The organism is Mesorhizobium album (assembly GCF_033977205.1).
Taxonomy (GTDB): Bacteria; Pseudomonadota; Alphaproteobacteria; order Rhizobiales; family Rhizobiaceae; genus Mesorhizobium; species Mesorhizobium album.
In genome coordinates this window covers 1-56,920 of sequence record NZ_JAVIIW010000035.1, presented here as the reverse complement: position 1 = coordinate 56,920, position 56,920 = coordinate 1, and the positions used below count along the sequence as shown (strand labels likewise).

Annotated in this window: 51 protein-coding genes and 1 pseudogene (1 of these 52 cut by a window edge); 30 read left to right on the top strand and 22 right to left on the bottom strand. The window is 65.0% G+C overall.

The window, feature by feature from the left end:
* Together RFN28_RS25025 and RFN28_RS25020 are read right to left on the bottom strand one after the other, a co-directional pair.
* A protein-coding gene (locus RFN28_RS25025) for a CheR family methyltransferase (RefSeq protein ID WP_320289851.1) crosses the window boundary here: on the bottom strand, window positions 1-3,046 show its 5' portion. 572 nt of this gene lie to the left of the window's left edge; only the first 3,046 of its 3,618 coding nucleotides appear in the window; the start codon lies at window positions 3,044-3,046; its stop codon lies beyond the left edge, outside the window.
* Window positions 2,985-4,109 carry a chemotaxis protein CheB gene (locus RFN28_RS25020; protein ID WP_320289850.1) on the bottom strand — a complete coding sequence of 375 codons (1,125 nt, stop codon included), beginning with the start codon at window positions 4,107-4,109 and terminating at the stop codon, window positions 2,985-2,987. Before RFN28_RS25020 ends, RFN28_RS25025 begins: the two co-directional genes overlap by 62 nt.
* 133 nt (window positions 4,110-4,242) lie before the next feature.
* On the opposite strand from RFN28_RS25020, the gene RFN28_RS25015 reads away from it, so the two are divergent.
* A complete protein-coding gene (locus RFN28_RS25015; RefSeq protein ID WP_320289849.1) occupies window positions 4,243-5,073 on the top strand; it encodes an aldo/keto reductase in 831 nt (276 codons plus the stop codon).
* An 86-nt stretch (window positions 5,074-5,159) separates the two neighbouring features.
* On the opposite strand, the gene RFN28_RS25010 is transcribed toward RFN28_RS25015, so the two are convergent.
* On the bottom strand, window positions 5,160-7,253 hold the full coding sequence (locus RFN28_RS25010; RefSeq protein WP_320289848.1) for an alpha/beta fold hydrolase: 2,094 nt from the start codon (window positions 7,251-7,253) through the stop codon (window positions 5,160-5,162).
* A 579-nt stretch (window positions 7,254-7,832) separates the two neighbouring features.
* The gene (locus tag RFN28_RS25005) at window positions 7,833-8,105 is read right to left on the bottom strand and encodes a hypothetical protein (protein ID WP_320289847.1); all 273 of its coding nucleotides are present in this window, start codon (window positions 8,103-8,105) and stop codon (window positions 7,833-7,835) included.
* Window positions 8,106-8,373: 268 nt separating this feature from the next.
* Here RFN28_RS25005 and RFN28_RS25000 point away from each other — a divergent pair, with 268 nt between their 5' ends.
* From RFN28_RS25000 to RFN28_RS24990, 3 genes are read left to right on the top strand one after another with little or no spacing between them, the layout of a single operon-like run.
* Complete coding sequence (locus RFN28_RS25000) at window positions 8,374-9,441, top strand: glycosyltransferase family 2 protein (protein ID WP_320289846.1); 1,068 nt, start codon at window positions 8,374-8,376, stop codon at window positions 9,439-9,441.
* Entirely contained in the window at window positions 9,416-10,108 is a 693-nt protein-coding gene (locus tag RFN28_RS24995) for a class I SAM-dependent methyltransferase (protein WP_320289845.1), read from the top strand. Before RFN28_RS25000 ends, RFN28_RS24995 begins: the two co-directional genes overlap by 26 nt.
* Window positions 10,086-10,529 carry a GtrA family protein gene (locus RFN28_RS24990; RefSeq protein ID WP_320289844.1) on the top strand — a complete coding sequence of 148 codons (444 nt, stop codon included), beginning with the start codon at window positions 10,086-10,088 and terminating at the stop codon, window positions 10,527-10,529. The genes RFN28_RS24995 and RFN28_RS24990 overlap by 23 nt, the downstream gene beginning before the upstream one ends.
* Window positions 10,530-10,643: 114 nt before the next feature.
* Here RFN28_RS24990 and RFN28_RS24985 read toward each other — a convergent pair whose 3' ends face one another.
* Entirely contained in the window at window positions 10,644-11,270 is a 627-nt protein-coding gene (locus RFN28_RS24985) for a hypothetical protein (RefSeq protein ID WP_320289843.1), read from the bottom strand.
* Window positions 11,257-12,420 carry a putative hexosyltransferase gene (locus RFN28_RS24980; protein ID WP_320289842.1) on the bottom strand — a complete coding sequence of 388 codons (1,164 nt, stop codon included), beginning with the start codon at window positions 12,418-12,420 and terminating at the stop codon, window positions 11,257-11,259. The genes RFN28_RS24985 and RFN28_RS24980 overlap by 14 nt, the downstream gene beginning before the upstream one ends.
* 225 nt (window positions 12,421-12,645) lie before the next feature.
* Between RFN28_RS24980 and RFN28_RS24975 the strand changes: the two genes are divergently transcribed.
* The 5 genes from RFN28_RS24975 (at window position 12,646) to RFN28_RS24955 (ending at window position 17,364) form a co-directional block, all read left to right on the top strand.
* A complete protein-coding gene (locus tag RFN28_RS24975) occupies window positions 12,646-13,650 on the top strand; it encodes a LacI family DNA-binding transcriptional regulator (protein ID WP_320289862.1) in 1,005 nt (334 codons plus the stop codon).
* Window positions 13,651-13,931: 281 nt separating this feature from the next.
* Complete coding sequence (locus RFN28_RS24970; protein WP_320289841.1) at window positions 13,932-14,723, top strand: 3-methyl-2-oxobutanoate hydroxymethyltransferase; 792 nt, start codon at window positions 13,932-13,934, stop codon at window positions 14,721-14,723.
* A gap of 8 nt (window positions 14,724-14,731) precedes the next feature.
* The gene (locus tag RFN28_RS24965; RefSeq protein ID WP_320289840.1) at window positions 14,732-15,742 is read left to right on the top strand and encodes a sterol desaturase family protein; all 1,011 of its coding nucleotides are present in this window, start codon (window positions 14,732-14,734) and stop codon (window positions 15,740-15,742) included.
* Between the two features lie 137 nt (window positions 15,743-15,879).
* The gene (locus RFN28_RS24960) at window positions 15,880-16,827 is read left to right on the top strand and encodes a substrate-binding domain-containing protein (RefSeq protein ID WP_320289839.1); all 948 of its coding nucleotides are present in this window, start codon (window positions 15,880-15,882) and stop codon (window positions 16,825-16,827) included.
* A gap of 222 nt (window positions 16,828-17,049) precedes the next feature.
* Window positions 17,050-17,364: a MocE family 2Fe-2S type ferredoxin gene (locus RFN28_RS24955; RefSeq protein ID WP_320289838.1), complete on the top strand. Its 315-nt coding sequence runs from the start codon at window positions 17,050-17,052 to the stop codon at window positions 17,362-17,364.
* A gap of 192 nt (window positions 17,365-17,556) precedes the next feature.
* Here RFN28_RS24955 and RFN28_RS24950 read toward each other — a convergent pair whose 3' ends face one another.
* Window positions 17,557-17,856, bottom strand: coding sequence for a hypothetical protein (locus RFN28_RS24950; protein WP_320289837.1), 300 nt, complete (start codon window positions 17,854-17,856; stop codon window positions 17,557-17,559).
* Between the two features lie 182 nt (window positions 17,857-18,038).
* Between RFN28_RS24950 and RFN28_RS24945 the strand changes: the two genes are divergently transcribed.
* The 3 genes from RFN28_RS24945 (at window position 18,039) to RFN28_RS24935 (ending at window position 21,085) form a co-directional block, all read left to right on the top strand.
* The gene (locus RFN28_RS24945; protein ID WP_320289836.1) at window positions 18,039-18,938 is read left to right on the top strand and encodes a VOC family protein; all 900 of its coding nucleotides are present in this window, start codon (window positions 18,039-18,041) and stop codon (window positions 18,936-18,938) included.
* Between the two features lie 36 nt (window positions 18,939-18,974).
* Entirely contained in the window at window positions 18,975-19,577 is a 603-nt protein-coding gene (locus RFN28_RS24940) for a sulfotransferase family protein (protein WP_320289835.1), read from the top strand.
* 131 nt (window positions 19,578-19,708) lie between these two features.
* Window positions 19,709-21,085, top strand: a complete 1,377-nt coding sequence (locus tag RFN28_RS24935; RefSeq protein WP_320289834.1) for an amidase — start codon at window positions 19,709-19,711, stop codon at window positions 21,083-21,085.
* A 20-nt stretch (window positions 21,086-21,105) separates the two neighbouring features.
* Here the strand turns inward: RFN28_RS24935 and RFN28_RS24930 are convergent, their stop codons facing one another.
* Both RFN28_RS24930 and RFN28_RS24925 read right to left on the bottom strand, forming a co-directional pair.
* A complete protein-coding gene (locus tag RFN28_RS24930; RefSeq protein ID WP_320289833.1) occupies window positions 21,106-21,837 on the bottom strand; it encodes a DUF2270 domain-containing protein in 732 nt (243 codons plus the stop codon).
* A gap of 106 nt (window positions 21,838-21,943) precedes the next feature.
* Window positions 21,944-22,150, bottom strand: coding sequence for a hypothetical protein (locus RFN28_RS24925; RefSeq protein ID WP_320289832.1), 207 nt, complete (start codon window positions 22,148-22,150; stop codon window positions 21,944-21,946).
* A 733-nt stretch (window positions 22,151-22,883) separates the two neighbouring features.
* Here RFN28_RS24925 and RFN28_RS24920 point away from each other — a divergent pair.
* The 3 genes from RFN28_RS24920 to RFN28_RS24910 all read left to right on the top strand — a co-directional run bounded on the left by RFN28_RS24920 (window position 22,884) and on the right by RFN28_RS24910 (window position 26,466).
* The gene (locus RFN28_RS24920; RefSeq protein ID WP_320289831.1) at window positions 22,884-25,157 is read left to right on the top strand and encodes a cation:proton antiporter domain-containing protein; all 2,274 of its coding nucleotides are present in this window, start codon (window positions 22,884-22,886) and stop codon (window positions 25,155-25,157) included.
* Window positions 25,158-25,426: 269 nt separating this feature from the next.
* Entirely contained in the window at window positions 25,427-26,044 is a 618-nt protein-coding gene (locus tag RFN28_RS24915) for a LysE family translocator (protein WP_320289830.1), read from the top strand.
* 131 nt (window positions 26,045-26,175) lie between these two features.
* On the top strand, window positions 26,176-26,466 hold the full coding sequence (locus RFN28_RS24910; protein WP_320289829.1) for a DUF1330 domain-containing protein: 291 nt from the start codon (window positions 26,176-26,178) through the stop codon (window positions 26,464-26,466).
* 48 nt (window positions 26,467-26,514) lie between these two features.
* Here the strand turns inward: RFN28_RS24910 and RFN28_RS24905 are convergent, their stop codons facing one another.
* Window positions 26,515-27,723, bottom strand: a complete 1,209-nt coding sequence (locus RFN28_RS24905; protein ID WP_320289828.1) for an MFS transporter — start codon at window positions 27,721-27,723, stop codon at window positions 26,515-26,517.
* Window positions 27,724-28,163: 440 nt separating this feature from the next.
* Here RFN28_RS24905 and RFN28_RS24900 point away from each other — a divergent pair, with 440 nt between their 5' ends.
* Entirely contained in the window at window positions 28,164-28,583 is a 420-nt protein-coding gene (locus RFN28_RS24900) for a VOC family protein (protein ID WP_320289827.1), read from the top strand.
* Window positions 28,584-28,683: 100 nt separating this feature from the next.
* Here RFN28_RS24900 and RFN28_RS24895 read toward each other — a convergent pair whose 3' ends face one another.
* The 7 genes from RFN28_RS24895 to RFN28_RS24865 form a co-directional block, all read right to left on the bottom strand.
* Entirely contained in the window at window positions 28,684-30,210 is a 1,527-nt protein-coding gene (locus tag RFN28_RS24895; protein ID WP_320289826.1) for a winged helix-turn-helix domain-containing tetratricopeptide repeat protein, read from the bottom strand.
* A 63-nt stretch (window positions 30,211-30,273) separates the two neighbouring features.
* Window positions 30,274-30,507, bottom strand: a complete 234-nt coding sequence (locus RFN28_RS24890; protein WP_320289825.1) for a hypothetical protein — start codon at window positions 30,505-30,507, stop codon at window positions 30,274-30,276.
* Between the two features lie 246 nt (window positions 30,508-30,753).
* Window positions 30,754-31,647 (bottom strand): carbohydrate ABC transporter permease, encoded by an 894-nt coding sequence (locus tag RFN28_RS24885; RefSeq protein ID WP_292040664.1) that lies wholly within the window; start codon window positions 31,645-31,647, stop codon window positions 30,754-30,756.
* Window position 31,648: 1 nt separating this feature from the next.
* Window positions 31,649-32,587, bottom strand: coding sequence for a carbohydrate ABC transporter permease (locus RFN28_RS24880; protein WP_320289824.1), 939 nt, complete (start codon window positions 32,585-32,587; stop codon window positions 31,649-31,651).
* Between the two features lie 103 nt (window positions 32,588-32,690).
* Window positions 32,691-34,016: an ABC transporter substrate-binding protein gene (locus RFN28_RS24875; protein WP_320289823.1), complete on the bottom strand. Its 1,326-nt coding sequence runs from the start codon at window positions 34,014-34,016 to the stop codon at window positions 32,691-32,693.
* A gap of 37 nt (window positions 34,017-34,053) precedes the next feature.
* The gene (locus RFN28_RS24870) at window positions 34,054-35,130 is read right to left on the bottom strand and encodes an ABC transporter ATP-binding protein (RefSeq protein ID WP_320289822.1); all 1,077 of its coding nucleotides are present in this window, start codon (window positions 35,128-35,130) and stop codon (window positions 34,054-34,056) included.
* Between the two features lie 458 nt (window positions 35,131-35,588).
* Complete coding sequence (locus tag RFN28_RS24865; RefSeq protein WP_320289821.1) at window positions 35,589-36,188, bottom strand: DUF922 domain-containing Zn-dependent protease; 600 nt, start codon at window positions 36,186-36,188, stop codon at window positions 35,589-35,591.
* 376 nt (window positions 36,189-36,564) lie between these two features.
* On the opposite strand from RFN28_RS24865, the gene RFN28_RS24860 reads away from it, so the two are divergent.
* From RFN28_RS24860 to RFN28_RS24850, 3 genes are all read left to right on the top strand, one after another.
* A complete protein-coding gene (locus RFN28_RS24860; protein ID WP_320289820.1) occupies window positions 36,565-36,798 on the top strand; it encodes a hypothetical protein in 234 nt (77 codons plus the stop codon).
* Window positions 36,799-36,937: 139 nt separating this feature from the next.
* Window positions 36,938-38,035, top strand: a complete 1,098-nt coding sequence (locus RFN28_RS24855) for a flavin-containing monooxygenase (protein WP_320289819.1) — start codon at window positions 36,938-36,940, stop codon at window positions 38,033-38,035.
* 300 nt (window positions 38,036-38,335) lie between these two features.
* Window positions 38,336-38,965, top strand: coding sequence for a glutathione S-transferase family protein (locus RFN28_RS24850; RefSeq protein ID WP_320289818.1), 630 nt, complete (start codon window positions 38,336-38,338; stop codon window positions 38,963-38,965).
* A 25-nt stretch (window positions 38,966-38,990) separates the two neighbouring features.
* Here RFN28_RS24850 and RFN28_RS24845 read toward each other — a convergent pair whose 3' ends face one another.
* Complete coding sequence (locus RFN28_RS24845) at window positions 38,991-39,527, bottom strand: Hsp20/alpha crystallin family protein (protein ID WP_320289817.1); 537 nt, start codon at window positions 39,525-39,527, stop codon at window positions 38,991-38,993.
* Between the two features lie 431 nt (window positions 39,528-39,958).
* Here RFN28_RS24845 and RFN28_RS24840 point away from each other — a divergent pair, with 431 nt between their 5' ends.
* On the top strand, window positions 39,959-40,186 hold the full coding sequence (locus tag RFN28_RS24840; RefSeq protein ID WP_320289816.1) for a hypothetical protein: 228 nt from the start codon (window positions 39,959-39,961) through the stop codon (window positions 40,184-40,186).
* A gap of 232 nt (window positions 40,187-40,418) precedes the next feature.
* Here the strand turns inward: RFN28_RS24840 and RFN28_RS24835 are convergent, their stop codons facing one another.
* Together RFN28_RS24835 and RFN28_RS24830 are read right to left on the bottom strand one after the other, a co-directional pair.
* Entirely contained in the window at window positions 40,419-41,426 is a 1,008-nt protein-coding gene (locus RFN28_RS24835) for an aldo/keto reductase (protein WP_320289815.1), read from the bottom strand.
* Between the two features lie 218 nt (window positions 41,427-41,644).
* On the bottom strand, window positions 41,645-42,142 hold the full coding sequence (locus RFN28_RS24830) for a GNAT family N-acetyltransferase (RefSeq protein WP_320289814.1): 498 nt from the start codon (window positions 42,140-42,142) through the stop codon (window positions 41,645-41,647).
* Between the two features lie 364 nt (window positions 42,143-42,506).
* On the opposite strand from RFN28_RS24830, the gene RFN28_RS24825 reads away from it, so the two are divergent.
* The 7 genes from RFN28_RS24825 (at window position 42,507) to RFN28_RS24795 (ending at window position 51,074) form a co-directional block, all read left to right on the top strand.
* Window positions 42,507-42,731, top strand: coding sequence for a hypothetical protein (locus RFN28_RS24825; RefSeq protein WP_320289813.1), 225 nt, complete (start codon window positions 42,507-42,509; stop codon window positions 42,729-42,731).
* Between the two features lie 289 nt (window positions 42,732-43,020).
* On the top strand, window positions 43,021-45,501 hold the full coding sequence (ligD, locus tag RFN28_RS24820) for a DNA ligase D (protein ID WP_320289812.1): 2,481 nt from the start codon (window positions 43,021-43,023) through the stop codon (window positions 45,499-45,501).
* A gap of 356 nt (window positions 45,502-45,857) precedes the next feature.
* Entirely contained in the window at window positions 45,858-46,766 is a 909-nt protein-coding gene (gene ku, locus RFN28_RS24815) for a non-homologous end joining protein Ku (RefSeq protein WP_320289811.1), read from the top strand.
* Window positions 46,763-47,896: a tetratricopeptide repeat protein gene (locus RFN28_RS24810; protein WP_320289810.1), complete on the top strand. Its 1,134-nt coding sequence runs from the start codon at window positions 46,763-46,765 to the stop codon at window positions 47,894-47,896. The genes ku and RFN28_RS24810 overlap by 4 nt, the downstream gene beginning before the upstream one ends.
* Before the next feature lie 197 nt (window positions 47,897-48,093).
* Window positions 48,094-48,747, top strand: coding sequence for an alpha/beta hydrolase family protein (locus RFN28_RS24805; protein ID WP_320289809.1), 654 nt, complete (start codon window positions 48,094-48,096; stop codon window positions 48,745-48,747).
* Between the two features lie 38 nt (window positions 48,748-48,785).
* Entirely contained in the window at window positions 48,786-49,559 is a 774-nt protein-coding gene (locus RFN28_RS24800) for an exodeoxyribonuclease III (RefSeq protein ID WP_320289808.1), read from the top strand.
* 336 nt (window positions 49,560-49,895) lie between these two features.
* On the top strand, window positions 49,896-51,074 hold the full coding sequence (locus RFN28_RS24795) for a hypothetical protein (RefSeq protein ID WP_320289807.1): 1,179 nt from the start codon (window positions 49,896-49,898) through the stop codon (window positions 51,072-51,074).
* An 86-nt stretch (window positions 51,075-51,160) separates the two neighbouring features.
* Here the strand turns inward: RFN28_RS24795 and RFN28_RS24790 are convergent, their stop codons facing one another.
* Window positions 51,161-51,253, bottom strand: a complete 93-nt coding sequence (locus RFN28_RS24790) for a putative RiPP precursor (protein WP_320289806.1) — start codon at window positions 51,251-51,253, stop codon at window positions 51,161-51,163.
* 982 nt (window positions 51,254-52,235) lie between these two features.
* On the opposite strand from RFN28_RS24790, the gene RFN28_RS24780 reads away from it, so the two are divergent.
* Window positions 52,236-53,357, top strand: a complete 1,122-nt coding sequence (locus RFN28_RS24780) for a WD40 repeat domain-containing protein (RefSeq protein ID WP_320289805.1) — start codon at window positions 52,236-52,238, stop codon at window positions 53,355-53,357.
* On the top strand, window positions 53,308-54,072 hold the full coding sequence (locus tag RFN28_RS24775) for an amidase (RefSeq protein ID WP_320289804.1): 765 nt from the start codon (window positions 53,308-53,310) through the stop codon (window positions 54,070-54,072). Before RFN28_RS24780 ends, RFN28_RS24775 begins: the two co-directional genes overlap by 50 nt.
* A 299-nt stretch (window positions 54,073-54,371) precedes the next feature.
* Here RFN28_RS24775 and RFN28_RS24770 read toward each other — a convergent pair whose 3' ends face one another.
* Entirely contained in the window at window positions 54,372-55,613 is a 1,242-nt protein-coding gene (locus RFN28_RS24770; protein WP_320289803.1) for an MFS transporter, read from the bottom strand.
* A 99-nt stretch (window positions 55,614-55,712) separates the two neighbouring features.
* On the opposite strand from RFN28_RS24770, the pseudogene RFN28_RS24765 reads away from it, so the two are divergent.
* Window positions 55,713-56,619: pseudogene (locus tag RFN28_RS24765) on the top strand (LysR family transcriptional regulator).
* The last annotated feature ends 301 nt before the right edge of the window (window positions 56,620-56,920 follow it).

Here is a 56,920-nt window from a genome sequence, read left to right as displayed (position 1 = left end):
TGGCGAGGATGTTCTTCACGCGGTGCTGCAACTCGTGCAGCAGCCGTTCCTGGCTGCGCTCCGCTTCCTTGTTGCTCGATATGTCGACCAGGGCGGCGATCGCGCCGCGAACCTTGCCGGATTCGTCGAACAGCGGATTGGCCGATATCTTCACGTCGATGCTGCTGCCGTCTTCTCGCATGATCCGCGCCTCGTAGCCGTGAATGGCCTTGCCCGTCCGCATCGCCTTCTGCAAAGGCTGATCATTAGTTGCCACAGCGGCACCGTCGACCGTCAGCGGCAGGACGGCCGGCACCGACATCAGCTTGCCATCCGTGGCCTCCCGGCCGGCGAACTCCGCCGCGCGGCGGTTGGCGCGGATTTCCTCGCTATTGCCGTTTTCGGCTATGAAGATGCCCACCGGCACCAGGTCCAGCAGCGTTTCCAGGCTTTCGACGCGGTTGCGCAGGTCGTGCGAGAGCAGTCCGATCCTTTCCTCCGCTTGCGCGGTCTGAGTGATGTCGACAAAGGTGACCACGACGCCGGCAATGACATTGTCCACCGTGCGGTAAGGCAGCACCCGCATGATGTAGCGCCTGCCGTTGTCGGCGCCATCGATCTGCCGCTCGATCGAGCCGAGCTTGTGCAGCACCAGCTCCACGTCAGCCTGCAGTCCGTCGGCGGGAAAACGCGGACGCACGTGCGCCAGCGGCCGGCCGACATCGCTTTCGACCAGCCTGAACAGATCGCGCGCCGTCGGCGTGAAGCTCTTGACGCAGAGCTCGCGGTCGAGGAACACGGTCGCGATCTGCGTGCTTTCCAAAAGGTTCGCCATGTCGTTGTTGGCGCGGCTGAGCTCGTCGACGCGGATGTTGAGCTCGGCATTGACGGTTTGCAGTTCCTCGTTGATCGACTGCAGCTCTTCCTTGGAGGTTTCCAGCTCCTCGTTGGAGGATTGCAGCTCCTCATTGATTGAGGACAGTTCCTCATTGGAGGATTTCAGCTCCTCGTTGGAGGATTCGAGCTCCTCCGTGGTGATCTGCAGCCGTTCCCTGGTTTCCTTCAGCTCCTTTTCGAGCTGGCTGACATTGGCGCTCTCGACATCGTCGGTCGTGTGGACCTGTTCGTCCTCGATCTCCGGCTTGATGCCGCCGATATCACGAAAGACCAGCATGTAGAGGGGGTCGGACGATCCGTCGGAGGGCAGGGGCTGCACAGCCAGGCTGATCGTCTGGCGTCCGCCATTGGTGCCGATGGTGATCTTGTTCTGGATCGCTGTCTGTCCGGTGCCGACAGCCTTGTGGAGCGCGGCCCTCAGGTCCATGCGCAGCCCGCGCCGCGCCATGGAAAAGACGTTGTTGTCGGGGGCGCCAGCGGCGAGTTCCAGATATTTGCCGGTGCCTCCGGAGCTGTGCATCAGTTCGCCGTCGGCATTGATGACCACGTAGGCGGGCGAATAGCGTTCGACAAGGACCCGCTCCGCGACTTCCCGCAAGGTTGCCGCCGTCGTCCCCCGGCGCGCAAGCGGAGGCGCCTGCCTGGCCGCCGCCGCCAGCGGGAATTCCGGCAGGCGCTGCGCAGCGCCGCCGCGCTTCTGGAAGATGCGGCTTGTCTTGTCGATGGTCGAGAACAGCCGCGCGTGGCGCGTGACGTTCTCCGAGGAGCCGAGGAACAGATAGCCGTTGTTGCGCAGCGCGTAGTGGAAGATCGGGACGATCTTTTCCTGCAGCTCCGGTCCCATATAGATCAGGAGGTTGCGGCAGGCGATCAGGTCGAGTTTGGAAAAGGGCGGGTCGCGCAACAGATTGTGCGCCGAAAACAGGCAGACTTCCCTGAGGTCGGAGGCCACACGATAGGTGCCGTCCTCGCGCGAGAAGAACTCCTTCAGCCGCTTCGGCGTCACGTCGGTCGCGATCGTCGCCGGATAGCGGCCGGCGCGGGCCACTTCCAGGGCCCGTTCGTCGATGTCGGTGGCGAAGATCTGCAAATTGGGCGAGGCGGCGCCGCGCGGCGCGCTCTCCTTGAGCAGCATGGCGATCGAATAGGCTTCCTCGCCGGTGGCGCAGCCCGGCACCCATACCCTGATCATCTCGTCCGGCTTGCGGCCCGCGAAAAGTTTGGGAATGACGAAGCGTTCGAGCGCATCGAAGGCCTGCGGATCGCGGAAGAAGCTGGTCACGCCGATGAGCAGGTCCTGGAACAGCAGGTCCACCTGCTGCGGCTCCTCCCGCAGCCGCTCGTAGAAGGCGGCCGGATCATCGATCTGCAATACCTGCATGCGGCGCTGGATGCGCCGCAGGATCGTGTTGTCCTTGTAGCCGCTGAAATCGTGGCCGGTGCGCACGCGAAGCAGCGCAGCGATCCGCGAAAGCTGCTCGGCGATCTCGCGCTTGCGGCGGTCGCGCTCGCTTTCCGGGCGGTTGGCGTGGCTGAAATAGCCGACCAGCTTCGCGGCCATGCCTTCCGCGGGAAGCACCATGTCGATCATGCCGCTCTGGACGGCGCTGCGCATCATGCCGTCATATTCGGCGCCCTGCTGGGCCAGCGTCAGCCCGCCGCGCTCCTTGATTGCCCGCAGCCCAATGGTGCCGTCGCTGCCCGTTCCGGAAAGAATGATCCCGGCCGCGTTCTCCGAGTGAACCTGCGCCAGCGAGGTGAAGAAATCGTCGATCGGCGTTCGTCTGGCACGCATGGTGGCCATCTTGGCCACGTGAAAACGGCGGCCCTCGACTGTCACCGAGACGCCCGGGGGGGTGACGTAGATGTGGTCCGGCTCGATCTCCTGGCCCTCGGCCGCGGTTCGCGTCTCGATCGCGGTGCAGCGCTGGATGATGCTTGCGAGCACGCTTTCATGCTCGGCATCAAGATGCTGGATCACCACATAGGCAAAGCCGCTGTCCGCCGGGACTTCGGGAAAGAATGTCTGCAGTGCTCCGATGCCGCCCGCCGACGCGCCGATACCGATGATGGGAAAGGACGCCGGCCGTTTCTCGGCCTCGCGCGCACTAGCCCTTGCCTTCCCTGTGCTTGCCTTCCCTGTGCTTGCCTTCCTCGCCGCCTGCGCCATTGCCTGTTACCTGCGCCCGCCTGCTTTCGAGGATGCGCCCGATCAGAGCGGCATCCGCTTCGTATTCCTTCGCCCGCTGGCCAAACTCGCCGGCGAGTTTGGAGCGATGCTTTGTCCTTTCCCGTTCGGCCATGCGCCGGGCAAACTCGGCCCGCTGCTGGTGCGATCGCAGCAGGCTCCACAGGATCTCGTCGGCCTCGATCGCCTGCGCTTCCATCACCGCGTCGGCGGTAAAGGCGTGCCCGGTATGGCACCGATAGCGCAGCATGTCACCGTCTTCGATCTCCCACAGCGGCCCGTGGCATTCCGGGCATGTAAACACCGAGAGTTCGCCAAGTCGATCTTCATTTTTCATGGTCGAATGCTCCTGTGCCGCGACCGCGGCTTCGAGCTTCAAACCCGGCGGCGCGGGCGAGGTTTCGCCGGCCGGCTCAGCGGCCAGCTTCGCCAGCAAGCCGCCGAGTTCGGACGCCGGCAGGCAATGGTCAATCGCGACGTAATGCAGCGCGCTTTCCACCATGGAAGGCACCAGCGTATCCTTGGGGTGCTGGACGACCGTAAGCCCGCCAACAGCCTTGATGGCCCTCAGGCCGGCGGTTCCGTCGGAGAGCGAACCCGAGAGCAGCACGCCGATGACACTTGCGCCGTAGCTGAGCGCCGCCGAGCGGAAAAGCGGGTCTATGGCCGGCCGCGCGAGGTTTTCGCGCGGACCGCGCCGCAGCATCATGTGATCGTCATGCAGGAGAAGGTGGAAGCCGGGCGGCGCCACATAGATGTTGCCGGTCTTGAAGGTCGCGCCGTTCTTGGCCACCGAGGTTTTGAGGGTCGCCACACGTTCGAGGATCCCCGGCAGGTAGCTGACCTGACCGATATGCAGCACGACAAAGACGGCCGCCGGCAGATCGCCGGGGAGGTCGCGCACGATCTGCTTCAGTGGCTCCACTCCGCCGGCCGACGCGCCGATGACGATGATGAAGCGGTTGCGAACCTGTCCTTGCGGCGAGCTTGTCTCGGTCTCGCGAGCAGGTGAAACACGGTTTCGAACGTCGGCCATGGCACCCATGGGTTGCCCCCGGCCTAATCATAAGTCGGTCAAGGGGGCTAGGTTCCATGGCGCGGCGCTGTCATCGACTCGCATTCATGACCGTGCAGCCTAGATAGGGCTGGGCTAACCCACCGCGCAGAAGGAACGACACATGCCTGAACGGCTGACATTGAACGACGGTTCGTCAATCCCCCAGATCGGTCTTGGCGTATGGCAGGTCGATCCCGACATCACCGCCAAGGTGGTGCGCTGGGGGATAGAGGCCGGCTACCGGCTCATCGACACCGCCGAGGGCTACCGCAACGAGGAAGGCGTGGGCGAGGCGATCCGCGCCGCCGGCGTGCCGCGAGGCGAGCTGTTCATCACCTCGAAGCTGCGCAACGGCGGACACCAGCGCGATGCGGCGCTCCGCTCCTTCGACGACACGATGCGAAAGCTCGGCATCGATGAGATCGACCTCTTCCTCATCCACTGGCCGGTGCCCAGCCAGAACAAATATGTCGAGGCCTGGAAGACGCTGGTCGAGCTCAAGCAAGCCGGCCGCATCAAGTCGGTCGGCGTCTCGAACTTCAACCAGGACCATCTGGAGCGCATCATCGGCGAAACGGGCGTCATCCCCGCCGTCAACCAGATCGAGCTGCATCCGCGCTTTCAGCAGCGCGACAGCAGAGAATTCCACAAGAGGCACGACATTCATATCGAAAGCTGGAGCCCGCTGGGCAGCGGCCGGCTGCTCGCCGACCCGACGCTTGAGGGGATCGCGAAAAAGCACGGCAAGTCGGTGGCGCAGGTCATCATCCGCTGGCACCTGCAGCAAGAGCTGGTCGTCATCCCGAAATCGATCCACCAGGACCGCATCGCCGCCAATTTCTACGTCTTCGACTTCGAGCTGGATGCGGGCGATATGGAGACCATCCGCGGCATGGATTCCGCCGACGGCCGCACCGGACCCGATCCGGCGACGGCGGCGTTTCTGTTCTAAGGCGTTGAAACAGCCAATCTCCCCCCTTGCGGGGGAGATGCCCGGCAGGGCAGAGGGGGGTGCTGTCCCGCCAGCGTCTCAGGTCGTTACACGTCGGCGCTTGCGGGCGTCGCCTTCACTGAAAAAAGCTGAAGCGCACCAGCCAAGCCGTTGGCCTCAACCTCGCCTTGCTCCTCGAAAGCCAGGCCGGAGCCGACGATCAGGTCGCGCACCGTCCGCGACGCGATGATCTCGCCGGGCCGGGCATGGTCCAGAGACCGCGACGTGACCTCGATGGCGACTCCGCTGAAGTCCTCGCCGCGCGACTCGCACTCGCCGATATGGATCGACGAGCGGATATCGGCAGCCAAAGGTTTGAGGCGCTCGCGAATGGCGACCGCGCATTGGATGGCCCGCGTCGGTCGATGGAAGACAGCAAGCACCTTGTTGACCGAGTTCCTGATCTCTTTGCCGTCGAATAGCAGCAACTCGTCCCGGATCGCTTCCGCGCATTGGCCGACCGCCCTTTCGTTGGCAGCCTCGATCTCGATTGCCAGAACCGAGAGGAGCAAGCGCTGACCAAGTGTCGGGGGCAAGGCGCCGGTAACGAAGCTCCGGATCTCGTCGACCAGCCGGTCGCAGTCCTCGCCCCAGATCACGTGATCCCTGCCGGCGAGCTCGACATATCTGGCGCCGTCGATATGCGTTGCCAGATAGCGTCCTTCTTCCGGCCTTACCCAGCGATCATTTGTTCTCTGCACGATCAGCGTCGGAACATGGATGGCAGGCAGAATATCGCGAACGTCGATCTCGGTGCCCCAGCGCCAGAGCGCGATCGCATCGGCGGGCGAGGCTGAATTTCTGAGATAGGCGGCGAACCACTCCCGCTCGACCATGTTTTCGATCAGGCTGGGCGCGGCGTTGCGCATGTCGGCTGGCTTGCCCCACTGGCTCTCGACGGCGTCCACATCCTGCTGCACCTGCTCGACCGTTCTCGCCCAGGGGTAATCCTTCGCCCAGCCACCCCTGGCATAGGCTCCGGTGAGCACCAGCGCGGCCGTGCGCTCGGGATAGGTGGCGGCAAAGAGCATGCACATCGGGCCGCCTTCCGAACTGCCGAACAGCACGGTCCGCTTTGAGCCGACCGCATCCAGCACGGCTCGCACATCTTCCATGCGCTCCTCCAGCGTCGGCAGGCCTACATTGCGGTCGGACAAACCGGTGCCGCGCTTGTCGATGCGGATCAGGCGCGAGAAGGTGCCAAGCCGTCTGAGTACATGCGCGAAGCGCGGCGAGTCCCAGGCGAGGTCCAGATTGGAGACCCAACCCGGCACATAGACGAGGTCGATCGGCCCATCGCCGCTCACCTGATAGGCGATGTTGATTCCTGCCGATTTGACATAATGGGTCGGCGGCCGTGCGGGGTCGGAACCGGAGGCCGATGCCGGATGCGGAAACCTGGAAGGCGATGCGCCGCGGCGCGCCCGCAAGTCCTCGTACAGTTCCCGTGTTTCCGGTTCCGGCGTCAGCCGCAGATCGCGCTGCAACGCGTCTCGGCAAAGCTCATATTGCTTCAGTGCGAGGTTGATGCGGCCCTGCGCGGCGTAGGCCCGCATCAAGGCGCGGTGGATGTCTTCTCGCAGGGGTTCCATGGCGAGCAGTCGCGCTGCCGTGCGCACGCAGTATGCAGGATCGTTCGATGCGCTATAATGCGCGACCAGCCTGTCCAGTGTCGCGACCGCGATCATCCTCAGCCGCTCGCGCTCGACCCGAAGCCAGTCCTCGAACGGCTCCTCTTTGAGGCCGAGCCCGTCGAGCAGGTCGCCGCGATAGAGGACAAGCGCCTGCTCCAGATCCTCGGGCGAGGAACTCTTCGCCAGCGCCTCGAACCGGGCGACGTCGAAATCGAAATCGTCCAGATGAAGGGCAATGCTAGTCCCTTCGGTCAAAAAGCGTCCGCCGCCGGACTTCTGCATCGCCTTCCTGACGGCCGATACGGCTTGCCGGAGGCTCATTCGGGCCTGGGTGTCGCCATTGAGGCTCCAGAGTAGCGCAGCGAGCTTCTCGCGCGACTGGGAATGCCCGGCCTGCAAGGCAAGGTAGGCCACCATCGCGCGGGCCTTGCGGCTGAACGCAGGAACCGCGGCCCCTGCGCCGGCAAAGTCGAAGCCACCCAGCAGATGAAGATGCGGCCCCGTCATCGGACTCCGCCTCAGCCACGGTTCTGCGCAATTCTTTCGCTTAGCTGTCGCTAATTCAACTGCGATCTCTCCGGCGCGGTCTTTTTCACGATTTGATCACGCCGCCTTCTTCAGCCTCATCACGGCGATGCCTGACAGTTGCCGACGTGAAATGCGGGAGAATCCCATGCTGCCCCTAAGCCCAACCGACTGGCCGTTTCGCCTTGATGAAGATGCTTGCTTGTGCCACCGGAACGAAGGACCCGTTCCGCTGCGCCACGACATCGCCCTGGCGCGCTATCTCGCGCGGCAGCGCGCTCACCGGCTGACGGCCATGCCCATCATGGACCTGCGAGGAGACGTACGTCGGCTTCTCGTACTGGCAACGCCGATTGTATCAATACTGTCTCGCCGGCGTGTCGAAAGTGCATCTGCGCCGCCGTTGAACTCGGGACGTGCCTGACTTTCTCCAACGGGGAGAAGGAGAGGGCGCTCGCCTAAGCAGACATTCTTTGGCAAGCCAACGAATGCTCTGCTTAGGCCTTTTGTTTTGTCGCAGATTCTTGTCGGAAAACCGTGGGATACTTTTCCGGAATCTGCTTAGCCCTTTGATTCCACCAAGATCACCAGCGACTCCGGTACCACGCCGTCATAGGCCATCGCGTCGGCGGCCGCCTTGCTCTGCATCACGGCCGCGAGCTTGTCCATGTCCGGAACGTCCATCATCACCGCCACGCGTTTCGGGTTCTGCGGATCGACGAAGGTGCGGATATTGGTGATCCCGAGCGGGCCGAACAGCTCCTCGCGTTTGGGCGATGTGAGCCAGTGGTTCACGTCTTTGCTGATGTCGTGATGGCCGATGATTGTTGGCATTTGAGACCCTCCCGAGTTGACGTCGGCGGGTAGAAATCGCCCGCCATGGCTGCGATCCCGACGGCGTCGAATGAGCGCCGCTTCTGGCAGGATGTCAATTAGTATTTTCTAATATATTAGATGGCAAGGGCGGAACGGCTGACCTCCCCGCAGGGGCGAGAAGGCGGATAGGCGGCCAGGCGACGCCTTCGGCACGCCGGTAGGAAAATATTTCTAAAATTAGCAATCTCTGATGGAACTTTGTGGCGGGTCTTCCATTTTCAACGGCATGCGAAACTCTGTCCACGGCATCCGGACGCGGGCAAACGTGCCATCCCCACGCTACTCATTGGTGCTGCCGATATACAATGAGGAAGAAGTATTGCCTCGGCTGGTCGAGCGGATCAGCGCGCTGGTCGCCCGGCTGGACGGAGAGACCGAAGTCATCTTCGTCGACGACGGAAGCAGCGATAAAAGCGTGAGGTATCTGCGCCGCATGCTCGCCGCTGAACCAAACTTCCGGCTGATCGAGCTTTCCCGCAACTTCGGACACCAGATCGCCATCACTGCCGGCATGGAAGCGGCTGCCGGGGAGGCGGTCATCGTCATGGATGCCGACCTGCAGGACCCGCCCGAAGTCGTTCTCGAGCTGGTGGCGAAGTGGAAGGAGGGCTTCGAAATCGTCTATGCAAGGCGTGTCAGGCGCGAGGGCGAATCCTGGTTCAAGCGCTTCACCGCCAGCGTCTTCTATCGCTTGCTGGAGAAGATGACGCCGGTCGACATCCCGCGCGATGTCGGCGATTTCCGCCTGGTCGGCCGCAAGGCGCTGGAGACGTTCAAGCGCATGCCGGAGCACGACCGCTTCGTCAGGGGCATGTTCGGCTGGATGGGCTTCAAGCAGGCGGCGGTGCCGTTCGAGCGCCCGGCGCGCACCCTGGGCGAGACCAAATATCCGTTCTGGAAGATGCTGAATCTTGCGGTTCACGGCATCATCGGCTTCTCGGAGCAGCCGTTGCGGCTGGCGCTCTGGACGGGATTGGCGGTTTCCGCTCTCGCCGTGGTGTTTGGCGCCTACGCGATCCTCGCCTGGATATTCGAAACCGGGGTGATTGCCGGCTGGACGTCCACGGTGGTGATCGTGTCGCTGCTTATCGGCATCAATCTCTTCATGACCGGTGTGGTCGGGCTTTATGTCGGCAGCATCCATGCCGAAGTGAAACGGCGTCCACTCTACGTCATCGACAGGCTGAGCGGCTTCGACCGGCCGACGCGCGTCGCCTCCCGCGAGAAGCGCCAATCATTCCGCAAGTCCGGCAACGGGGTTACGGCGGATGTCCGAACGCTTCGACAGTTATAAATCCAATTACGGCGAGTTGGTTGAGGGATCGATCCGGTTTTCCGGGCTTCAGCACGATTTCTTCCTGCTCGCCAAGGCCGAGCTTTTGCGGCGCCTGGCGCACGAGCAGCGCCTTCGCCAGGGCCGGGCAAACCTGCGCGCGCTCGATGTCGGCTGCGGCGTCGGTTCGCTTCATCCCTATCTCGAGGATGCTTTCGATCGCCTCGACGGCTGCGACGTGTCGAAGGAATCGCTCGCGCGCGCCGGCCGGGAGAATGCGCATGTCGCCTACACGGCGTGCACCTGCTCGCACCTGCCCTATGACGACGGCGTGTTCGACCTGGCCTTCGCCAGTTGCGTCGTCCACCACGTGCCGCCTGCGTCGTGGCCCGGCTTCTTCGGCGAGATGCGGCGCGTCCTGCGGCAAGGCGGGCTCGCCTGCATCATCGAGCACAACCCCTACAATCCGTTGACCCGCATGGCGGTGTTGAGGTGCCCGTTCGACAACGACGCTGTCCTGCTCGGCGCCGGCAAGGCGGCGTCGCTTTTCGAGCAAGCAGGCTTTAGCGACATACGCTGCGAGCATTTTCTGCTTCTGCCGTCGGCGGGGCATCTTGCCAGGAAGCTGGAGCGCGCACTCGCGCGCCTGCCGCTCGGAGCGCAATATGCCTGTGTCGCGCGTGCCTGAGCATCGTTTCGGCGCCAGCCTGAAGCTCCTGGCGCGCTTCGGCTCGGTCGGCATCGTCGCGACGATCCTCTACGCCGCCCTGGTCGCCGTCTTTGCCGGATCGGAACGGATCGGCCTTGCGCCCGTGCAGGCCTCGCTCGCGGCCTACGCCGCGGCCGCCGTGTTTTCCTATCTGGCTCACAAATTCTTCACCTTCATGTCGGCCGGCTCGCACCGGACGGAAGCGCCGCGTTTCCTGCTGCTGACAGCGATCGGCCTTGCGGTCGCCTACGCGGCGCCGTCGCTGCTGACGCAGACGTTTGGCCTGCCGCTCTTCGTTCCCGTCCTGCTCACCTGCTTGGTCATTCCGGCGCTCAATTTTCTGATGCTCGACCGCTGGGTGTTCGCGAGGCGCGGCGGGCGGGACGAAACCTCCGCGTGAGGCCAGGGCCTAAAGCGCGTCGCGATCTTTCAGATTCGCTCCATTCGCTTTAGGTTTTTGATTTTACGCATGTCCTTATCCCGAACCCGGTTCCCACTTTCGGGAGACATGCTTTTAAAGCGCATCCAGCCGGAACGAGAGCAGCTTGATGGAGCGGTTGTAGATCTTGCTTGCCGCGGGGCTCTGCGCGATGCCGTCGGGATAGTCGAATTCCATCTCCAGTATCCCGGTATCGGGCACGGCCGCCCGCGGAATGGCAAAGGTCACGGTCGTCGGCGCGGGACCGGACAGCATCGCCTGGTGCAGCCGGACGCCGTTCGCAGAGATGACAACGAGTTGCGAGAGCTGCGGCGGGCGGATGACGGCGGCCATCTCTAGCGTGGCCAGGAGAACATCGCCGGGCAGCGACGGCAGCGAGAGGCGAAGCCGCGACGTCTCGCCCAGCGAATGGGTGCCGTCGGCGACCGGGCCGTCCCAGCCGCAGACCATCATGGGGATTGCCTCCCTGGCGCTGTTCGATCGGAACGACACTGTGCGGCCGGGCGTATAGCGCCCGACGGTATCGCGGTTGAGGCAAGTCGTGGTCTTGTCGATGTAATAGGCGCGGTAGTCGTCGTTGACGTTTGGATTGAGGGCAAGCGCGAGGATGGCGAGTTCGGCCGCGGCGAAAGCGGCCGCCAGCCCGTAGCCGGCCAGCAAGACCGCGGGCCCGGCGGAGCGCGTTGCCTCAGACCAGAGCAAGGTAGTCTCCGAGCCAGGCGATGGTCATGAAATAGCAGGCGACGGGGAGGGCAATCACGGCTGCCGCGAAGGTCAGCCTCGACGTCGACAGCAGAGAGGCCGTCAACATCGTCAGCGGCGCAAGGCCGACGACATACCTGACCATCGAGGCGAGATTGGTGGTCAGGGGCAGGATGAGGGCCAAAGCGCAAAAGAGGGCCGCGCCATATTGCCTGCGGACCGCGAGCACGCCCGCAAGCGCCAGTCCGGCAATCGCCGCCATTGCGCTCCATTGCGGCGCCGTGGGCAGCCAGCTGGCGTTCGGGTGGTAGGATAGGCCATCCCAGACGAACAGCAGCGGATTGCCCGCGACGCGCCCGAACGCGCGCTGGACATGGGCGAAGGCAAAACCGTCCCCGACCGTGACGTGCAGGAAGAGCGTATAGGCGAACAAACCGGCAGGCGAGATCAGTATGGCGATGATGAGATCCGGGCGGCTCAGCAGCCAGCGTGGAAAGGCGATGGCAGATCCGCCCATCTGGCGATGCTCTTCGAACATGCGAATGACGATCGCGAAGACGGCAAGGACACCGACGAGCCTCGTTGCCGACAGCAACGCGCATGACAGGCCAGCGGCAAGGTAGTTCGAGCGTTTGAGCGCCAGGAAAAGGCAGGACGTCACAAGCACGAAGAGCGGTTCGGTCATGAAAGTGGCGAAGTAGAACGAGAACGGGCCGCTCAGCAGGAAAGCGCAATAGAGCACATAGGCACGCACGTTCTTCTCCAGCAGCGGCCAGGCCACGAGGCACGAGGCATAGCCGCATGCCACCGATGCCATGGTCGCGATCACGATGGTGGGGAAGGGGAGAACCGAGCGGATCGCCGCCACCAGCATTGGATAGAGCGGAAAGAATCCCCAGCGTCCGATATTGTTATGGTTCGGGATGGGAAAGCGCTCATAACCCTGCTCGGAAAGGTCCACATACCATTTGCAATCCCACCTGCAGAGCGCACGGGCATAGGCCGTAAGACTCGGGTCCGCCGACAGCGAGACAAATGCGGCGTAGCGGATGGCGAGGCCGCTCAGGGCGAAGAGCAGCGGCACCGCCACCACCGCGATGACCATGAGGCGAATGCCGCTGTTCGCCCGCGCCGCATCTTCAAGCGCCAAATCCGCCTCCACCCGTGCGGGCGGCATGGCGCCGCCCCGCCGCATCGGGTCGGCTGCCTGGCAGATCGGCCGCCCAACGTGGCGTCCGGTAAAGCGGCGGCGGGTATTTTAGTTCCGTTGCAAGTATCTAAAATCGGCATGGCGAGGCCGGCCGGCGTCCTCGCCTTCTCCGACAAGAAGAGAACCGCTAGGCTCCGAACGTTGTCAGTCGCAGGAGCCCCGCCCATTTCAAAGCCCACCTTCCTCGAAATCGCCCGCCGCGCCGGCGTCGGCACGGCGACCGTCGAGCGCGTGCTGAACGGCCGGGGCGGGGTGCGCCCCGAGACTGTCGAGAAGGTGGTGGCGGCGGCGCGCTCGCTCGACTATCCGCGCCGGCTGCCTGAGGCGCATCGCGGCGTCATCCGCATCGAGGTGATTCTGGTCAGGCCGGATTCGACTTTCTTCGCTCGGCTGTCACGGGCCTTCGAGCGCATCGCCGCAACGCTCGACCGCACCATTGCCGTCCACCGTACTTTCCTCGACGAGGCTAATCCCGCGGCGATCGCCAGGCGCATTCTCGAACCCGACCTCAGGCGCGCCGCGCTTATCCTCGCCGCGCCCGATCATCCACTGGTGAGCGCCGCGATCCGAAAGCTCGAGGGCGAAAACATTCCGACGGTGCAGATCGTCACCCAGATCTCCGGCACCAAGAGCACTTATGTCGGCATCGACAACTACGCCGCCGGCCGCATGGCGGGGCTGTTGATGGCGCGCATGCAAAGGCGGCCAGGCAAGGTGGTCGCGATCTGCCACAGCCAGATCTATCGCGTGCATCGCGACCGTGTGCGCGGCTTCTTCGACTACCTGATCGATGAGGGCAGCGATTTCGAGTCGGTCGCGGCGCTGTTCGGCTTCGACGATGGCGACCGCAACGCCGAGCAGCTTTACGAGGCGCTGAAGCGCTGGCCGGACCTTGCCGGGCTTTACAATGCCGGCGGCGCCAACACCGCGCTGAACGAGGTGCTGCACCGCCATGCCAGAGGCCGCGAGATCTTCTTCGTCGGCCATGAGTTGACCGAGCGCAGCACCAGGGCCTTGCGCGAAGGCACGATGGATGTCGTGCTCGACCAGGCGCCGGAAGCACAGGCGCGCCGCGCCATCGACCTGGTGCTGGCTGCGCTCAACCTGCACGACCTGCCGGTCGACAACCCGCCGATCCGCTTCATCACCTTCACTGCCGAGAACCTTTGATCTGATTTGATCAAGGTAGTGCGCGCTTTCGCGGCGATCGCGGTGCTAACTCGCCTGTGAACGGGAGACGATCGGACACGAGAATTCTCCGCCTCATCCGGCCGCTGCGCGGCCACCTTCTCCCCGAGGGGAGAAGAGGGCCGGCACCGACGCAGCTTGGCTCCTCTCCCCTCGGGGAGAGGTCGGATTGCCCCGAATTGCCCTTAGCAATTCGGTTGGCAATCCGGGTGAGGGGGATCTTTCGAGCGCAATCGTCCTACCCGCCAACCGGAGGATCACCAGTGGCAAGACGCTTGACGGCCTACGACCTGCAGAGCGCCAAAGGCAGCCGCAAGTGGCTGCAGCTCCATGTCGACACGCCGGCCGAGGCAGCGGCCGCGGTCGCCTGTGACATCGTCATCCTCTCCTGCGAGCCCGACCACAATCTCGAAGCCATTCGCCAGGCGGCACCTCACGCATTCCTCTCCGTCGGCATGCCGCATGGCGCGGTCGCTTCGCCCGAGGAGGCGGTGCGGCTGGGCTTCGCCATGATGAAGCGCGGCGCCGATGCGGTTTATTCGTCGCATTCGCCGCGCTTCATCGAGGCCATGGCCGCCGAAGGCATTCCCGTCACCGGCCATGTCGGCCTGGTGCCGAACCGGGCCACCTGGACGAATTTCCGCGCCGTCGGCCGCACGGCGGAAGAGGCCTTCAAGGTGCTGCGCTCGGCGAAGGACCTGGAGAATGCGGGTGCGGCCTGCATCGAGGTGGAGGTGGTGCCCGTCAGGCTCGCCGAGCATATCACCCGCTCGACGCCGCTGATCACCATGGGCATGGGCTGCGGCAGCGCCTGCGACACGCAGTATCTCTTCTCCTGCGATGTGCTCGGTACCCACACCGGCCACTATCCGCGCCACGCCAAGCGCTATGCCGACTTCGTCACGCTGGAGGCCGAGCTGCAGGAAAAGCGCATTGCCGCCTTCCGCGCCTTCGGCCGCGACGTCGCCGCAGGCAGCTATCCCGAAGCGAAGCACCAGGTGGACATGGACGATGCCGCCTACGACCGCTTCCTCACCCTCGCACAATCCTTGTGAGACCAGCCATGGACGACCTGCAATACGGCACGCGCAACAAGCGAGGCGACTGGGCGCCGAACGAACCGGCCGGCACCGCGCCGCTGTTTGCCTTTCCGCCACGCCCGCTGGCGCTGCTGAAATGGCTGCCGCATTACTTTCTGCCCTACAATCTGCTCTTCGCCGTCACGTCGGTTATCTGGTGGCGCTATGTCCTGCCCGACGTCGAAGTGATGAAGACGCTCTCCGTCGGCTGGATCCTGCGCCTCTTCATCGTCAACTGCGCGGCGCTGCTCGTCTTCTTCGGCGCCTTCGAGCTTCGACTCTACATTTTGAGAGCCCAGGGCAACCGTTTCAAATATAACGGCAAATGGCCGTCGGAGCAGAAGAGCAAGGCCTTCTTCTTCGAGAACCAGAACATCGACAACATGCTGCGCACCTTCGGCACCGGCATGCCGATCTGGACGGCGATCGAGGTGGCGATCCTTTACGCCTACGCCAATGGCTACGTGCCGTGGCTGAGCTTCGCCGGGCACCCGGTCTATCTGTTCTGCCTGGCGCTGGTGGTGCCGATCATCCACGAGACGCATTTCTTCCTGCTGCACCGGACGATCCATTGGGGTCCGCTCTACAAATGGGTGCATTCGGTGCACCACAATTCGGTCAACCCGTCGCCCTGGTCGTCGCTGTCGATGCACCCCGTCGAGCAGCTCGGCTATCTCGGCGTCGCCTTCTGGCACCTGATCATCCCGTCGAACCCGCTGCTGGCGCTCTACCAGCTCCATTATGCCGGTTTTGGCGCCATTCCCGGCCATGTCGGCTTCGACAAGATCGAGCTGACCGAGGACACATCGGTCGATAGCCACGCCTACATCCACTACCTGCACCACAAATATTTCGAGGTGAACTACGGCGACGGCCTGATCCCCTTCGACCGCTGGTTCGGCACCTTCCACGACGGCAGCAAGGAGGGCGAGGCCCGCATGCAGGCTCGCTACGAGAAGAAGAAGGCGCGCGCCAACGCCGCCGCCGCGAAATGATGTCGATGGAGAAAGCCATGGGGGCGGCCTGAGCCGCCCGGTGAGATGGCCTGCGGCCATCCACCTAAGCCATCCCGAAAGGGCCGGACAACAAGGGAGGAGTGAGCCGGCACTCCAATCCAGAGGGAGGAAACCCCGTGAAAAAACTGCTCATTTCGACCGCGCTTGCCGCCCTGATGTCGATGCCGGCAACTGCCTTCGCCGCCAAGCTCGGCGTCTCGATCGTCGACTTCGACAATAACTTCCAGACGCTTCTGATGCACGGCATGCAGGCCCGCGCCAAGGAGAAGGGCGCCGACATCCAGATCGAGGACGCCCATAACGATGTCGCCAAGCAGCTCGACCAGGTGAAGAACTTCATCGCCAGCGGCGTCGACGCCATCATCGTTACTCTGGTCGATACCAATGCGTCGAAGACCATCAGCGAGGAAGCCGCTAAGGCCGGCATTCCGCTGGTCTTCGTCAATCTCGAACCGGTCGACATGAAGACCCTGCCGGAGAAGCAGGTCTATGTCGGCTCGAACGAGACCGAGTCCGGCACGCTGGAAGCTTTTGAAGTCTGCAAGATGCTGCGCGCCAGGGGCAAGTCGGCTGGCGCCAATGCCTACATCATCATGGGCAGCCTGGTGCATCAGGCAGCACTCCAGCGCACCAAGGATGTCGAGCAGATCTTTGGCACCGACATGTGCAACTTCATCAAGGTCACCGACAAGCAGTCGTCGGAATGGTCGCGCGACAATGCGCAGAACCTGATGACCAACTGGCTGACCGCAGGGGCCGCGCCGGACGCCGTCATCGCCAACAACGACGAATCCGCCATCGGCGCCATCCTGGCGCTGAAGGCCAACGGCGTCGACATGAAGAATGTCGTGGTCGGCGGCATCGACGCCACGCAGGACGGCCTGCAGGCTATGAAGGCCGGCGAGCTCTCGGTGACGGTGTTCCAGAACGCCAAGGGCCAGGGCGGGGGCGGTGTCGACGCAGCGCTCGCGCTCGCCAAGGGCGATAAGGTCGACCGCGTCGTCTACGTGCCCTTCGAGCTGGTCACGCCGGCGAACGCGGCGGAGTATCTGAACAAGAACTGACCGTGGGACAGGGCTGCCTCCCCTCATCCGGCCGCTTCGCGGCCACCTTCTCCCCGAGGGGAGAATTGGTTCGCGCCGGCGCTGACCCGATCCTCTCCCCGCCGGGGAGAGGTCGGATTGCCCCGAATTGCCCTTCGCAATTCGGCCGGCAATCCGGGTGAGGGGTCTTCGGCGAGTGTGGCGCACGCTGTCTTTCAACTACCGCCAGGAAAGGAAAACAAAATGACCGGCTGGATCAGGGCCTGCGGCCTCGACGACATCGAACAGGAAGGCGCCCGCCGCTTCGACCATGGCGGCAAGACTTATGCGCTCTTCCGCTCGCCCGACGACGAAGTGTTCTGCACCGACGGCCTCTGCACGCATGAGGCCGTGCACATCGCCGACGGGCTGGTCATGGACTACGAGGTCGAATGCCCAAAGCACGCGGGTGCCTTCGACTACCGCACCGGCGCCGCCAAGCGCCTGCCGCCTTGTATCAATCTCAAGACCTATCCGGCGAAGGTGGAGGCGGGGGAAGTGATGGTGGCGGTGGGGTGAAATGCACCCCCTTCTCCCCTTGTGGGAGAAGGTGGCTTGTCGCGAAGCGACAAGACGGATGAGGGGTGTTCCAGCTTGGCGGCCACGACGACAGCGCAGCGACTTCCCCAGCGCCTCACTCCGTCCAGCACCCCTCATCCGTCGCCTTCGGCGACACCTTCTCCCACAAGGGGAGAAGGAGAGGGCGCCTCGCTAAATCCCTTCCCCATCCACCAGCGGTACGTCATCCCCCTCCCAGGGGCTCGGCATCGAGCCCCGGCCGGCCGTGGGCAGCGGCATCCAGCATCTGAGCTCCGGCTCGGCGTATTCGACGATGCGGCCGGGCGAGGAGTCGGAGGCCCGCCAGCCTTCCTCGCCGAACTGGTCGGCACGTGCCCAATAGGCCATGTCGACCTCGGCCGGTCCCTGCTCGGACGAGCGCACCGTCACCAGGATGCGGCTGCCGTCCCTCGGCGCGCTCGCCATATTGCGCCAGTGGTCGGGCTCGTCCATGTGAATTCCTCCTGCCTGAAGCAATTCCGGGAAGAAGCGGATTTCCGTCCGGAACTGCGTGAAACAAATTACCTTTTGGCGATAGTCGCCGCCCGCCGCGGAGGGGTCAACCCGAACTTGGCGCAAGACAGAAATATCGTTCAAGGCTAATATATCCATCGGCCGCAATCGGATGGACGACGATGGGCGAAGGATTGCTGTCTCCAGCCACCCGTCTCGGGCCGGTCCATCTCAGGGTGACCGATATCCCGGCGGCCTTGACCATCTGGCGCGATACGCTCGGACTGGCGCTCGTCGGCGAGGATGCCGTCACGGCTGAGCTCGGCGCCGGCGGCAGGACGCTGATCGTCCTCCATACCGGGGCGCAGCTGGCCCTGCCGCAGAAATCGCGCGATCTCTTCCATGTCGCCATCCATGTGAAGACGCGCCGCGATTTTGCCCATGCCGCCGCGCGCCTGAAGGCGTCGGGCTTGCGATACAGCGCCCAGGATCATCTGGTTTCGGAATCGCTCTACGTCTCCGATCCGTCCGGCAACGGCATCGAGGTCTGTTTCGACACGCCGGAGCGCTTCCTGCGCCGGGAAGTGTCGGCCGATGGCCGCGTTGCGCTGATCGCACCCGACGGCAGCGCGCATTCCGGGCTCGAGCCGCTGAATGTCCCGGGCTTGCTCCGCGACCTCGGCAATTCCGGCCATGTCGAGCAGAGGATGGCCGAGGACGCTTTCATCGGCCACATCCACATGCGCGCCCGCGCGCCCGAGCAGCTCATGGAATTCTATGTCGGCGTGCTCGGCTTCCGCCCGCATATCCAGTCCAGGACCTTCGGCATGTTCGACTGCGGCACGGAGCGCCGCCCGCATATGGTCGCCTTCAACATCTGGGCGCGCGACGAGCTGCGCGAGCCGCCGCCGGATGCGGCCGGCCTCGACCGTTTCACGGTCGAGCTCTCGTCAGCTGAGGAACTCGCGGCGGTGGCGCAGAGATTGGAGGCGGCCAACGTGCCGTCGAAGAGGGCCGGCAACGCCATCGAAACGGCAGATCCGGAGGGTAACCGCTTGCGGCTCGTGGTTCAGGGAGGCTGATCGGGCGGCCGTCCATTACCAGGGAGGAGGGGAAAAATGTCGCTCAAGGTGATTGGCACCGGCTTCGGCCGCACCGGCACGGATTCGATGCGCGAGGCGCTGACAATGCTGGGCTTCGGCCCTTGCCACCATATGTCCGAGGTCATGGCGCATGAGGAGCAGAAGCGGCTCTGGCGGGCGCTGGCCAAGGGCGCCGCGCCCGACTGGGGCAGGCTCTTTGCCGGCTATCAATCCTGCGTCGACTGGCCGTCGGTGCATTACTGGCGCGAGCTGATCGAAGCCTATCCTGAGGCGCGCGTCATCCTCACCTGGCGCTCTCCGGAAAGCTGGTGGGAGAGTTTTGCAAAGACGATCCTGCCCGCGATTTGTGACAGCCGGGACCAGGAGTCGCTCGGCATTTCGCTCGTCTCGAAACAGGTCTTCGGCGGCCGCCCGCAAGACCGCGCGCATGCGATCGCCGTCTATGAGGCCAATGTCGAGGCGGTGCTCAAGATCGTGCCCGACGAACGCCTGCTGATCCACAAGCTCGGCGACGGCTGGGGGCCGCTCTGCGCCCATCTCGGCGTCCCGGTGCCGGCCGAGCCCTATCCCAACCGCAACACCACGAAGGAGTTCCGCACAGCGCTTTCGTTGAATTGAGGGGGAAGGGAGTAGGGGAGTAAGGGAGTAAGGAAATTGCGGTGTGTTGGCATCCCTACTGCCTTACTGCCTTACTGCCTTACTCCCCCACTCCCCACTCCCCACTCCCTTCCACCGGAAGGACCTCACTCATGTTCCACTCCGAAACTACCTTCCTGACCGCCAGCCGACTGGCAGCGGCGATCCGCGAGAAGAAGGTCAGTGCCGTCGAGGCGATGGAGGCACAGCTTGCCCGCATCGCGCTGGTCAATCCGCTTCTCAACGCCATCGTCACCCTTGACGAAGAGGCCGCCCGCGCCGGCGCCAGGGCCGCCGACTTGGCGATCGCGCAGGGCGATGCCGTCGGTCCGCTGCATGGCGTGCCGCTCACGCTGAAGGACGGGCACGCCACCGCCGGCATGCGCACCACGGTCGGGCTCACCGCCTGGGCCGATCATATTCCGGCAACGGACAGCACGATTGCCGCGCGGCTGCGCAAGGCGGGCGCCATCATCATCGGTAAGACCAACGTGCCGCCCAGGCTGCGCGACCTGCAGACCGTCAACCCGATCTTCGGCCGCACCGTCAATCCCTGGGACGTGACCCGCACGCCCGGCGGCTCCAGCGGCGGCGCAGCCGCGGCGGTCGCCGCCGGGCTGGTGCCGCTGGAGATCGGCAGCGACGCCGGCGGCTCGATCCGGGTGCCGGCGCATCTGTGCGGCGTCTATGGCTTCAAGCCGACGCAGGCGACCGTGCCGATTACCGGCAGCTACGCCGATCCGCCAGACATGCCGCGCAGCTTCCGCCTGCTGTTCGACATCGGGCCCTTAGCCCGAGACGTCGACGATCTCATCCTTGCCCACCGCATCATCGCCGGCGCAGATGGCCTCGACATCGAAGTGCCGCCGGTGACAACCGACGAGGCGCCGGAGCCGCCGCTTGGAGAGCTCAGGGTCGCCTTCGCGCCCGAATTTCCAGGCGTGCCGACCGCCCGCGATATCGCCGACGCGATCGCAGGCCTTGCCGGCGCGATAGAGGCCAGCGGCGCGCGGGTGGGACAGGCCTTGCCGTCGCATGATTTCGCCGCCGAGCGGGAACTGTTCTCGGACTTCATCACCTGGTATTCGCAGGTCTTCCGGCAGCCGCGCGAAGCCGCGCCGTCGCTTGCCGCCTATCTCGAGGCGCTCAACCGGCGCGATGAATTCATCTACGCCTGGGAGCGCTTCTTCGACGACTGGGACGTGCTTGTCTGCCCGGCGATGATGTGCACCGCCTTCCGCCACCGCGAGATGGGAGCGCCTATACCCGTCGACGGCGTCGAGACGCCCTATTGGAGCGCGCTCAGCCACGCCTGCCGCTTCAACCTGACCGGACATCCGGCCGCCGTCATTCCGATCGGGCTCGACCGCGAGGGCCTGCCGATCGGCGCCCAGCTCGTCGGCCGCCGCCATTCGGACATGAAGCTGCTCGCCACCGCCAAGGCGCTGGCGCGTCTTACGGACGGCTTCGTCAGGCCGCCGGGATTGTGAGCGGATGGCGGCACTGCCGTTCACACATGCACGTCGCCGAAGGTAAGCTCGCCGTCGTCGGCGCGTATCAGGAAGGCGGCGGCGAGCATCGCGAGATAGAAAACCGCGACGCCGCACACCACAACGATGCCGGGGATGGGGCCGAGCGTCGCCACCCGGAAGGTGTCGAGCAGCGAGGCGCCGAAGCCGATCGGCGAGCCTTCGCGCGACAGGCTGGGCGTGGTGATCTTCAGCACCCAGGCGAGCATCAGGATCGTGTACATGAAGATGTAGTTGCGGCGCAGCCGCCGGATCAGCGCCGCGCGCTGCGTGATGAGGAAGCGCGGCGAACGCAGGCCTTCGCCGAGGATGGCGAGCCAGTTGGAGGCGAAGTCCGGCTGCGGCGAAAAGATCTGCGCGAAGTAGTAGCGCTCGAACTGGCGCACCCGTGACCGGTAGACGTCGAAGAAGCGATAGCGCCGCGCCTCAATCCAGAGTAGCAGCGTGATCAGAAGCATGGCGAAGAGCAGCACGCCGTGATGGGCGCTCGGCGTCGACAGCGACACCGAAAGCATCGCCGCCACCACCGTGATCGCCCAGTTGCTGGTGCGGTCGAGCCGGTCGCGCCAGCCGGCCATGCGCGCGATCTCGGCGCGATGGAAATGCGACATGGTGGTTGCGAATTCGGAGGAGGTCAGCTTCAGCGCGAACGTGTCGGACCCTCGCGGCGCCGCTGCCGCTTCGGCTGGCTTTATGGTCTGGACCTGTGACATCCCCTTGCCACGTGCCTCCCGCCGTGGCCGGCCGAGCAAGCCGGCCACACCCCATATAGCACAAATGTGCGGCCGGCTAAAATGTTCCCGCCTTCAGGCGGATAGGTCAGGATGCGACGGGTCGCGAAACCCGCTTCGAAGTGGCTGGAAACGGCACCACTTCGGCCTCGGGCCGGGCATACTGGGCGGTTGCCACCGCCTCGATTACCAGGTCGAGCGCGGCGAGTGCCGTGCGGCTGGTTTCATCGTCGCCGCGCAGATAATGGCAGGCCCTGTCGAGGTGCAGGTGGGCGGCGGCAAAGTCGCTTTTCATTAGCTTCTCCTTATAGCCCGCCATGCCGTGACCATGCGCGAGTCGCTTTACGCAAACGCAAACATCCACAGCCGCATTTGAATCGAATTGTCGCCGCTGGCGCTGATGCTCCATCGTCGTGCCGCTTCGTGAACAGCTCATTCATTGGGCCGCATGCCCGCTTTGCGCGATTGAACTTGTATTCATCGGCGCGAAGAAGCAGGTCCATCTGAACCTGTAGCGGGTTTCGAAATTCGTGTTGGGAGCGATCGTCCGATAAACCGGAAATAGAGACTCGCAGATATGGTATCGGTCATCCGGAGCGGACTGAACGCGCTCCCAGGGGATAAACCACTCTTCTCCGGGTGGGTCATTCAGGTAGCTGGGGCGATATAGCTTGACGTAATAGCCCTCTCTGGTCGACCTGACCTCGTTGGGATCAACCGGGTGGCAATCGTTTTGGCCGCAGCACTTATAGTGAAGAACGGGGTCAGTCTTGTCTGTGTACCAATCGTGGGCCTCTGCATCGCCGGTCAAGGCAAGCCAAATCAATGCAATATGCCTTCGGGACTGTTTCATGGAATAGCCCCTCGCATTCGCATATAGCATGTTAGCGACTGCTAATCCTGTAAAATCTGCTCCGCTCGTGCATCTCCCCTAAAAGAGGGAGATTGACCGTTCCCGCGCGGTGCAACCGAAGCCCACGCGAAACCGTTATCGGCAGGCAAAACGAGGGGTGCGGAAATTGTCCTTCATGCTCAACCGGCGCTTGACGCTCGCGGCGGCGGCATTCGCGCTGATGCCGGCCGTCGCCTTCGCCGCCGAGAAGAGCGCCATGTCGAGCGAAGGCATCTTCGTCCTCGAAGTCATCCTTTTGCTGCTCGTCGGCCGCGGCATCGGCGAATTGCTGGAGCGTCTCGGCCAGCCGGCGGTCATGGGGCAACTGCTCGGCGGCATCCTGCTCGGGCCCTCGCTGCTCGGCTGGTTGTGGCCGCAGGCCGAGCAGCTGGTCTTTGCCGGCGACGCCTCGCAAAAATCGATGATCAACGCCATCGCCCAGCTCGGCATCCTGATGCTTCTGCTGCTGACCGGCATGGAAACGGATCTCAGGCTGGTGCGCCGCGTCGGCCGCGCCTGCTTCTCCATCTCCGCCGCCGGCGTCGCCGTGCCTTTCGCGCTCGGCTTCGTGGCGGCGCAGTTCATGCCGGACAACCTGCTCGCTGCCGGCAGCGAGCGCGTCGTCGCCGGCCTTTTCCTCGGCACGGCGCTGTCGATCTCCTCGGTCAAGATTGTCGCCATGGTGGTGCGCGAGATGAACTTCATGCGCCGCGACCTCGGCCAGGTCATCGTCTCGTCGGCCATCATCGAGGACACGATCGGCTGGGTGATCATCGCCATCACCATCGGCATCGCCACGCATGGCCGCATCGAGGCCGGCAGCCTCGCCTTCACGCTCGCCGGCGTCGGCGCCTTCATGGCCTTTTCCTTCACGCTCGGCCGCCGCATCGTCTTCGATGCGATCCGCTGGACCAACGACACCTTCCACAGCGAATATGCGGTGGTCACCGTCATCCTCGCCATCATGGGCGCCATGGCGCTGATCACCGACCTGATCGGCGTCCATACCGTGCTCGGCGCCTTCGTCGCCGGCATACTGGTCGGCGAGTCGCCGATCCTTTCGCGCCACATAGAGGGCCAGCTGCGCGGCGTCATCACGGCACTGTTCATGCCGGTGTTTTTCGGCGTAGCCGGACTCTCGGCCGATCTCACCGTGCTTGTCGATCCCGAGCTGGCGTTGCTCACCGTGGCCCTGGTGGCGATCGCCAGCATCGGCAAGTTCGGCGGCGCCTTCATCGGCGCCGAGCTCGCCGGCATGAGCCGCAGCGAGGGGGTCGCGGTCGGCTGCGGCATGAACGCTCGCGGCTCAACCGAGGTCATCGTCGCCTCGATCGGCCTGTCGATCGGTGTGCTCTCGCACACGCTTTTCACCATGATCCTCACTATGGCCGTCATCACCACTTTAGCCATGCCGCCGACGCTGCGCTGGGCGCTCGGCCGGCTACCGGTGGGCGAGGTCGAGAAGAAGCGGTTGGAGCGCGAGGAGATCGACCAGCGCGGCTTCGTCGCCAATCTGGAGCGACTGCTGGTGGTGGTGGACGAGGGCGTCGTCGGACGCTTCACTGCCTACCTCGCCGGCGTCATCGGCGCCGGCAAGCCGACAACGGTGCTCCATACAAGCGGCGAAAGCGAAGCTGACCCGGGCGAGGCGGCGCATCTCAAGGAGATCGAGAAGGCCGCCGAGGAGGGCCGCGAGGCGGCGAGGGAAGTCGACGAGGAACCGGCGCGCGAGGCGCCGCTGACCCGCCGCCGGCACGATGATCCGCTCTCGGCCGAGGCGGTGGCCAAGGAGGCGCGCAAGGGCTACGGCATGCTCGTGATCGGCCTCGGCCGCGCGGTGACCTCGAAAGGCAGTTTCTCGCGCCGGCTGAACGAGATTGCCGGCGCCTTCGACGGTTCGCTTTGCCTGGTGCTGAAGCCCGCAGGCGCCGGTCGCCAGATGCCGCGCCTAGGGCCGGGGTCCGGCAAGATCCTGGTGCCGGTCAACGGCACGGCGATCGCGCGCCGCGGCGCCGAACTCGCGCTTTCCATCGCCTCCGTCACCAATGCGCCGGTCAAGGTGCTCTATGTTGCGCGGGTCGCCCGCGATGAACCGCGCGACACTGTCTCGCACCGCCGCCGGGAGGCTGTGCTGAAGGACATTGTGGCGCTTGCCGACCGCTATGGCGTCGAGGTCGAGACCGCCATCCGCTCGAGGGCCGCCGCCGCCGATGCCATCGCCCGCCAGGCCGGCAGGAGCGCGGCATTGATCGTCATGGGCGTGGCGCGGCGGCCGGGTAACGAGCTCATCTTCGGCGAGACGACGAGCGGCGTGCTGCAGCGCTGCCCGTGCCCGGTGGTGCTGGTCTCCGACGCGCGGCTGCGCCGTGACGACGGCGAGAGGGAGTCGCTGCGGTCAGGGACGGGGTGAGGGTAGGTGCCTGCCTTTCCTCGCCCCCCGCAAAGCGGGGGAGAGGTGGCCGCGAAGCGGCCGGAGAGGGGGCTTCGTAGGGTGATGCGTTTCGCGGTGAGGGACCAATGCGCGATGTCGGCGCTTTTCCCCCTCTCCGTCTCGGCTTCGCCGAGCCACCTCTCCCCCATTGTCATGGGGCGAGGAACCAGATCCTGCGAACCCGTTGACACCGTCGTCTCACCCTCCGATTGTCCCCGTTCCATCTCGCCCCGAAGGACACCGCACCAATGACATTGTCGGGCTTTGCCGCCTATTCCGGCGCGCTGGCGATTGCCGCGATCATCCCTGGGCCGCAGCTCGTCGCCATCGTGGCGCAGGCGCTGAGAAGCGGCTACCGGCAGGCGGCCTGGATGACGGCCGGCATGGTGCTGGGCGACGTGCTCTACCTTGCCGCGGTGCTTGCCGGCCTTGCCTTCATCGCCGAGACCTTCAGCTTCCTTTTGATCGCCATCAAATGGGCGGGCGTCGCCTATCTCTTGTTCCTCGCCGTGCAGTTCTGGAAGGCGGGCGAGAGCTTCGAGGCATCCGAGGGCGGCGCGGCGGCGCGGAGCGGCGGCAACGCTTTCCTTTCCGGTGTGCTCGTCACGCTCGGCAATCCGAAGTCGGTGCTGTTCTATATCTCCATCCTGCCGACGGTGGTCGACATCGGCGCGCTGTCGGCGCTCGATGTGCCGATCCTGCTCGCCATCACCGCCGTTATCCTGGCGGCGGTGCAGTTCCCCTTCGCCATCGCCGGCGCCGGCACGCGCCGCACCCTGCAGTCGCCGCGCGCCACGCGCCTGTTCAATCGGGGCGCGGCCGTATGCATGGGCGGCGCGGCGGCGACGATTGCGCTCAGGAACTGACGCAAAATGGATTCGCGCCGTTGCCAGCCGAGACCGGGCCCGCGATCGGCCTTTAATATGAGTTGATACTAATATAACTTGGCTCCTTTCAACCGCGCTTGGCGACGCAATTTGAGAAGGAGGGACAAGCAATGGCCGCCTATCTGATTGCCGATGTCGATATCACCGACATGGCCATGTTCGACGAGTACAGACGCGAAGTCCCGGCCACCGAAGCCCGCTATGGCGGGCACTATCTGGCGCGCGGCGGTGCGACGCGGGTGCTTGAAGGCGACTGGGAGCCGCACCGCCTGGTCATAATCGAGTTTCCCGACATGGCCGCGCTCACCTCGTGGTACGGCTCGCCGGAGTATGAGCGGCTGAAGCAAATCCGCTTCCGCTGCGCCCACACACGCATCATGGCCATCGAAGGGACGGCTTAAATTAGCGTTGCCCGCCCCCGCAGCGGAGGCGAGCAACCCAGCTTCTGCTCACGCCATCTGCAGCCGCTGCCTGCTCGGCTGCGGCGGGAAGGCGATGGCGATGCCGGCGGCGCTCAGGCCGACCAGCGACGAGCCGATGAACAGCCAGGAATAGCTGGCATAGGCGTCGTAGATCATGCCGCCGGCGAGCGGGCCGAACGACATGCCGAGGCTGGAAAGCATGGTGGCGGCGCCGAGCACGGTGCCGATGATGCGGCCGCCGAAATATTCGCGCGCCAGCACGGCATAGAGCGGCATCACGCCGCCATAGGTGGCGCCGAAGATGACGGCGAGAACGTAGAAGTGTTCGAGCCGGGCGGCGCCGAGATAGGCCGCGATCACCATGCCCTGGATGGCGAGGCCGGCGATCAGCACCGGCTTGACGCCCAGCCTGTCGGCAAGCACGCCATAAAGCACGCGCCCGCCAAGGCCGGCCAGGCCCTCGACGCTGTAGATCGAGACGGCCGCCATCGGCGCCACGCCGCAGGCCATCGCATAGCTCACCATGTGGAAGATCGGGCCGGAATGCGCCGCGCAGCAGGCGAAGAAGGTCAGCGCCAGCACGATGAACTGCGGCGAGCGCAGCGCCTGGCCGACGCTCATGCCGGGATCGTCGGCGGCGGGTGCCGGCATGCCTCCGTCGTGCGCGACTGCCGCCGGCGGCTGGCGCACCAGGAAGACGGCGGGCAGAAGCAGCACCCAAGCCATGACGCCGATGTCGAACATGGCGGTGCGCCAGTCATAGGCCGAGATCAGCCAGCGCGCGAAGGGCGAGATCGTCATCGGCGCCACCCCCATGCCGGCCGACACCAGCGACACGGCAAGGCTGCGGTTGGTGTCGAACCAGGCGGTGGTGAGCGCGATCATCGGCGCGAAGAAGGCGCTGGCCGCCAGGCCCACGATCACGCCGTAGCTCAACTGGAACACCAGCAGCGAGCCGGCGCGGCTCGCCACCACCAGCGCCAGTCCGAGCAGCACCGCACCGGCAAGCACGACGGGGCGCGCGCCGAGGCGGTCATAGATCGAGCCCCAGGCGAAGCCGCCGACGCCCATCACCAGGAAATTCAGCGTCATGGCGCTGGAAATGCCGGCGCGCGACCAGCCGGTGCCGAGCGACATCGGCTCGAGAAAGATTGCCAGCGAGAACATCGCGCCGAGCGCTACACAAGTCATCAGCGCGCCCGCCGCGACGATGACCCAACGATAGGAAAGCTTCATGGTTTTCTCCCATGCCGAAAGGCATCCTGTTTGATGCGGCACGGTTTTTCCAGGGTCTCCGTGCCGTTTGCGTCCGAAGGACGCCGGCGGCGACACCGATCCTACAATCTGGTTGCATTTTTTATCTGGTTTTTCGGGGGCAAGAGAGGGGAAATCCAAGCGCAGAAGCTGGCGTTCCGTCACACCCCCCTCTGTCCTGCCGGACATCTCCCCCGCAAGGGGGGAGATTGGCAGCTTCGGCGCAGACGCTTCTCATGTAACGTTGGTGATTGGCGAAAGGCCGCGTGACAGCCAATCTCCCCCTTGCGGGGGAGATGGCCGGCAGGCCAGAGGGGGGGTACTGTCCCGCCAGCCTTTCAGCATGTCAGCAGTCAACAGCGCCCCTCATTGACCGCACACTGGTCCCTTCTAATTTGACCCCTCAACAGGAGGCACCATGCATGCAACTCTATCGCGGCCGGCTTATCGACCACATCCAGCTTGTGGTGCGGGACCTGAAAGCCAGCCGGCGCTTCTACGGCGCGGTGTTCGAGGTCCTGGGCATCCCGGTCGGCGGTGAGGCCGAGGATTATTTCTGGGCCGACGAATTGTTCGTCTCCAGCGCCGACAGCCGTGCGGCGCTCGGCGTGCTCACCGGTCGCCACCATCTCGCCTTCCAGACGAAGGACCGCGCCATGGTCGATGCCTTCTACGCGGCAGGGCTGGCCGCCGGCGGCAAGGACAATGGCGCGCCGGGCGAGCGCCCCTACCACCCCGGCTACTACGCCTGCTTCCTGCTCGACCCCGACGGCAACAATATCGAGGCGGTGTTCCATGGCGAGGCGAAGCGGAGCGCTGACGCGGTGGAGATCAGCTTCTAGTGCATGTCGCCCAAAAGTGCGCAGCGGTTTTGGGAGAACGACATGCATCAAAACAAAGACTTAAAGCGCGTCGCCCGAATCCGTTTCAACGCGACGCGCTTTAGGGAAGGGCATCATCCCAGCCGGCGCTCTGCAGCCCCAGGCGCATCCGCTCGCGGTCCTCGGCGCGTTCCATGCGCATCTCCGCGAGAATGTCCGCCATGGTAACGCCGGGTTCCAGCGCGCGGCCTTGCCCGGCACACGCCCAGGCCTTCTCCGCATCGCCCTCGAGCGCGTGGCACGCGGCCAGCCAAGCCCATTGCAAGGCACTCTTGCGCGGCAGGCATGAAAGGGACGCCACCACGTCCCGGTAGCGGCCAAGGACGAACAGGGCTGCGGCCCGGTCGGCATAATACCAGCCCGGATGCATCGGATTGAGCTGGATGGCCTTGTCGAGCAGGGCCAGGCCGGCTTCGCCATCGCCGCGCAACGCCCGGAAATGGCCGATCTGGGCCAGCGTGTCGGCGTCATAGGGATTGAGATCGAGCGCTCGGGCGAAATGCCTTTCGGCGGCGTCGTACTCGTCACGGCCACGATAAAGCAGGATCAGCGCCAGCATGCGATGGCACCGCGCCGCATCGGGGCTGAGCGCGATGGCGTGCAGCGCGCGATCACGCGCCTGGTCGAGCACGTCGCGCGGCGCGTCGGCGTAGCCGCCGATGATGACATCGGCGAGCGCCAGATAGGCATGCGCCAGGCCAGAACGAGGATCAAGCTCGATGGCCTTGAGGAAATGCGCGCGCGCCTCCTGATTGACCCGTTCGCCATAGCTGCGCAGCAGCTCCTTCCCGCGCAGGAAATGCAGATAGGCCTCGACATTGGCCGCAGGCGCCGGCTGGCCGCGCCGCATCACCGCGCTTTCGATGTTGGCGACCAGAGCCGTCACGATCCGCTGCGCGACCATCGTCTGGAAGGCAAAAATCTCGCCTCTGGCGAAAGTGAAGGTCTGGGCCCAAACGCGCCGGCCGGACGCCGTCTCGGTAAGCACCACGCGCGCGCTGTATTCCGCTCCGACGGTCTCAACGCTGCCTTCGGCGACGTAGTCGGCTCCGAGGCGCTCGGCGGTCGCGCGGATGTCCTCGCGCGAATGCTCGGCCAGAGCGAAGGCCGAATGACGCGCCAGCACGGCGACGGTCTTGAAGTAGGAGAGCGCGTTGGTAATTTCCTCGACCGCGCCGTCGAACAGCGACTTGGCGGTGCTGTCGGCCGGATCGACATGGAAGGGCAGGACGGCCACCATCGGCTCCGCCCGAGCGGCAAGCATGGCGCCAGCGGGCGGTGGCGCGGCCTTGATCTCCGGGGGCTGGAACAGGTAGCCCCGGCGCGGCACGGTGCGGATCAGCGCCTGTGCCTCGTCGCCGATCGATTTGCGCGCGTCGTGGATCGATTGGGTGAGGGAGTCCTCGGAGACGATGATACCCGGCCAGACCGCTTGCAGCAATTCTTCCTTGCTCAGCACCCGGCCGGGATTGCGCGTCAGGAAGGCCAGCAGTTCCAGGGTTTTCGGCCGGACCGGCACGATCTCGCCGTCACGCCGGAGCGTACCCCGGTCAAGATCGAGAACCGCGCCGCCGATCTGTAGCGCCAACCCGCTGCCCCATCGCCGCGCCTCATTGCGCACCGTTCATGGGAACGGCAAATGCTCCCGAGGTCAAGCTGGAAACAAGTGCAAGCGTGAAAAGAGGCCGCGAAGGCGTAGCCGCGGCCGGGGGCGTTCGGCAACCGGGTCGGCCGATGTCTCGCCGGACGCCAGCCGTTCGAGATAGGCCAGCATTTCGTTACTCTCGCCGCAACATGGGCCGGTAAAGCCGGTCGAGAAGAAACGAAGCAATTCCTCTCGTGCCAGCTGGGCGGGCGGGAACGGCGCTTCGGCGTTGATATGCATGATCCACCTCCCAGGGCAGCCAACGGCAGCGGTGCTCGTCGCAGGTCGCTCATCGGGCTGTCTGCGCAAGCATCGCCGTGACAGGGCGCTTTGTCCTGAACGGCTGCTGATATTTTGCTGAATTCCATCGCCGCATCCGGTTCACGGTTGGCGGGCATGCGCAGGCCGTGCCGCCATAGCGGGCTATCCTGTCAACAATCCCGACGCCGCTGCGGCATCCGCGACGCGGCTAAGCCGGTGGTGCGGCTATTCCTTCACCGCGCCCGTCATCGAGGACACGTAGTGCTCGACGAAGAAGGAATAGAGCACGACGACCGGCAGCGAGCCGATCAGCGCGCCCGCCATCAGCGCTCCCCATTCATAGACGTCGGAGCGGACGAGCTCGGTGAGCACGCCGACCGGCACCGTCTTCTTCTCGGACGACTGGATGAAGGTCAGCGCATAGATGAATTCGTTCCAGGATAGCGTGAAGGCGAAGATGCCGGCCGAGATCAGGCCCGGCACCGACAGCGGCAGCACGATCTTGGTCAGGATCTGCCAGCGGGTTGCCCCATCGATGAGCGCGCATTCCTCCAGTTCGAACGGGATCGAACGGAAATAGCCCATCAACAGCCAGGTGCAGAACGGGATCAGGAAGGTCGGGTAGGTGAGGATCAGCGCAAACGGCGTGTCGTAGAGGCCGAGGTTGAACACCATCACCGACAGCGGGATGAACAGGATCGAAGGCGGCACGAGATAGGCGAGGAAGACGGCAAGCCCAACCTGCCGCGCCCCCGAGAACCTCAGCCGCTCGATCGCGTAGGCGGCGAGCACCGCGGCCGCCAGCGACAGGAAGGTGGCGGCGGTCGAAATGATGACGGTGTTGAGCAGCCAGCCTGGATAGGAGGTCTCGAAGAGCAGGTAGCGTATGTGCTCCAATGTCGGATGCACGACCCAGAACGGATTGTAGTTCACATAGTCGGTCATCTCGACATTGGGCTTAACCGCCGTGATCGTCATCCAGTAGAACGGAAACAACAGCACGATCAGAAACACCAGCAGCGGCAGATAGACCGTCACCACCCGGCGCGGCAGGCTCTGCAGGTAGCCCATGCCGCCTTCGTCGGTGTCCAGGCGCTCGACTTCCTTGATCGCGGCCATGTCAGTCTCCGCCGCCTTGCTGCCACCTGCGTCGTTGCAGGCCGAAATAGCTGAACAGGATCGCCGCCAGCAGGAACGGGATCATTGCGACCGCGATTGCCGCGCCCTCGCCAAGCTGGCCCCCGGAAATGCCGCGCTGGAAGGACAGCGTTGCCATCAGGTGGGTGGCGTTCACCGGCCCGCCGCGGGTCAGCACATAGATCAGCTGGAAATCGGTGAAGGTGAACAGCACCGAAAAGGTCATGGTGATAGCGATGATCGGCGTCAAAAGCGGCAGCGTCACATGGCGGAACAATTGCCAGCGGCTGGCGCCGTCCAGCGTGGCCGCCTCGTAAAGCGATTGGGGAATGGTCTGCAGGCCGGCAAGCAGCGTGATGGCGACGAACGGAATGCCGCGCCAGACATTGGCAGCGATGACGGAAGCGCGCGCATTGGTCGGGTCGCCGAGGAAGTTGATCGGGTGGTCGATCAGGCCCATTTGCTGCAGCGCCCAGGACAGGATCGAGAACTGCGAATCGTAGATCCACCAGAAGGCGATGGCCGACAGCACCGTGGGCACCACCCAAGGCAGCAGGACGATCGCGCGGAAGAACGATTTGAAGGGCAAGTTCTCGTTGAGAATGAGCGCCAGCCAGAGGCCGAGCACGAACTTCAGGATCGATGCGCTTATCGTGTAGAGCAGGGTGTTGAAGACGGAGAGCCAGAAGACGCCGTCGCTCCACAGATATTGATAGTTCTCGATGCCTATAAAGATGCCGGGGCGGCCGATACGGGCATCGGTGAAGCCGAGCCAGACACCGAGCCCGAGCGGATAGGTGAGAAACACCAGGAGCAGCGCCGCCGCCGGCAGCATGAAGCCGAGGCCAAGAGCGTTCCGGCTCTCGGCGAGCCGCGAAAGGATCGACGGAGGTCGCTGAACGGCAACGGATGGCACGGCCATGGCGTGGGTTCCCTATGAAGTCTGATGGAGCGGCCGGGACGGCTCTTCGTTCCGAATGCCTCCGGACGACAGGCGCGGCCACCCCGGCTCAGGTCGAACAGGATCAGACGCGATAGTAGCGGTTGGCGCGCTTTTCGGCCTCTTCCATCGCCTCCTGCGGCGTGGCCTGGCCTGTTACCGCCTTGGCGAACATGTCCACCAGCACATAGTCGGCCATCGTCGCGGCGGAGGCATAGCCGAGCGGCCCGGCATAGCCGTTGGGGCGCAGCGTCGCCGAGGCCTTCGCGTAAGCCGCATTGTTCGGGTCGGCCTTCCACACCGGATTGTTCTCGAAAGCCTTGAGCGTCTGGCAGCAATACGCGGCCGACGACGTGATCCAGTCCGGCATCTGCGGGTCCTCGAACATGAACTGCAGATAGGCTTTGGCCGCATTGGGGTAGGGGGTGTAGTTGAAGATCACAGCCGTGGTCACCTGGAACAGCTCGACCGATTTCCCGACAGGACCGATCGGCAGGTTGGTCGTGCGCATGTCCTTGGCGATTTCGGTCAGTTTCGGATCCTTGTCCTTGTTGACCTTGGCGGTGTTGTAGACCGAAATGCCGTTGGCGATCACGCTCACTTCGCCGGCCAGGAAGGCGCGGTTGTTGTTCACGTCGAGCCAGCTTTCGGTGCCGGGAATGAAGGTCTTGTAGAGCTCCTGCGCATATTGGATCGCCTTGAGCGTCTCCGGGCTGTTGATCGTCACCTTGCCCTTCTCGTCGACCATCTGGCCGCCATGGCTCCAAAGCAGCCAGTGCGCGTAATTGTTGCCGTCGCCGACGCCGTGGCCATGCGTAAAGCCGGCCGGATGGCCTTTCGCCTTCAGCGCCTTGCAAAGCTCGAGGAAGCCGGCCGTGTCCTTCGGGAATTCCGAGAAGCCTGCCTCCTTCACCCAGCTTTCGCGATAGACGATGGCGTTGCCGATGGTGGCCAGCGGCAGGCCGAGGAACTTGCCCTCGCGCGTCGCATACTGTTTCGGTCCGTCGTACCAGCCGCCATATTTCTTGCCGAGATAGTCGCCCAGTTCCGTCACGTCGAGCAGCTTGTCGGGATACTGGTGCGGGTCGTCGAACCAGACCAGCATCAGGTCGGGACCGGAGCCGACATTGGCGGCGACCGCAGCCTTCGGCCGGATGTCTTCCCAGCTCTCCTTGTCGACGCGCACCTCGACGCCCGTCGCTTCGGTGAACCGCTTCGTATTCTTCAGCCACTGGTCCTCGTCGCCCTGCACGAAAGGCGACCAGCGCAGCAGCCTGAGCTTGGCACCTTCCTCCGGCTTGTACTTCAGCCCCTCCTGAGCGAAGGCCGGGGAGCCGACCAAGCGGCTGCCTAAGGCTCCGACCGCCGCGCCGGCAGTCGTGCGGATCACGTCGCGTCTGGTGAATTTCATGCTCGTCTCCTCCTCTTTGGTTCCTCGTTGCGTGCCTCTAGCGCGCCGCTTCGATCCGCTGGCCGGTTTCGCCGTGAAACAGATGGATGGGGCCTGGTTCGACCGACAGCCGGATGGCGTCTCCCGGCGCGAAGGAATGGCGTTCTCGGAAATTGGCGACGATGTCCTCGCCGCCGGCCGTCCGGCCGATGATCTGCACTTCCGAGCCGGTCGGCTCGATCACCACCACGGTGACCGGAATACCGTCTTCGGCCAACCGCAGATGCTCGGGCCGAACGCCCAGGACCATGGCTTCGCCGTTGCTGACCGCAGGTGGTTTCGGCAGAGGCACGGAAACGCCGCCCGCGCCCCGGAAGGACGGCGCGCCATCGTTGGCGAATGTGCCCCTCAGCAGGTTCATGGCGGGCGAGCCGATGAAGCTCGCGACGAACAGGTTGTTGGGGCGGTCGTAGAGTTCGAGCGGCGGTCCGATCTGCTCGACGACGCCGTCATGCATGACCACGATCTTGTCGGCCATGGTCATGGCCTCGATCTGGTCGTGGGTGACATAGATCGTCGTCGTCTTCAGCCGCTGGTGCAGCTCCTTGATCTCGGCGCGCATCTGAACCCTGAGCTTGGCGTCGAGATTGCTGAGCGGCTCGTCGAACAGGAACACCTGCGGATTGCGCACGATCGCCCGGCCCATGGCGACGCGCTGGCGCTGGCCGCCTGACAGCTGGCGCGGATAGCGCGACAGAAGCGGAACCAGCCCGAGGATTTCGGCCGCGCGCTTCACCCCGGCATCGCTTTCGGCCTTCGGCACACCCTTGAGCATGAGCGAGAACGCCATGTTCTCGGCCACCGTCATGTGCGGATAGAGCGCGTAGTTCTGGAAGACCATGGCCACGTCGCGCTCCTTTGGCGCAACGTCGTTGACGATACGGCTGCCGATCGAAATATGGCCGCGCGATATTTTTTCCAGGCCGGCGATCATCCTGAGAAGTGTCGATTTTCCGCAGCCCGACGGCCCGACCAGCGTGACGAACTCGCCGTCTTCTATATCGACGCTGACGCCATGCAGGATCTGGGTGGCCCCGAACGACTTGTAGACATCGCCAATCGCGACAGACGCCATCGAACTCCTCCCGATGGTCCCTGCGAAGTCTCGCGGGAGCCGTTTCTATCAGATGTGGCTGAAACGGATGCCGGCAAGCATCCACCACTGGCGTCGGCGACGTCTGCCCAGCTCCCCCCGGGTCACGCGACGGTGAAACGGTAGCGCTACCAAATCCGCCTGTAAAGCGTCGGCGCTAACGGTTCTTCTTTCGCCGGTCAGGACAGTTGATCGAAGCTCCGCTCAAGGAGAAGTTGAACCGGGCCAGACCGGGCTGCTCGAGAGTGGTCGTCAATAGTAGCAGAAGAAACATTAGTGATTACTAAGATGGTGGATTTCAACTTCCCGGGGAAAATCTGGCTCGTGCCCGTTCCGGCAGCATCGGCATTGACCGCTGCCCGTCCATGGCGCGGCCATTGCTGGGTTGATCTGCTCCGTGCTCGACCGCAGCGGGAATCGCCGCGGCAGCTTGGCCGGTTTCACCCGCCGATCAGGAAGGTCGCGATCAGCTTCTGCAAATTCCCGCCCGGTCCGAACTCGACCTTGTCGAAATCACGGCTGGCCTGGCGCTGCGCTTTGGAAAGCTGGTCGAGATATTGCGTCAGCTCGGTTCTGATCTTCTTGCAGCCGGGATCGTCGGCGACGGTGAGGCCGGTGCTGAAGACGACGATCTTGTCGACCATGTCGACGATGCCGGCGCCGTGCACCTTCTCATGCGCGGCGAGCCCGGCGGCGAAGGTATCCCAGCGCGCCCGCACGGCGGGCGCAAGTTTCCCCGCGGGCTTCGGCAGCGTGTAGGTGATGATCAGCTGCGGCCGCGCGGTCTTGAGCACGCAGGCGCCGCCTTGCGGCTGGTAGTTCCGCTGCCAGGTCAGCTTGAAGAAAGTGTGCGCGATCGCCCGTCGCTCGTTGCCGGCTGCGTCCTTGCCGATCACCGGACCCTTGTCGCCGATCGAGACATAGAGCTCCTCGACCGTCTGGCCGGAGATCGCATAGGTCTCGACCTTCTCGACCGGCTTCCATTGGGCGAGGGCCGGCGAGGGCAGCAGCAGGGCGGCAAGCAGGAGGGTAGGCTTCATGGGGACTCGGTGGGATTCCGGGCGAGGCTTCGTGCATAGCGGTTGTCGCGGACGAGAGCAAAGGGCGCCAGCGCCACGTGCCTTCGCGCCCCCTTTGTGCCGGGCTCCCAGCGCCGGGTAGCACCTTTCCTCCTTTCAATTCTCGAGTAGTCGTATACGAGGATGCTCGCTGCGGCCGGAGCGGCAACGAAGGGGTGAGCGCGCTCCACCGACGGGGCTTGCTTGGCAAGCTTTGGAGCCTGGCGGGACAGAGGGGGCGCGAAGGAACGCCACGCTGGTGATCGCCTCACACGGAGATAGGGCGCCTCCACCTGGAACCCGTCCCACCGGTCGCCCGTTTTCCTAGGCATCGTCTCGACCCATGGGGAGGACAAGGATGACCCGCGACGAGATTGTTTCCGTGCTTGGACCGGTCGACGAGGCCGTCATCGCAGACATCGCGCTCACCGGCGCCAGCCTTGAGGAACTGCAAGAGGCCCTCGCCTGGATCGACGCCGACGAGGCGCTTGTGAACGAGGGCCATGCGATGCCCAGCGCCAGGGTTGCGAAGCTGATCGAACTCCTCGAGCCGCCCGAGGACGAGCCCGGGGTTCCTGGCGCGATGGAGTAGCGCTGGCGCCTCAGCCTCATCCGTCCGAGCTTGGCTCGGCCACCTTCTCCCACCGGGCAGAACGATAGGTGTTCCTCCCTACTTGCCGCTCCCACGCCTCCCGGCATAGCCTGATATGGCCTTGCGGGAGGAGGGGAGCATGGACACCAATGTCGTCATTGTCGGCGCGGGGCCGGCGGGGCTGGCCGTCGGCGCCTGCCTGAAGGAGGCGGGGCAGGACTTCGTCATCCTCGAAAAGGCCGGCGAGGTGGCGCCAGCCTGGCGCAGGCACTACCGGCGGCTGCATCTGCACACGGTGAAGTCGTTTTCCTCGCTGCCCTTCGCGCCGTTCCCGAAGAGCCATCCGCGCTATGTGCCGCGCGAGAAGGTGGTCGCCTATCTCGATGCCTATGCCCAGCGCTTCGGCCTCGAGCCGCGCTTCGGCGTGACGGTGAAATCGATCCGCCGCGAGGGCGGAAAATTCCTGGTCGAGACCGACGCCGGCCCCTTCAGCGCCAAGAGGGTCGTCGTCGCCACCGGCAACAATGCCGAGCCGATCGTGCCGAGCTTTCCCGGCATCGAGGCGTTCAACGGAGAGGTGCTGCACAGCGCCGCCTACACCGACGCCGCGCCCTATGTCGGCAGGAACGTGCTGGTCATCGGCATGGGCAACACGGGCGCCGAGATCGCGCTCGATCTGGCCGAGTCCGGCGCCCGTCCGACGATCTCGGTGCGCAAGGGCGTGCACATCGTGCCGCGCCAGCTGTTCGGCGTGCCGATCCAGATGGTGGGCATCGCCAGCCGGCCGATGCCGCAGGCGCTGAACGACTGGATGTTCCCGAAAATCCTCGACCTGGCGCTGGGCAAGCTCGAGAAATACGGCATTGTGCGGCCGAAGGAAGGCATCCTCAGGCAGATTGATGCCGGCCGCATTCCGGTGATCGATGTCGGCACGGTGGCGGCGATCAAGGCGGGCCGGATCGGCACCCTCCCCGACATCGTCCGCTTCACCGGGGACGGCGCAAAATTCGCCGGCGGGCAGGAGAAAAAATTCGACGCGGTGATCTTCGCCACCGGCTACCGGCCGGGCTATGACGGCTTCCTGCCTGCGGAGCTGCGGCCGGCGAAAAGCGGGGTGAATGCCCGCGCCTCGGACCTCGGCGTCTATCTCGTCGGCTTCCACAACCCGGTCACCGGCCTGTTGCGCGAGATCGGCATCGAGGCGAGGGCGGTGGCGAAGGACATTGCGGGGCGGTGAGGGTAGACGCTGGGCAATGCGATAGGCTGAGTTCCGTCACACCCCCCTCTGTCCTGCCGGACATCTCCCCCGCAAGGGGGGAGATTGGACGTCATCTTGGCTTTCGCCAATCGCCGGCGTTGCGGGGAGACGGCCGACGCCGAAGCTGCCGATCTCCCCCCTTGCGGGGGAGATGTCCGGCAGGACAGAGGGGGGTACTGTCCCGCCAACGTCTCGCTGATACTGATCGCCGACGCATAAATCGGGTGGCGCCTTCGATCACCCCGTGCGAAGCCACCCCAGTCAACCGGGGACCCCGCCATGCTCACGCTCTGCGATTATCTGCCGTCGCAAAATGCCTGGAAGGTGCGCGTCCTGCTGGGGTTGCTCGGCATCGCTTACGAAACCCGGCACGTGTCGATCTTCGAGGGCGAGAGCCACACGGAGGCTTTCCTGAAACTCAATCCGGCCGGCGCCGTTCCGGTGCTCGGCCTGGAAAATGGCGAGGCCATCGCGGAATCCAACGCCATCCTCGCCTACCTCGCCGAGGGCACGCCTTACCTTCCGTCCGATCGCGTCCTGCGCGCCAAGGTCATGCAGTGGCTGTTCTTCGAGCAGTATCACGTCGAGCCGGTGATCGGCTCGCTGCGCTTCTGGACGCTGACCGGGCGGCTGGAGCGCAACCAGGCGTTGGTCGCCGGCAAGCGCGAGGCAGGCGCCCGCGCGCTCGCAGGACTTGAGCGCGGCCTGCAAGACACGCGCTTCCTCGTCGGCAACGCGCTCACCATCGCCGACGTCGCCGTCTATGCCTACAGCCACCGCGCCGAGGATTGCGGCTTTGCGCTTGCCGATTATCCGGCGGTCGGCAGCTGGGTCGATCGGGTGAGCGCGGCGATCGGCCCGGGCTATCCCGTCCACCCCTACAGCATCGACCCGCATTCGGGCGGCTGAGCCGTGCAGCCGGGGTCAGGCGCGGTCAGTGCTTGCTCTTGCCGGAGCTCGGGGCCGTACCGCTGATCGGGATGCGCTTCGCTTTCGCCTGGGCGCGCTTGGTCTTCGGCAAGGTCACGGTGAGCACGCCGTTGTGGAAGGCTGCGTTCACCTTGTCTTCCTCGATCTCGGTGCCGACGGGAATGCGGCGCTCGAAGCGGCCGTAGAAGCATTCGGAGAACTGCCTGTCCTTGTCTTCGCTCTCGGAGCGCTTCTCACCGCGTAGCGTCAGCATACCCTCGTCCAGCATCACTTCGATATCCTTCTCCTCCATGCCGGGGATTTCCGCCATGACGCGGATTTCGCTGCCGGTGTCGGAGATTTCGACGTTCGGCCATCCGGCACGCCCGCCATAGGCGCTGGCGAACGAGGGCAGTCCGGCGCCCAAGCCGCGGAACGCGTCGTCAAACAGGCGATTCATCTCGCGGTGCAGCGCCATGAACGGATCGCGATCGCTCTCGCGATAGAAGCCGGGAACCTGATTGCCTTCCCTGGCCCAGGGAATGAGATCACGAATTGCCATTTCAGTTCCTCCTTTTCTGGCACGGCGATGCGGGTGCGACGGTGCCGGACAGCCTTTGGCTGTGCGTTTCGCCCAATCGGTCGCTCGACGCGCTGGCGGCGGCTCGGCCTCGCATGTCCGGTGCTCGCACGAGATCGGCAAAATCGATCTGGAGGCCGGCGGGCCGAAGTCAAGGATCGCTTTGCGGGCGCGCAAAGATTTTTCTCTGGCACCTCCCGGACAACCGCCACCCTGGCAGACGACCGCCCCCGGCATGCCCGTTTCACCGCTGCCGGATGCCTGGAACGGAAGCGTGGCGGAGGGCGTTTCCTTTGCAACAATTCCAGGAAAAGTGCGCAACAATTTTCCGTCCGGAGTTGCGTCAACGACTAGAGAAGCGTGCGGGCACCGCTCCCGCCTGCTGCCAGCAACGCAAGCAAGGAGACCAGGAAATGTTTCGCACCGTCGCTTTCGCAATCCTCGCCGCCGGCTTCATCGGCCTTCCCGCCGTGGCGGCCGAGGAATACTGGGTCGCCAGGGACGCCGTCTCGAAGCAGTGCGAGGTGGTGCCGAAGAAGCCGGACGGGACGCTCGTCGTCGACCTCGGCAAGAAGAAATACGCCAGCGAGGCCGAGGCCAAAAAGGCGATGGATGCGTTGCCGGATTGCAAGAAGAAGTAGCGGACTCAACGCCAGAGACTGCCAAGTAGCATTCCTTCGCGCCCCCTCTGGCCTGCCGGCCATCTCCCCCTGGCGCGAGATTAGCGGTTTCAGCGCAGGCATCTCTCTTCAACTCTGGCGATTGGCGAAAGCGGCGTGACATCCAATCTCCCCCCAAGTGGGGGAGATGTCCGGCAGGACAGAGGGGGGCGCTGTCCCGCCAGCGTTTCAGCATTATGACATCACGGTAGCCCTACCGATCTACCATCGACATCGTCCGCTCGTTATATCTCGGCCCTGACACCTTGTCGGGCGTCAGCGCCATGTCGAGCCCCAGCATCTCGGTGGCGTCGAGCTCGATGTCGGCGGCGGCGACATTCTCCTCCAGATAGGTCCGCCGCTTGGTGCCGGGGATCGGCACGATGTCAATGCCGAATTCCGGTCCCTTGGCGAGCAGCCAGGCGATCGCGACCTGGCCGGGCTTCACGCCCTTGGCGGCGGCGATCTCGCGCACCGTCGCGGCCGCCGCGACATTGGCGTCGAAATTCTCGCCCTGGTAGCGCGGGTCGCCGCGCCGGAAATCGCCCTCCGGATAGTCCTCCGCGCGCTTGACGTCGCCGGCGAGGAAGCCGCGGCCGAGCGGCGCGAAGGGCACCAGGCCAATGCCGAGCTCCTTCAGCGCCGGGATGATCTCGGGCTCCAGGTTGCGCTCCCACAGCGAATATTCGCTCTGTAGCGCCGAGACCGGATGCACCTCATGCGCGCGGCGGATGTTGGTAATTCCCGCCTCCGACAGGCCGAAGAAGCGCACCTTGCCTTCCGCCACGAGCTCGCCGACCGTGCCCGCGACATCCTCCATCGGCACGGCCGGGTCGACGCGGTGCTGGTAGATGAGGTCGATATGGTCGGTGCCGAGCCGTTGCAGCGAGGCGTCGACCACCTCGCGGATATGCTCGGGCCGGCTGTCGCGCTCGGTGCCCACCTGCCTGCCGTCGACAATGCGGAAGCCGAATTTTGTCGCGATCGTCACCTGATCGCGCCGGCCCATCAGCGCGCGGCCGAGCAGCTCTTCGTTGATGAAGGGGCCATAGACTTCAGCCGTGTCGAGGAAGGTGCAGCCAAGCTCGATCGCCCGGTGGATCGTCGCGATCGACTCCGCCTCGTCGGCCGGCCCGTAGGACTGGCTCATGCCCATGCAGCCGAGGCCGATCGACGAGACTTCGAGCCCCTGGCTGCCGAGTTTCTGCTTGCCCAGGCTCATCTGGCTGTCTCCGGTGAAAAATTGGCGCCCGCGAAATTATAGGGCCGAGACGAAATGCGTCCAGCATCCGGCGTTTGATCGGGATCAAGGAAGGCGGGAGGGAAACGGTTTTATGGTCCGGTCTGTCTTGGGAAGGACACAAGGCGGGCGGGTGGTTCCGGCCGACTCCACTCCCTCGGAACCCTGACGGAACCACCTGCACCGCCCGCCGGCGAAACTCAAGCCATCGGCAATATCCGGCGCATGATCAGCGAGGCATGGCCGCCGACGCCATGCGCCGCCGGGCGGCGCTCGGCAACCTCGAAGCCGTGCTTGCGGTAGAAGGCGATCGCCCGGTCGTTGCCCTCGATCACCTCCAGCGCGATGCTGGGAATGCCGGCATGGGCGGCAAGCACGGCGTGCAGAAGGTCGACGGCGAGCCCGCTGCCGAATTCCTGCGGCTCGACATGCACCCGGTCGAGCATCACATCGCCATGTTCGTCCATCGCTGCCATCGCATAGCCGGCTATCGAGCCATCCGTCCGCTCGGCGACGAACGACATCTTGTTGTCGTCCTCGAGCTCGGCCGCGAGCTTCTCCGGGCTGTGCCTTTCATCGGAAAGCCGGGCCGCGTTTTCCTCGCCCAGGATCGGCGAATAGGTCCGACGCCAGGACCCTCCCAACAGCCGCGACACGGCCGCCAGATCGTTCTTCGTCATAGGGCGGATGTGGGACATTGTTGGGTTCCTTCGTTGCATTCCAAGATAGGGCGCGGCGCTTGCGACAGCCAATCTCCCCCCTTGTGGGGGAGATGTCCGGTCCACCCTCCGCAGCTGCAGCGCAGCTGCTGCGGGGGACGGGCAGGACATTGGGGGCGCTGTCCCGCCGACAAATCGTAGTTGCGTGCCCGGAAAATCCATAGCAACAAGCCAGCCGTCCCTATTGGCTCACGCCTCATTCCTTCGCGTCCCTCTCTGGCCTGCCGGCGATCTCCCCCACTTGGGAGAGATCGGCAGCTCCATCGCCTCGCCAAAATTGACTCGCCCCGCGCTCTCCTTCATCCTTGGGGGCCCTTTGAGCGCCAGTGTACAGAGTGAAGCCATGGCCAGTCCCGTCGCCAGAGAAAATTCCCGTCGCGCCGCGGTGAAGAAGGCGCTCGACCGCCACAAGGTCTACGTCACCGCGCAGAGATTTTCCGGCGGCACCTATCAGGCGCGTGTGCTGGTCGACGGCGAGGCCTATTGGGTCGACGAGTTCCGGCTAAGTCAGCTGCGGCAGGGGTTGACGCCGGCCGAGCTGGAACTGACGCCGGCGACCGACGATTGAAGGGCGCAAAGCTGCACGTGCCAGCGAGACGCAGGACCTGATGCGCGCCGCCCCTTTCCTTTCGTCATCCCAGGGCGAAGCAGGAGCGAAGCTCCGTCGCGGAGACCCTGGGATCCATGCCGCGACATCGAAGCCCCACAGCGGTCCAAGTTCTGCTTGGCTGCATTCTACGGCGGGCGTCACGGCATGGATCCTCGGGTCAAGCCCGAGGATGACGACCGCAAGGCGGGCGAGGCGCGAAGGAACGCGGCCTTTGCCATTGTCTGCTCTGCGCCTTGGCGCCTGACCCATGCCCTCCAAACTCAAAACCTACCGCGCCAAGCGCGAGTTCAGCCGGACACCCGAGCCTGCTGGCGGACTGACCGGCGGGGAGGGCAATCGCTTCGTCGTCCACAAGCATCACGCCACCGCCGACCACTATGATCTGCGCCTCGAAGTCGGCGGCGTGCTGAAAAGCTGGGCGGTGCCGCGCGGGCCATCGCTCAACCCGGCCGACAAGCGCCTCGCCGTCGAGACCGAGGACCATCCGATCGAATATATCGACTTCGAGGGCGTCATCCCCGAGGGCGAATATGGCGGCGGGCCGATGATCGTGTGGGACACCGGCACCTGGGCACCGATGGACGATGTTGAGAAAAGCCTGCGCACCGGCGCCTTCAAGTTCCGGCTGGCCGGCCGGAAGCTGAATGGCGGCTGGATGCTGACCAGGCTGAAGCCGAAACCCGGCGAGGACGAGAACAAGAAGAACTGGCTCCTGTTCAAGGAGCGCGACCTTGCCTCCGATACCAAGCTCGACATCCTCGAAGCCCGCCCGGAGAGCGTGAAGTCCGGCCGCCGCATCGAGGAACTGGTCGCGCCGCCGAAGAAGCCGCAGCGCCTGCCGCCGAAACCCGGCTCGCTGAAGCCCGGCGCCGTGAAGGCCGAGCCGCCCAGCCGCATCGAGCCGCAGCTTGCCACCCAGGTGCCGAAGCCGCCGGGCGGACCGGTGGAGGATACGGGCACGCTCTGGCTGCACGAGATAAAATTCGACGGCTATCGCACCATGGCGCATGTGGTCGACGGCGAGGTGCGCCTGATCACCCGCGGCGGCCTCGACTGGACGAAGCGCTACGGCGACCTTCCGCAGGCCTTCGCGCGCCTGCCGGTGAAGCAGGCGATCATCGACGGCGAGATCATGGTGCTCGACGAGAAGGGCATTTCGCGCTTCGCACTGCTGCAGGATGCGCTGGCTGAGGGCGCCGGATCCAAATTGCATTTTTACGCCTTCGATCTTCTGCACCTCGACGGCTGGGACCTGCGCAAGGCGCCGTTGCAAAAGCGTAAGGCGCTGCTTGCCGAGTTGCTCGCCGGCCAGGCCGCCAATTCCGCCATCCAGTTCAGCGATCATGTCGAGGGCGATGGGCAGGGGCTCTACGACCAGGCCTCGGATCTTGGGCTTGAAGGCGTCGTCTCCAAGCGTGCCGACGCCATCTACCAGAGCGGCCGCACCAAGAGCTGGACCAAGGTGAAGGCGCAGAAGACGGACGATTTCGTCATCGCCGGCTACACCGTCTCCGACCGGGCGGAAGGTCTGGCGGCGCTGGGCATGGCCGAGTTCGAGAACGGCGAATTGCACTATCGAGGCAAGGTCGGCACCGGCTTCGACCGCGACATGGCGACAGACCTGCTCGCGCGGCTGGAGCGGCTGACCGCCGGCGCCACGCCGCCCGAAGGCGCGCCGCGCGAGGTGATGCGCGAGATGCATTGGGTGAAGCCTCTGCTGTCGGCCCGCATCCGCTATTCGAACCGCACCGCCGACAATGCGATCCGCCACGGCGTCTTTCGCGGCCTGCGCGATGTCGGCGGGCTCACCACGCCGGTGCCGGTCAAGCGCAGGCGGCTGATCGCCGAATCCGACCTCGCCACCATCTGGGTCACCAATCCGGAGCGGCGGCTGTTCGGCAAGACCGGACCGACCAAGCTCGACATCGCCGTCTATTACGCGCTGGTCGGCGATTTCATGCTGCCGCACATCATCGGCCGCCCGGTGTCGCTGGTACGCTGCCCCACCGGGCGGCCGCAGGACTGCTTCTTCCAGCGCCATGCATTCACCGGCATGCCGCCTTCGGTGGCGGTGTTCGAGAGCACCAATTCGGAAGGCGAAACCAAAAACTATCTCTCGGTCGAGGACGCCAAGGGCTATCTGGCGCTGGCGCAATTCGGCGTCGTCGAATTCCACACCTGGGGCACGCACCGCACCAAGCTCGACAGGCCCGACCAGATCGTCTTCGACCTCGATCCGGGCGAGGGGATTTCATGGCGCGAGGTGGTGGAGGCGGCCGTCCACATCAAGGGCGGGCTGGAAAGCCTCGGCCTGGTGCCTTTCGCGAAAACCTCCGGCGGCAAGGGCATCCACATTACCGTGCCGGTGACGGAGAAGCAGAACTGGAAGAAACTGCACCAGGCCTCGAGCGCCATTTCGACTTTGCTCGCGGCAAGCGCGCCCGACACCTTCACCACCACCATGGGCAAGGAAAACCGAAAGCGCCGCATCTTCATCGACTTCCACCGCAACGCCCGCGGCCACACCTCCGCCGCCCCCTATTCGCTGCGCGCCCGCACCAACCTGCCGGCCTCGACGCCGGTGAGCTGGACGGACCTCGAGACGATCGACGCGCCCGAGGATCTGAACTACGCCTCGCTGCCGGGATTGCTGGAGACCTCGGGCGACCCGTGGGCGGAGATCGATGAGGCTGCGAGGGATTTGCCGTCCCGTATTTCGTCATCCTAGGGCGGAGCAAGGAGCGAAGCGACGGACGTAGACACCTAGGGTCTGCGCTGCGTCGCTTCGCTCCTTGCTCCGCCCTAGGATGACGAAGTTCAGGGTCTTCGGCTAATCGCCAGCGTCTCAGTTCCATCTCCATCGACGCTTCCGACAATTTGAACTATCCTCCGGGCCAACCCGCCCCAAGAACACTTCGCTAGGAATTCGGCTGTAAGGTGAGGGGTCGGTGTAGGATTTCCACGGCGCCAACCGTCCTTGAGCGGGAGCGCTGCAGTGAGCATGATCCCAAAAAGTGGGAACCGGTTTTGGAGAAGATCATGCTCAAGCTAGAATGTCAGTGCATGGCCGCGTAGGAGTTCATCATGGCGCCCAGGGCAAGTTGGAAAGGTTACCTCAAGCTCAGCCTCGTCAGCTGTCCGGTCCGGCTTTATCCGGCCACCAGCGCGAGCGAGCGCATCTCGTTCAACCAGCTGCACAAGAAGACCCATAACCGCATCAACATGAAGCCGGTCGATCCCGAGCTCGGGCTGGTCGAGCGCTCGGACCTGGTCAAGGGTTACGAATACGAGGACAAGCAGTACATCATCATCGATGACGCCGACCTCGAGGCGGTGAGGATCGAATCCAACCACACGATGAACATCGAGGCCTTCGTCGACGAGGCGGAGGTGGACGTGATCTATCAGGACACGCCATATTATCTTGCCCCCGACGGCGCGATGGCGGAGGAGACCTTCGTCGTGCTGCGCGAGGCGATGCGCAAGTCGGGCAAGCTGGCGATCGCACGGCTCGTGATCTCCAGCCGCGAACGCGTGGTAACGATCGGCGCGCGCGAGAACGGCATGTTCGTCTGCACCTTGAGGAACCCCAACGAAGTGCGCGGCACGGCTGAATATTTCGGCAACCTCCCGGCCGGCAACCCGGACCCGGAAATGCTCGATCTCGCCCAGGCGCTGATCAAGCAGAAGGAAACCCACTTCGATCCGAAGAATTACGAGGATCGCTACGAGGTGGCGCTGATGGCGATGATCCGCGAGAAGCTGAAGGGCCACAAGCCGATCATTGCGGCCGCGCCCGAGCGCGGCAACGTCATCAACCTGATGGATGCGCTGAAGGCGAGCCTGTCGCAGTCGGCGAAGCCCCCGGCCAAGTCGAAAAGCAAGGCCGAGGAGGCGCCCGCAAAACCCGCCAAGAAGGCGGCTTCCGGCGGCGCGCCTGAGAATCCGCTGAAGGCGAACCTGTTGAAGGCCGTCGGCAAGAGCAAGAAGTGACGGGAGGCCCCGTCATCCTCCCCGGCGCCGTCTTCGGCGTCGTCGGCGCGCTTGCCGCCTTTCCGCTCAGGCTCGCCGCGCGCGAGGTCGAGCGCCGGCATGCCGAGCTGAGGCGCGGCGTCACAAGGCGCACGACGCATGTCGTGTTCGGCCGCGCGCTTCTTGCCAAGGCGGGCCTGACGAAGACCGGCGATGCCGAGATCGAGCGCCGCGCGAAGGCCGAACGCGCGGCCGGGCGCGAACTGATCAGCGAAAACGGCTTCCTGCGCCTGCTCGGGCTGATGAAGGCGCCGGAGGCCTCGTCGCTGTCGCGGCAATCGCTGGTCGAGCAGTCGCGGCTGGCCGGCGACGATCTTGACATGCTCTCGCTGTTCGACGCCTTCGAGCACGACGCCGAGCCCTATTCCTTCCGCGACTTCATTCTGGCGAAGAAATATGCCGGGCTGATCGCCAGTGGCGCGAGCTGGGGCGCGATCGCGCGTTCCGTGCATCGCTCCGGCCCGGTCGCCTCGCTTACCGCCAAGTCGCTCAACCTCGGCTCGCAGCACGGCCGCCCGGACGCGATCTATCTCGACGAGGGCAGGAGCGAACTCGACGGCCAGCTGCTGTTCGATCTCGGCTCGCCAAGTTCGGGAATGTTTGGAGACGACACGCTGGAGGAACTCTTTGCCGAGGCGGAAGCCGCGGAAGAGGAGGGGCGCCACGACGACGCTGCAGCGCTCTACCAGCGCTGCCTGTCGATCGACCCGAAGGACGCGATCGCCGCCTTCAACCGCGCCAACTGCCTGCGCGGTACCGGCCGCGTCGCGGAAGCCGCGCATGATTACGCCCGCGCGATCAAGCTGGACCCCGGCTTCGTCGAGGCCTGGTTCAACCTCGCCGGGTTGATGAGTGACGAGGGCAAGCTGGCCTCCGCGCGCCGCCATTTGCAGAAGGCGATCGCGCTCGATAAGGCCTATGCCGACCCGGTGTTCAACCTCGCCCGGTTGGAACTCGACGCCGGCAATCTCGCGGAAGCCCGCCGGCTATGGACGCGATATCTGGAGCTCGATGCGGAGTCCGAATGGGCAAGGCTGGCGCAGAAGGGGATCCAGTTCGTCGATTTGCACATGGCGCGGACGGCGGGCTAGCGCCCCTTGTGGGAGAAGGTGGATCGGCGCGCAGCGCCGAGACGGATGAGGGGTACTGGAAGAAATGACGCGCTGGTGATCTTGTCGCTTGCCAGGATATCGATGAACGTGGCCGCCAAGCTGGAACACCCCTCATCCGACCGAGCTTCGCTCGGCCACCTTCTCCCACAAGGGGAGAAGGGGAGGTTGGAGCACCCATGACCTACTTCCTTTTCGACGGCCCGGACTCCGCCCCCGTCACCATCCTGCTCGCGCACGGCGCCGGCGCGCCGATGGATTCCGCCTCGATGGCCGCCACCGCCAAGGCGCTCGCCACCGCGGGCTTCCGTGTCGCGCGCTTCGAGTTCCATTACATGGCCGCACGCCGCTACGGCCACCGCAAGCCGCCGCCGCGCGCCGAGACGGTGAACCCGGAATACATCAAGGCGATCGCCGATCTGCGCGCCAAGGGCGTGACCGGCAAGCTCATCATCGGCGGCAAGTCGATGGGCGGGCGCGTCGCCTCCATGGTCGCCGACGAGATGTTTGCCAAGGGCGAGATCGAGGGGCTGGTCTGCCTCGGCTATCCCTTCCATCCGCCCGGCAAGCCGGAGCAACTGCGGACAAAACATCTCGCCGACCTGAAGACGCCGACGCTGATCTTCCAAGGCACGCGCGACGAGTTCGGCACGAAGGACGAGGTCGCCACCTACGGCCTTTCCGAGGCTATCCAGGTGGTCTGGCTGGAGGACGGCGATCACGACCTGAAGCCGCGCAAGGCGGTGTCGGGGTTCTCCACGGCGGATCATCTGAAGACGGTGGCGGAGACGGTGAAAGCCTGGATGGCGTGGCCATCGGCTTCGTCATCCTAGGGCGGAGCAAGGAGCGAAGCGACGCGCGCTTTCGGCTAATGAAACTCGCCACCTTCAACATCAACAACATCAACGGCCGGCTCGAAAACCTTCTCGCCTGGCTCGCCCGCGCCAAGCCCGAGGTGGTCTGCCTGCAGGAGTTGAAATCCCGCGACACACAGTTCCCGCTGACCAGGCTGGCGAACGCCGGCTATGGCGCGGTGTGGAAGGGCGAGCCGACCTGGAACGGCGTTGCCATCCTGGCTCGCGGCGCCGAGCCGGTGCTGACGCGCGAGGCGCTGCCCGGCGACGATGCCGACCGCCAGGCGCGCTACATCGAGGCGGCGGTCGACGGCATCGTCATTGCCTGCCTCTATGCACCGAACGGCAACCCGCGGCCAGGCCCGAAATTTGCCTACAAGCTTGCCTGGCACGAGCGCTTCGCCGCGCATGCCGGGCAGCTTCTCGACACCGGCCTGCCGGTGGTGCTTGCCGGCGACTACAACATCGTGCCCGAGCCGCGCGACATCTACGCCACCCGCTCCTATGACGACAACGCCCTGGTGCAGCCTGAAAGCCGCGCCGCCTTTGCCGGGCTGATCGAGCAAGGCTGGACCGATGCGTTGCGCAAAGTCTTCCCGAAGGAGACGCTCTACACCTTCTGGGACTACCGCCGGAACCGCTGGCCGCGCGACGCGGGGCTGCGGCTCGACCACATCCTGTTGTCGAAGAAGCTTGTCCGAAAACTGAAAGCGGCGGGCATCGATCGCGATGTGCGGGGCGAGGATAACGCCAGCGACCATGCGCCGGTGTGGGTGGAGCTGGCGACTTGACCTTCTCCCCCAGGGGGGAGAAGGTGCCTCGGCGCGTAGCGCCGAGACGGAAGAAATGAGACGTTGGTGGTCTCATTGCTTGCCGGGATATCCTGAACATATCCGCCAAGCTGGAGCACCCTCATCCGACCGAGCTTCGCTCGGCCACCTTCTCCCATAATTATGGGAGAAGGAAGGGCCGCTGTCCCGCTGGCATTTCAAAGGATTGGCACAAGCCCCTCGCCAGCAGTGGCTGTGCAGCGACGACATCTCACGCTAGCTTGCAAAAATCAAAGGGGGGATTCCAGACGATGCTTGTCATCCTGAGTAGTTGTGTTCGCCCATCGCGCCCCCGCCATGGCTGAGGCCCTCATCCTCCTCATCTCGGCGCTCGTCCTCGCCGGCGCCGTTGCTCTCATCATGCTTGCCCTGCACTGGCGGCGCAAGCGTCGCAAGGCGCGCGGCAATCCAGATCCCGCCCGCGATTACGCGCCTCGCAGCGACTGGAGCGGCAGCCGCGGGCTGCTCAACTATTCCTGCTTCGTCTTCATGGATGTCGACGGCGACGGCAAATTCGGCCAGGCAGACCGGCCGATGGCCGGGATCGTGGTGCGCGCCTATGACGGGAAGGGCGCCTTCCTTGCCGCCTTGCGCACCAACAACGGCGGCTTCGCCAACTTCCCGATGTCGACGACAAAACGCCGCGCCGTGCTGCGCGCGCCCGGCAAATACCGCTTCTGCGTCTCCGTGCCGAAAGGCTGGCGTGTCAGCACCGGCAACGAGGACCAGTCGATGCGCCTCAATGCCGTTCCGGGTTCGCCCGCGGGGCTTGCCGGCGAGGACCTGCCCGCAATGGTCGGCCTCTCGCCGGCGCGCTTCGTGCGCGGCATCGCGGAGGCCGAGGTGACGCTTTCGCTGCTGGGCAAGGGCAGGCTGCTGGAGACCCGGCAACTCGCGCCCGGCAGCTTCCACCTTGACCTTCCCGCCTGGGCCGACACGCTGGCGATTTCCGGCTCCGGCCTCGACCGGCGCCTTGCGCTCTCGCCCTATCCGGCCGATCTCGGGTTGTTGCGGCCGAGCGCGATCGCCTCTGAGGTGGCGCTTGAGACGATCGGCTTCGACGGCGTCACCGCGCTGCCCTTCCAGAAGGTCCCTTGCGGCCATGGAGGCCTCGACTGGCGCAACCTCAATGCCCTGACCAGCCTCTACGTCACGGACAGCCAGGGCTACCTCAACGGCAATCTCTCAGGCAGCTACACGACCTATACCAGCAGCGGCCATCCAGCGGAGTTCGGCCGCGCCGAACCATTCGGCTTCCATTCGGTGAAGCTCACCGCCGCGTGGCTGAATGCGGAAGGCGAAGTGGCGCTGGTTGAAAGCTGGCTCGGCGACGAGCTGGTCGCCAGCGACGAGATCGCGCTGTCGGCGCTGGCGCCGGTGCACTACGCGCCGATGCTGAAGGCGGTGACGCGCGTGCGCGTCACTGCTAGGCACTATTGGCAGCTCGTGCTGGATGAATTGGTTCTGACGCGCTGATGAGAAAGCGGTTTAGCGTCTACCGCTAAACCGCTCCAGATATTGTATTTTACGCCATTGTGCCGCAGCGATGTCGAAAAGTCCGATCAGACCGGCGCGCCCGAAGCGCTGTTTGCCGCCGTGACCGCCGAAAGCTTGCCCTTCCTGGTGAGCGTCGGCTTCACATAGGTCTTCTTCAAGTCTGCCATTCTCCTGCCTCAGAAGGTCGCTGGGACAAAGTACTTAGGTTGTACTGGTAGGGCTATTGACTGGAGGAGTTACGGGGTTGGAAACAGGAACACTCGTGACTGCCGAAAGCTTGCCCTTGCGGACGACAGTCGGCTTCTCGTAAATCTTCTTCACAATTGAAATCGCCCGGATGAGAAATTGTCTGACGACGGGATCAAGCCCAACCGGCTTGATCCCGGGCAATCACCCAGGAATCGGCCTCGAAGGGCTGTTCAGTGCCGTGATTGCCGAAAGCTTGCCTTTGCGGACGAAGGTCGGCTTCTCATATGTCTTCTTCATTGTCTAAATCCCCAATTGCCCTGAATGCAAAACCCCAACCGGCATCAATTCGTGTGCAGGAATATCCGCGGTATCCGGTCTGCGCCGATCAGGGCTCCTGCGAGTCCCCCGCCGGCGGCAGCATGGATGACGCCAACTGCGCGATAACTGACGGGAGCCGCCCTTTTCACCAAGGAGGACTTCTCGTGACCCATCAAACCGCTGGCGCCGAGAAATCGTTAGGTCAGCGGTGGCGGAGTCGTGGAGGGCGCCAACTGCGCAGTGACGGCCGATAACCGGCCCTTCTTCGCCAGGGAAGGCTTCTCGTAAATTTTCTTCATGCCAAGCTCTCCTAAAAATCCCCGGCTGATAATGTCATAGGGGCCTTTCCTGTCAACCAAGCCGGCTGGCAGTGCTCTCTATTCTTGGGGAATGTGGCTTTCTGCTCACAGTGTCGGTCGGTCATCATGCGAAAGACAACAATCAGGCGCGCCGTGTATCGGGAGATTGGCCTACCGGCCGAGTAGATCGAAACGCCTCCGGCAGAAGACATGGCCTATCGACGCCTATTTATCTTTCGTCGTGTGATGTCTCACACTTAGACTTGCAAAGAAGCTCGGCTAAGATGTTGAAACCGCTTCGGTCGTCGGGCGGCACGGGGCGCGGGGGACGCTGATGAAAAGATCGACCGACCGGCTGCTGGCGCTGGCGATGCTCGTCGTCGGCGTTGCCTGCTTCGCCAAGCTTTATCTGGCGCTGGGCGGCAAGCCCCTGGCCACGACGAGCGCCGGGATCTTCGGCGCGGCGGGTTTGCTCTCGGTCCTTGCCGGCCTCTTGTTCCTCGCCGGGCTGCTGCCGGCGGCGGCAAGGCACGATCCCTCCGCGCCTCTCTTCGGCCGCGACGCCGAGATCGTGCCCGCCGGGCATCCCCGGCTGCGCCGCATCGCGTTTGCCGTGCCGCTCATGGCACTGCTCGCGATCGTCGCCGACCAGTTCGCTCCCTGGCCCGGCGGCGAACCGGCCGCTCCGCCCAAAGAGGTTGCCACCGCCCCGGCGCAACCCGCGACCCTGCCGGCAGAGCCCGCATCGGCGCCCGCACCCGGGCCGGCCGTCAGGCCGCCAGCGCCCCCGCAGGAACAGAAGCCGGCGCCGCCCGTCGAGCCCGTGTCGGCGCCTGTCGCCCCGGCGCCGTCGGCAGCCGCGCCGGCCGAGCCTGCTTCGCCGGCGCCTGTCCAACAGCCGGCACAGCCCGCCGCACCGGCGCAACCCGTCCGGCAGACCGCGCTGGCTCCAGCCGCCCAGCCTGAAATGGCGACGCCGCTTGAGACGGTGGCGCCGCCTCCGCCCGTGCCCCCGGCACCGCCGACCGCGCCGGACGGCCATCGCGACGCGGTCGTCTGGCTGGCGGTGTCGGCCGACGGGCATCAGATCATGAGCGCCAGCACCGACGATCTGATCAAGCTCTGGGACATCGACGGCAAGCGGCTGATCCGCAATCTTGGGCAGCACAAGGACATGGCGCGCACCGCGCTCTTCATGCCCGACGGCAAAACCGCGCTCACCGCCGGCGACGACGGCGAGATCGTGCTGCGCCAGCTTGCCGACGGCGCGGTGCTGCATGTCTTTTCCTCCGGCCAGAACGGCGGCGTGAGGCAACTGGCCATCAGCCCCGACGGCAAGCGCGCCGTCAGCGGCCACGACACCGGCTCGGTGGTTGTCTGGGATCTGGAAAAGGGCGCGGTGCTGCATGTGCTGCCCGGCCATTCCCACCATCGAGGCGGGCCTGAAGGGCCTTGAACAAACGCGCCGCGTCGATTTCGAGGATTGGCTGCAGGCGAACCGGCTCGACGCCGTGGTGCTGCCGGCCGTCGCCGATGTCGGCCCTGCCGACGCCGACATCAACGAGGCCTCTGCCGCGCTCGCCTGGCGCAACGGCACCTGGGTCGCCAACGGCAATCTGGTCTGGCGCCATCTCGGCATCCCGACGGTGACCGTGCCGATGGGCACCATGGCCGATATCGGCATGCCGGTCGGCCTCACCTTCGCCGGCCAGGCCTATGACGATGTGGTGCTGCTTGCCTTGGCCGGCGACTACGAGCGCGCCACGCAGCGCCGCACGGTCCCGCCGCGCACGCCGGCACTGGCGGATGATGTGTTTGCGGAGGGCGAGGGCAGGGCAGGCCGCTCCGCCGATGAACAGCTTATGCTGACGCTGACCGCCGAGACGACACATGCCGGCGACACGGACGAGATCGCGATCACGCTGGAGGTCGACGCGGGCGGCGGGGAGGAGCCGGATGCCGCCGTCGTTAAGCTCCACGTCAATGGCGAGCCGGTCACCATGCAGGCCGGCGGCCAGCGCTACACCGGCCGGGTGACGGTACCGGCATCGACACATCAGGGTTTTCACAGCGTCTGGCGCGGTTCCTACGGCTCCATCGTCACGGCCATTGTGAAGCTGGCGGATGGGCGGAGCGCCGGCGCTTATGTGGCGACGGGCGGGATTGGGTGAGGCGCCCCTCCTTCTCCCCTTTGTTTGGACCGGGGACATCGCGAACCCCCTCGCGCAAAACGCGCAAAACTGTTCGCGATGTCCTCGCACACCTGTTCGCGATGTCCCCGGTCCAAACACCCTTGTGGGAGAAGGTGGCCGAGCGAAGCTCGGCCGGATGAGGGGTGTTGGACGGATCGCCACGTTGAAAGGTAAAGATCTGAAATCGCTAGATATTTCGGCGCCTCATTCCTTCCAGCAGCCCTCATCCGTCGCCTTCGGCGACACCTTCTCCCACAAGGGGAGAAGGAGAGGCCCCGCTACTCCGCCCAATCCACCACCAGCGCCAGTACCCCAAACGCAGCCCCTGCCGCGCACACCGCGTTCCATCCGCCCCACGCCCAGGCAATCCCCGCCAGCAGCGAGCCAACCGCGCCGCCGATGAAGAAGATCCCGACGAACAGACCGTTAAGCCTCCCGCGCGCTTTCGGCTGCAGCAGGTTGATGGCGCGGCGGCCGAGGGTCTGGTCGCCGGTGACGCCGATGTCGAGCAGCACGGCGCTGACGCCCATCAGCACCAGCGGCAACCATGAACCGCCGGTCTGCGCTGCGCCCGCCCAGGCCGCAAGCGCCAACGCCGCGATCAGGCCGAGATGGCAGGCGATCGTCGCCGGCCGGGTCCAGCCGCGGTCGCCGGCCCGGCCGAAGAGCGGGGTCGCCGCGGCGCCGCCGGCGCCGGCCAGCGCGAACAGCGCGATGCCCTTCTGGCTGAGATCGAAGGGTGCTGCCGCAAGGCGCAGCGCCACCGCCGTCCAGAACACGCTGAAGGCCGCCATCACCAGGCTTGCCGTGAAGGCGCGGCGGCGCAGCACCGGCTCCTGGCGCAACAGCTCGAGCAGCGAGGCGATGAGCGCCGCGTAGCTCGCATGCGTCAGCGGCCGCCGCCGGGGCAAAGCGAGCCCGAGCAGCATCGAGAGCAGCGCCAGCGCGCCCGCGCTGAGGCCGTAGAAGGCGCGCCAGCCGAAGGCATCCGCGACCAGGCTGGCGAGCGGGCGCGAAAGCAGGATGCCGATCATCAGCCCGCTCATCACGTCGCCGATGACGCGTCCGTCCTGTCCGGACGGCGCCATCGAAGCTGCGACCGGCACCAGCACCTGGATGCAGGAGCAGGCGGCGCCGAGCACGAATAGCATGGTGAGCAGCGAAGCGGCCGACGGCGCGAGCGAAGCGATCGCCGCGGCGAGCGCCGCGACGCAAAGCATGCGCAGCACCAGCACGCGGTTCTCGACGAGGTCGGACAGCGGCACCAGGAAGAACAGCCCGGCGGCATAGCCGAGCAGGGTCGCCATCGAGACGAGGCCGCTCTCGGACCCCGCGGCGCCCAGCGACGGGCCGATCAACCCGACCAGCGTCTGCGGCGCGAAGAGGTTGGTGACGATGATGCCGACCGAGGCGGCGAACAGCAGCGTCTGCGATCGGGTGATGGTTTCGGTGCTTTCGCCGGTTCGCGACCGCCCGGCGAATTCTCCCGTCGCGATTTCAGCCTTGCTGGTCCCGTGCATGAAAAAATCCTCGCGGTTCGCATATCCGGCGAGGACTTTATTGCGATCGAGCATAATGCTACAATTGAATTGACATGATAATGATTATGCGAGTTACGCATGAACATCCACGACCTCGAAGCCTTCGTCGCCGTCGTCGAGACCGGATCGATTGTCGGCGCCTCGGCTAGGCTCAACCTCACGCAGCCAGGCGTTACGCGCCGCATCCAGAATCTCGAGGAGCGGCTGGCCACACCTCTGCTCGATCGCCAGTCGAAGCCGCTGAAGCCGACCGCTTCGGGTCGCGAGGCCTATGAACACGGCCGCCGCGTGCTGCGCTCGCTGGAGGATCTGAAGGCTGGCGTTTCGCCGGCCGGCGAGGTGAGGGGAGTTCCGCCTCGGCATCATGCCCTATCTCTCGACCAGCGCGCTCTCCGAACCGCTCGACAGCTTGCGCAGCGCCTTCCCCCAATTGACGCTGAAGATCACCTCCAGCCTGTCGCCGCGCCTGGTCGACCAGGTGCTGCACAGCGAGATCGACGCGGTCGCGGTCTGCCTCGCCGATGGGGTCGCGCCGCCGCCGGAGCTAGTGGGTGACGATCTCGGTGTGCAGTCGGTGCTTTTGGTGGCCTCGCCCAGCCTCGGTGTGCCGAAGCCGGCCGAGCTCACCGATCTTGCGCGCTACCCCTGGGTGCTGAACGAGACCGGCTGCGGCTTCCGCGCCTTCATCCGCCATCGCTTCGAGGTGGCGCGGCTGCCTTTCCATGTCGGCGTCGAGGCGCAGGGCGCCGATTTGCGCATGTCGCTGGTGGCGCGCGGCCACGGCATCGGCGTCGTCACGCCGGGCGCGCTGTCCGGCAGCCCGTGGCGCGACGCGGTCGAGGTGGTCGACTGCCCCGGCTTCCGGCCGCAGGTGCGCTGCTGGCTGCTCCACCGCCCGCCGGCCGGAAGGCTCGCACGGCCGATCGCGGTGTTCCGCGACGCGCTGGCGGAGGCGCTGAAGGGACCCATGCCGCTGGTGTCGTAAGGGCGGGGCTTTCCCCTTCTCCCCTTGTGGGAGAAGGTGGCCGAGCGAAGCTCGGACGGATGAGGGGTGTTGGCCGGATCGCGGCGCACGAGAAATAAGCGCTTAAAATCGCTCAAAATTTCCGCGCCTCGTTTCTTCCAGCACCCCTCATCCGTCTCGGCGCTGCGCGCCGATCTACCTTCTCCCACAAGGGCTAGCGTGCGCACACATTTGCGTCTGTGGGATGTCAAGCGGAAGGTGGGGCTGCGAAAGGGGCTTGAAGGGCTGGAATCACGTGTGATTCTGTAGCGGCCATTGTTGA

Coding starts and splice junctions, on each gene's coding strand:
- RFN28_RS24930 (WP_320289833.1), bottom strand. CDS start 21,837: ATGTCACAGGTCCAGACCATAAAGCCAGCCGAAGCGGCAGCGGCGCCG.
- RFN28_RS24915 (WP_320289830.1), top strand. CDS start 25,427: ATGACATTGTCGGGCTTTGCCGCCTATTCCGGCGCGCTGGCGATTGCC.
- ligD (WP_320289812.1), top strand. CDS start 43,021: ATGCCCTCCAAACTCAAAACCTACCGCGCCAAGCGCGAGTTCAGCCGG.
- RFN28_RS24965 (WP_320289840.1), top strand. CDS start 14,732: ATGGACGACCTGCAATACGGCACGCGCAACAAGCGAGGCGACTGGGCG.
- RFN28_RS24890 (WP_320289825.1), bottom strand. CDS start 30,507: ATGCATATCAACGCCGAAGCGCCGTTCCCGCCCGCCCAGCTGGCACGA.
- RFN28_RS24940 (WP_320289835.1), top strand. CDS start 18,975: ATGTCGCTCAAGGTGATTGGCACCGGCTTCGGCCGCACCGGCACGGAT.
- RFN28_RS24840 (WP_320289816.1), top strand. CDS start 39,959: ATGTTTCGCACCGTCGCTTTCGCAATCCTCGCCGCCGGCTTCATCGGC.
- RFN28_RS24825 (WP_320289813.1), top strand. CDS start 42,507: ATGGCCAGTCCCGTCGCCAGAGAAAATTCCCGTCGCGCCGCGGTGAAG.
- RFN28_RS24850 (WP_320289818.1), top strand. CDS start 38,336: ATGCTCACGCTCTGCGATTATCTGCCGTCGCAAAATGCCTGGAAGGTG.
- RFN28_RS24995 (WP_320289845.1), top strand. CDS start 9,416: ATGTCCGAACGCTTCGACAGTTATAAATCCAATTACGGCGAGTTGGTT.
- RFN28_RS24775 (WP_320289804.1), top strand. CDS start 53,308: ATGTGCTGCCCGGCCATTCCCACCATCGAGGCGGGCCTGAAGGGCCTT.
- RFN28_RS24835 (WP_320289815.1), bottom strand. CDS start 41,426: ATGAGCCTGGGCAAGCAGAAACTCGGCAGCCAGGGGCTCGAAGTCTCG.
- RFN28_RS24875 (WP_320289823.1), bottom strand. CDS start 34,016: ATGAAATTCACCAGACGCGACGTGATCCGCACGACTGCCGGCGCGGCG.
- RFN28_RS24805 (WP_320289809.1), top strand. CDS start 48,094: ATGACCTACTTCCTTTTCGACGGCCCGGACTCCGCCCCCGTCACCATC.
- RFN28_RS24795 (WP_320289807.1), top strand. CDS start 49,896: ATGGCTGAGGCCCTCATCCTCCTCATCTCGGCGCTCGTCCTCGCCGGC.
- RFN28_RS24945 (WP_320289836.1), top strand. CDS start 18,039: ATGGGCGAAGGATTGCTGTCTCCAGCCACCCGTCTCGGGCCGGTCCAT.
- RFN28_RS24955 (WP_320289838.1), top strand. CDS start 17,050: ATGACCGGCTGGATCAGGGCCTGCGGCCTCGACGACATCGAACAGGAA.
- RFN28_RS25020 (WP_320289850.1), bottom strand. CDS start 4,109: ATGGGTGCCATGGCCGACGTTCGAAACCGTGTTTCACCTGCTCGCGAG.
- RFN28_RS24935 (WP_320289834.1), top strand. CDS start 19,709: ATGTTCCACTCCGAAACTACCTTCCTGACCGCCAGCCGACTGGCAGCG.
- RFN28_RS25010 (WP_320289848.1), bottom strand. CDS start 7,253: ATGACGGGGCCGCATCTTCATCTGCTGGGTGGCTTCGACTTTGCCGGC.
- RFN28_RS24925 (WP_320289832.1), bottom strand. CDS start 22,150: ATGAAAAGCGACTTTGCCGCCGCCCACCTGCACCTCGACAGGGCCTGC.
- RFN28_RS24885 (WP_292040664.1), bottom strand. CDS start 31,647: ATGGCCGCGATCAAGGAAGTCGAGCGCCTGGACACCGACGAAGGCGGC.
- RFN28_RS24830 (WP_320289814.1), bottom strand. CDS start 42,142: ATGTCCCACATCCGCCCTATGACGAAGAACGATCTGGCGGCCGTGTCG.
- RFN28_RS24855 (WP_320289819.1), top strand. CDS start 36,938: ATGGACACCAATGTCGTCATTGTCGGCGCGGGGCCGGCGGGGCTGGCC.
- RFN28_RS24860 (WP_320289820.1), top strand. CDS start 36,565: ATGACCCGCGACGAGATTGTTTCCGTGCTTGGACCGGTCGACGAGGCC.
- RFN28_RS24900 (WP_320289827.1), top strand. CDS start 28,164: ATGCAACTCTATCGCGGCCGGCTTATCGACCACATCCAGCTTGTGGTG.
- RFN28_RS24880 (WP_320289824.1), bottom strand. CDS start 32,587: ATGGCCGTGCCATCCGTTGCCGTTCAGCGACCTCCGTCGATCCTTTCG.
- RFN28_RS24865 (WP_320289821.1), bottom strand. CDS start 36,188: ATGAAGCCTACCCTCCTGCTTGCCGCCCTGCTGCTGCCCTCGCCGGCC.
- RFN28_RS24950 (WP_320289837.1), bottom strand. CDS start 17,856: ATGGACGAGCCCGACCACTGGCGCAATATGGCGAGCGCGCCGAGGGAC.
- RFN28_RS25000 (WP_320289846.1), top strand. CDS start 8,374: ATGCGAAACTCTGTCCACGGCATCCGGACGCGGGCAAACGTGCCATCC.
- RFN28_RS24800 (WP_320289808.1), top strand. CDS start 48,786: ATGAAACTCGCCACCTTCAACATCAACAACATCAACGGCCGGCTCGAA.
- RFN28_RS25015 (WP_320289849.1), top strand. CDS start 4,243: ATGCCTGAACGGCTGACATTGAACGACGGTTCGTCAATCCCCCAGATC.
- RFN28_RS24990 (WP_320289844.1), top strand. CDS start 10,086: ATGCCTGTGTCGCGCGTGCCTGAGCATCGTTTCGGCGCCAGCCTGAAG.
- RFN28_RS24910 (WP_320289829.1), top strand. CDS start 26,176: ATGGCCGCCTATCTGATTGCCGATGTCGATATCACCGACATGGCCATG.
- RFN28_RS24780 (WP_320289805.1), top strand. CDS start 52,236: ATGAAAAGATCGACCGACCGGCTGCTGGCGCTGGCGATGCTCGTCGTC.
- RFN28_RS25005 (WP_320289847.1), bottom strand. CDS start 8,105: ATGCCAACAATCATCGGCCATCACGACATCAGCAAAGACGTGAACCAC.
- ku (WP_320289811.1), top strand. CDS start 45,858: ATGGCGCCCAGGGCAAGTTGGAAAGGTTACCTCAAGCTCAGCCTCGTC.
- RFN28_RS24905 (WP_320289828.1), bottom strand. CDS start 27,723: ATGAAGCTTTCCTATCGTTGGGTCATCGTCGCGGCGGGCGCGCTGATG.
- RFN28_RS24770 (WP_320289803.1), bottom strand. CDS start 55,613: ATGCACGGGACCAGCAAGGCTGAAATCGCGACGGGAGAATTCGCCGGG.
- RFN28_RS24870 (WP_320289822.1), bottom strand. CDS start 35,130: ATGGCGTCTGTCGCGATTGGCGATGTCTACAAGTCGTTCGGGGCCACC.
- RFN28_RS24845 (WP_320289817.1), bottom strand. CDS start 39,527: ATGGCAATTCGTGATCTCATTCCCTGGGCCAGGGAAGGCAATCAGGTT.
- RFN28_RS24920 (WP_320289831.1), top strand. CDS start 22,884: ATGCTCAACCGGCGCTTGACGCTCGCGGCGGCGGCATTCGCGCTGATG.